Below are 57,041 nucleotides of genomic sequence, written 5' to 3' on the forward strand. Positions count from 1 at the left end.
GGCTATTGTTGCACTGTTTGTCCTGAGCGGCTTCTTCCGCGGCTTCGATATGAAGATGATCGAATCCTTCCATCTGACCGTGCCTGGCTGGTTGGAACTTATCCATAACTCACTCAGCGGCAAATAACGGAGGCCATCATGGAACAGAATAAAGGTTTTTGGTTCGCTGACTGGTCGTTCCCGATCTTCGTTGGCCTGCTCTCCTCTGGCGTATTTGCCGGAACGCACATGTACTACCTGTACGGTATCGGCGCATTTAACGAAGTCGCTTTTGTGGCGATGCTAAAGGCGGGAATGGACACCGGCTCTTACGGAGCGGTGGCGGCATTTGGCGCAAGCTTCCTGTTTGCCCGCATCATTGAAGGTTCGCTGGTGGGGATTCTGGATATCGGCGGCGCGATTCAGACCGGAGTCGGGTTAGGTGTTCCGGCGCTGTTGCTGGGCGCGGGCATTATCTTCCCGGTCGCCAACTTCGCCGCCTCTCTGGTCACCGGCCTGGTGATTGGCCTGGCGATTGGCTACATCATCATCCTGGCGCGTAAGTTCACCATCAATCAGAGCGATTCAACCTACGGGGCGGACGTCATGATGGGGGCCGGTAACGCCTCTGGCCGCTTCCTCGGGCCATTGATTATCCTCAGCGCGATGACCGCTTCTATCCCTATCGGCATCGGTTCGCTGGCAGGTGCGCTGCTGTTTTACCTGTGGCAAAAACCGATCACCGGCGGGGCGATCCTTGGGGCAATGATCCTCGGTTCAATCTTCCCGATTGCCATTAGCTAACTGTTGATTTGTAGGCCGGATAAGGCGGTTACGCCGCCATCCGGCAAAGGAGAGAGCGATGTTTGATTTACTCCTGCGCCGTGCGCGCCTCGTTGACGATACGGTGAGCGATATTGCGCTGAAAGACGGCAAAATTGCGGCGTTGGGCAACGTTGATGGCCCAGCGCTGAAAACCATTGAGCTCGGCGGCGAGTGCTACGTCAGCGCAGGCTGGATTGATTCCCACGTTCACTGTTACCCGAAATCCCCGATTTATCACGACCAGCCGGACAGCGTCGGTATTGCGACTGGCGTCACCACGGTCGTGGATGCGGGCAGTACCGGGGCGGATGATATCGACGATTTTTACACCTTGACCCGGGAAGCGGCGACTGAAGTGTATGCGCTGCTGAACATCTCCCGTGTTGGGCTTATTGCCCAGAATGAGCTGGCTAACATGGCCAATATTGACGCCGATGCGGTGCGGCAGGCAGTGAAACGCTATCCTGATTTTATCGTCGGCCTGAAGGCACGCATGAGCAGCAGCGTGGTCGGCGAAAACGGCATCACCCCGCTGGATCGTGCCAAAGAGATGCAAAAAGAGAATGGCGACCTGCCGCTGATGGTGCACATCGGCAACAACCCGCCGAATCTCGATGAGATCGCCGAACGCCTGAGTGCGGGCGACATTATTACCCACTGCTACAACGGTAAGCCGAACCGCATTCTGACGCCGCAAGGCGAGCTGCGCGCATCTGTCACGCGGGCGCTGCAACGTGGAGTCCGTCTGGACGTTGGCCACGGCACCGCCAGCCTGAGCTTTGCGGTGGCAAAACGCGCTATCGGTCTTGGCATTTTGCCGCACACCATCAGCTCCGATATTTATTGCCGCAACCGTATCAGCGGTCCTGTGTATTCCCTGGCGAATGTGATGTCGAAATTTCTCGCCATTGGGATGTCGCTCCCGCAGGTCATCGAGTGCGTGACCGCCAATGCCGCTGACGGCCTGCGTCTGAAACAGAAAGGGCGACTGCAGGTTGGTCTGGATGCTGATTTGACCCTCTTTACGCTTAAGCGCCAGCCAACCGTGCTGGTAGATGCAGAAAACGACAGCCTGCAGGCTGAACAACTGCTGGTGCCGCTTGCCGCAATACGTGCGGGCAAGGGCTATATGACCGAACAAGGGAGCGCGGAACATGCCTTCGATTTTTGAGAAATACGATTTAAAACAGGTAATTAACACATCAGGCCGTATGACGGCACTTGGCGTCTCCACGCCGCGACCAGAAGTGGTTCAGGTCGCGATGGCGGGAATGAATCAGTACTTCGAAATGAAAGATCTGGTCAATAAAACCGGCGACTACATCGCGAAATTACTGGAAGTGGAAGGGGCGACCGTCGTTTCCTGCGCGTCGGCGGGAATCGCCCAGTCGGTGGCTGCGGTGCTGGTTAAAGATAGCGACTGGCTGCTGGAGAATCTGCACGTTACGCCCATCGAGAACAACGAAATCGTGCTGCCCAGAGGCCACAACGTCAACTTTGGCGCACCGGTAGGCACTATGGTGGCGCTCGGCGGCGGTAAGCTGGTGGAAGCGGGCTATGCCAATGAATGTTCCGCGGCACAGCTGGCGGCGGCCATTACGCCGCGCACGGCGGCGATTCTGTATATCAAATCTCACCACTGTGTACAGAAAAGTATGCTCAGCGTGGAGCAGGCCGCGGTGGTGGCGCGCACGCATAATCTGCCGCTGATTGTGGACGCAGCGGCGGAAGAAGATTTGCAGTGCTACTACCGCCTTGGTGCAGATCTGGTGATTTACAGCGGCGCAAAGGCGATTGAAGGGCCAACCAGCGGTCTGGTGATCGGCAAAACCCAGTACGTTGAGTGGGTGAAGCGCCAGACGGCGGGGATTGGCCGGGCGATGAAGGTGGGCAAAGAGGGTATTCTTGGCCTGACCTGCGCTATCGAACTGTATCTGAACGCGCAAAAAGAGAGTGGCGCGGAGATGGTCGAGAAAATGACGCCGTTCATTAATGCGCTGAATACCTTTAATGGCGTCAGTGCCCGCGTGGTGTGGGATGGCGCTGGGCGCGACATCGCCCGTACGGAAATTAAGTTTGACGAAGCGGTAACCGGTATCGCCACGGGCGAACTGGTTGAAGCCCTGAAACAAGGCGAGTACGCGATTTACTTCCGTGGTTACAAAGCCAACGAAGGCATTATCGAGGCCGATGTGCGCAGCGTCGATCGCGCGCAACTGGAAATTGTGGCCCGTCGAATTGGTGAAGTGATTTCACAGGAGAAAAACGCATGAAACTGACCCCTAACTTTTATCGCGACCGCGTCTGCCTGAACGTGCTGGCAGGCTCCAAAGAAAATGCGCGGGATATTTACGCGGCAGCGGAAGGACACGTGCTGGTCGGCGTGTTGTCAAAAAATTATCCGGATGTCGCAAGCGCGGTCGCGGATATGCGTGAATACGCAGCGCTTATCGACAATGCGCTCTCCGTGGGATTGGGGGCAGGCGACCCAAACCAGTCGGCGATGGTCAGTGAGATCTCTCGTCAGGTACAGCCGCAGCATGTTAATCAAGTCTTTACCGGTGTGGCAACCAGTCGTGCGCTGTTGGGCCAGCAGGAGACGGTAGTCAACGGTCTGGTCTCGCCAACGGGTACGCCGGGGATGGTGAAAATCTCCACCGGTCCGCTGAGCAGCCAGACATCGGACGGTATTGTACCGGTAGAAACCGCGATTGCGTTGCTCAAAGATATGGGTGGTAGCTCGATTAAATACTTCCCGATGGGCGGCCTGAAATGCCGTGATGAGTACATTGCCGTAGCGCAGGCCTGTGCCCGGCATGACTTCTGGCTGGAGCCTACCGGGGGTATCGATCTGGATAATTTCACTGAAATCCTGCAGATCGCTCTGGATGCCGGAGTGAGCAAAATCATTCCTCACATCTATAGTTCGATTATTGATAAGGTGAGTGGTAACACCCGCCCGGATGACGTGCGCCAGTTGATGGCGATGACCCGGGCTTGCGTAGGCTAACTGACAGATGAGGAGACTGACGTGCGATTCCCCAACCAACGTTTAGCGCAGCTGTTTGGCATGCTGCAAAACGAAGCGCTTCCACAGGACGAGCTGGCGCAGCGGTTGTCGGTTTCCACACGCACCGTACGAGCTGACATCACTGCGCTAAACGCGCTGCTCACCCAGTACGGCGCGCAGTTTGTCCTCAGCCGGGGCAACGGTTATCAGCTCAAAATTGACGATCCGGCAAGTTATCATACCCTGCAAACGCAGCAGCCTGATGGGTTGCTGCGCATCCCGCGAACCAGCCAGGAACGGATACACTGGCTGGTGGTTCGTTTTCTGACGTCGGCCTTCTCGCTAAAGCTTGAAGATTTGGCTGATGAATGGTTTATCAGCCGTGCGACGCTGCAAAACGATATGGCTGAGGTACGTGAACATCTGCAACGTTATCATCTCACGCTGGAAACGCGCCCCCGTCACGGCATGAAGCTGTTTGGCAGCGAGATGGCGATCCGCGCCTGTCTGACCGATCTGCTGTGGACGCTGGCGCAGCAGGATCCGCAGCACCCATTAGTGATGCAAGAGGCGCTGAATGCCGGGATCCCTGAGCAGCTACAGCCCGTTTTACAGGATATTTTTGCTCGTTTTCATATTCGCCTGACCGATGAGGGCGAGCTATTTTTGCGGTTGTACAGCGCAGTAGCGGTACGGCGGATTAGCGAAGGGTATCCATTGCCGGAGTTTGCCGCAGAAGAAACGGATCAATCGGTATGCCTTGCCGCGCGTGAGATTGCGGCGGTCCTGCACCGACTGGCAGACAAACCGCTTTCTGTTTTCGAAGAGAACTGGCTACAGGTGCACATCGCCGCCCGTCAGGTACAAGAGATCGCCCCCAGCGCCATTAATGCGGATGATGACGAAGCGCTGGTTAATTACATCCTGCGTTTTATCAACACGCAGTACAACTACAACCTGTTGAATGACAAACAGTTACATGCCGATCTGCTGACGCATATTAAGACGATGATCACCCGCGTACGTTACCAGATAATGATCCCCAATCCGCTGCTGGAAAATATTAAACAGCACTATCCTATGGCGTGGGATATGACGCTGGCCGCCGTCTCGGGATGGGGGAAATATACGCCATATGCCATCAGTGAAAATGAGATTGGCTTTCTGGTCCTGCATATTGGCGTTGGATTGGAACGTAGTTACAACATCGGTTACCAGAGACAGCCGAAAGTTCTGCTGGTATGCGATGCCGGAAACGCGATGGCGCGGATGATTGAAGCGGTGCTGGCGCGTAAGTATCCGCAGATAGAAATTGTCGATACCGTCACGCTGCGTGACTACGAACAGCGGGAAAGCATTAGCGAGGATTTTGTTATCTCTACCGCGCGGATCGGGGAAAAAGATAAGCCTGTAGCGATGATTGCGCCGTTCCCGACCGATTATCAACTGGAGCAAATTGGCAAACTGGTGCTGGTGGACAGAACTCGTCCGTGGATGCTGAATAAATTTTTCGATGCCGCCCATTTTCGTGTGATCGACGGTCCTATGGATCAACAAACGCTGTTCACCACGCTATGTCGGCAGTTGCAGAATGAAGGCTTTGTCGATGCAGAGTTTCTTGATTCGGTGGTTGAACGTGAGGCCATCGTCAGCACGATGCTGGGCGACGGCATCGCGTTGCCGCACGCCCTCGGTCTGCTGGCAAAGAAAACGGTGGTCTACACTATCCTCGCTCCGCAGGGTATTGCCTGGGGCGATGAAACGGCGCACGTGATCTTCCTCCTCGCCATCAGTAAAAGCGAGTACGAAGAAGCGATGGCGATCTACGATATTTTCGTCACCTTCCTGCGCGAGCGCGCCATGACGCGGCTCTGCGCATGTCAGAATTTCAGCGAGTTCAAAACCGTCGCCATGGAGTGCGTGAGCCGTTTTTGAGAGGTGGATAACAGAATGTTTACCGCCTGAAAATTAACGCAAACGATGTACTACCTGGTTGCTGCTGCCGCGCCAGATTAGCGCCGGGTCTTTGAGATCCAGCACGTATTTGCCATCGACCAGCACGTTGATGAGGTCGACAACCTGCATTTGCGCGGCGTTGAGTTCATCTAGCTTGTAGCCGGTCCACACCCAGATATCTTTCCCAGGGCACTCAGCGCGAACGCGCTGCACTAGTTTCAGGATATCCGGCACGTTTTGCGGATGCAGCGGATCGCCGCCTGAGAGCGAGATCCCCTGGCGCTTGATTCGCGTATCGTTCAGATCGGCAATGATCTTGTCTTCCATCTCTTTGGTAAATGGCTCGCCGGAATTGAGCCGCCAGGTGCTTTTGTTATAGCAGCCGGGGCATTCATGCACGCATCCGGAAACAAACAGCGTACAGCGGGTTCCGGGGCCGTTAACGATGTCGACGGGGTAATATTGGTGAAAGTTCATTTTCGCTTCTCAATTGACGCCATTACTGCGTTGTCTGCGCTCGCTCACCCGGGTCACTTACTTATGTAAACTCCCCGGGATTCACTTGCTTGCCGCCTTGTCCTGGCGCCAATTGCTTTGCGAAAAGCGTCGCATCGCCAGGCAATAATACTGCCGAAATTAACCTATCTGCCCATTACCTAAATGCTTAACGCGGCGCTTCACTTCTTCCTGCTTACCGGCGTTAAACGGACGGGCGTCCGGGCTGCCTAAATAACCGCAGACGCGGCGGGTGACCGACACGCGCGCGGCGTCGTGGTTACCACATTTCGGGCAAGTGAAGCCTTTGCTGGTGCATTCGAACTCACCGGTAAAGCCGCACTCGTAGCATTCATCGATTGGCGTGTTGGTGCCGTAATACGGCACGTGCTGATAGCTGTAATCCCAGACATCTTCCAGCGCTTTCAGGTTGTGCTGAATATTCGGGTATTCGCCGTAGCAAATGAAGCCTCCACTCGCCAGCGGCGGATACGGCGCTTCGAAATCGATCTTGTCGTACGGGTTAACCTTCTTCTCCACGTCGAGGTGGAAGCTGTTGGTGTAGTAACCTTTGTCGGTGACGCCCGGCACCACGCCAAACTCGGCGGTATCCAGACGGCAGAAACGATCGCACAGGTTTTCGCTCGGCGTGCTGTACAGGCTGAAGCCGTAGCCGGTCTCGTTTTTCCACTGATCAACGGCCTTACGCAGACGTTCCACAATGGCGATACCCTTGGCGCGCAGCTCCTCGCTGTCGTACAGATGTTTGTCACCAAACAGCGCGTTAATGGTTTCGTGAATACCGATGTAACCCAGCGAGATAGACGCGCGGCCATTTTTAAAGATTTCTGACACGTCATCGTCCGCTTTCAGACGCACGCCGCAGGCCCCTTCCATATACAGAATTGGCGCCACGCGAGCTTTCACGCCTTCCAGACGCGCAATGCGGGTCATCAGCGCTTTACGCGCCAGCACCAGGCGATCGTCAAGCAGTTTCCAGAAGGTGGCTTCATCACCGTGTGCTTCCAGCGCGATACGCGGCAGGTTGAGGCTGATAACGCCGAGGTTGTTACGCCCGTCGTGAATCTGTTCGCCGTTCTCATTTTCCCACACGCCGAGGAAGCTGCGACAGCCCATCGGTGTTTTGAACGAACCGGTCACTTTCACTACCTGATCGTAGTTCAGGATATCCGGATACATGCGCTTGCTTGCGCACTCCAGCGCAAGCTGTTTGATGTCGTAGTTCGGATCGCCAAACTTATGGTTCAGACCGTCACGAATCGCGAACACCAGTTTCGGGAACACCGCGGTTTTGCGATTTTTACCGAGGCCCGCAATGCGATTACGCAGAATAGATTGCTGGATCAAACGTGATTCCCAGCTGGTTCCCAGACCAAAACCAAAAGTGACGAACGGCGTCTGGCCGTTGGCGGTATGCAAGGTGTTCACTTCATACTCAAGGGACTGGAATGCGTCGTAGCACTCTTTCTCGGTACGAGAATGTGCATAGCCGTCGGCATCCGGGATCTGCCACTCTTCAGCGGTTTTACGATGCTTATTAAAGCTCTCGGTAACGAACGGCGCGAGGACTTCATCAATACGGTTAATGGTGGTGCCGCCATAAATGTGGCTGGCAACCTGCGCGATAATTTGCGCGGTCACGGCGGTCGCGGTAGAGATAGATTTTGGCGGCTCAATCTCCGCGTTACCCATCTTAAAGCCCTGCGTCAGCATGCCTTTGAGGTCGATCAGCATGCAGTTGAACATCGGGAAGAACGGCGAGTAATCGAGGTCGTGATAGTGAATATCACCACGCTCGTGCGCCTGAACCACATCGCGCGGCAGCAGGTGCTGACGTGCATAGTGTTTGGCAACGATACCGGCCAGCAGGTCGCGCTGGGTTGGGATCACTTTACTGTCTTTGTTGGCGTTTTCATTCAGCAGTGCGGAGTTGGTTTGCTCAACCAGACCACGAATTTCCTGGTTCAGACGGCCACGTTTTTCACGCTGGATATCACGGTCGTGGCGATATTCGATGTACGCGCGGGCGAGTTGTTTGTACGGGCCAGACATCAGCTGGTTTTCTACCGCTGTCTGGATCTCGTTGATATCGACCTTGCTGCGCTCATTCATCTGGCTACTAACGACTTCTGCGACGGTGGCACAGTAATCTGCGTCATCGACTCCCGCTGCTTTAGCTGCACGCAGAATGGCTTCTTTGATGCGCTCTGATTTAAACGGCACTTTACAGCCATCTCGTTTCATCACATGCGGTGTCATGATCACTCCATATTTATAAGAACAGGTTATCCACAGAGGTTGGGGAAGCGGCCATGGCTTTATTCATCTCTATTGCCAATGACTTCCCGCAATCCTGACCCACTTTATCCACAATTTCTCCGTTAAACGGTGCATTGTAGTTGTAGCAATTGTAGTCGATTAATACAACATGTTGGGTCGGCGTGCATTTTAAGTTCTATATGTAGTGATTTGCATCAAGGATGTTTACGATTTATTTGATGTAGCGCAAAGTAAAAATCGGAGCGTACAGATGACGGGCAGTACAGCGATTGTAAATTGTAGGCAGAAAATTCTGATTAATTATTCAACAAAAACAGTAGGGTAAACGTAGTGTCAGCAGTGAAGCCCGGCAACACTACATGAACCGGGCCTGACGCCAATTGCAAGCTATTTTTGCAACCACCAGACGGCCTCAAAAGGACGCAGTGTCATGTCCCCAGGTTGGCTGGCGACCTCGGCATAGTTGTGCATCAGCACCTGCCAGTTTCCATCGGTCTGGGCTGGCTGCCAGCTCTGAAAGGTATCGCTCAGATTGGCAATGACCAGCAGCCGCTGCCCTTGCCACTCGCGTTGGTAACACCACAGATGCGGGCTGTCCGGTAACAGATCCTGATAGTCGCCCCAGGTAATAACTGGCTCCGCTTTGCGCAATGCGATCAGCTTCTGATAGGTGTAGAACACTGAGTCGGCATTGCTCAGCGCTGCCGCCACGTTGATCTCCACCGCGTTGTCACACAGATTGATCCATGGCTCGCCCTTGGTAAAGCCCGCGTGTTGGCTGGCATCCCACTGCATCGGCGTGCGGCTGTTATCGCGGGATTTACTGGCGAGGATCGCCAGCAATTCGTCGGCATCTCGCCCCTGACCGTTCAGTTCGGCAAACATGTTATGGCTTTCTACATCGCGATAATCGGTAATCTGGCGGAAGTGCGGGTTGGTCATGCCGATCTCTTCACCCTGATAGATATAGGGCGTGCCCTGCATGCCATGCAGCACCATCGCCAGCATTTTAGCTGCTGGGACACGGTATTTACCTTCATCGCCAAAACGCGACACGATGCGTGGCTGGTCGTGGTTACACCAGAACAATGCGTTCCACGCTTGATTATGCATGCCCTGTTGCCAGTGGCGGAACAGAGTTTTCAGCGCCACATAGTCGGGTTTGGCTAACGTCCACTTCTCACCATTGGGGTAATCCACTTTCAGGTGGTGAAAGTTAAAGGTCATCGACAGTTCACTGCCATCGAGCGCGGCGTACTGCTGGCAGTTTTCCAGTGTGGTGGAAGACATCTCGCCCACCGTCATCAGGCCGCGTGGCGTGAAGACGTCGCGGTTCATCTCGCGTAAAAACGCATGCGCGCGCGGGCCATCGGTATAAAAACGCCGCCCATCGCCGTCGGGATCATTCGGGAAGTCCTGATCTTTAGAGATAAGATTCACCACGTCGAGTCGCAAGCCGTCCACGCCGCGATCGGCCCAGAACTCACAGACTTTTTTTAGCTCGGCGCGGACCGCCGGGTTCTCCCAGTTCAGGTCTGCCTGCTCCGGAGCGAAGAGGTGCAGATAATACTGCTCGCTTGCGGCGTGCCAGCCCCAGGCGCTACCGCCAAATTTGGAGCGCCAGTTATTCGGCGGGCTGTCTGGCGTGCCGTCGCGCCAGAGATAAAACTGACGATACGGGCTGTCTTTATCCAGCGCTTCGCGAAACCAGGCGTGCTGGGTTGAGGTGTGGTTAAACACCATATCGAGAATAATACGGATGCCGCGCGCTTTTGCCTGTGCCACCAGTTCGTCAAAGTCTTCCAGCGTACCGTAGGCAGGATCGACAGACAGGTAATCCGCGACGTCGTAGCCGTTATCAACCTGCGGTGAAACATAGAACGGCGTCAGCCAGATGGCATCAACGCCCAGTTTTTGTAGATAGTCGAGACGCTGCGTCACGCCGCGTAAATCGCCGGTGCCGCTGCCGGTGGTATCCTGAAAACTCTTGGGGTAAACCTGATAGATAACGCCGTTTTGCCACCAGTGGGGAATAGTCATGGTTGTTTCCTGGAAATACGTTGGGGCGCAACTGCGCCCCGAAGAAAAGTTAGATAATTTGTAATGTGCCCAGACGATATTTTCTCTGGTAAACAAATGAGGTCAGTACCATCGGGATAACAATCGCAATGGCCATCGCCATACCAAATACCTGCCAGTAAGTCGGCTGGATGGAGAGGATGCCCGGCAAACCGCCGACACCAATCCCGTTTGCCAACACACCGTTCAGGCCGCACAGCAGTCCGGCGAGACCGGAGCCGATCATCGCGCACAGCATCGGGAAACGGTATTTCAGGTTGATGCCGTACATTGCCGGTTCAGTGACCCCGAGATAAGCGGAGATGGCAGCAGGGACTGAGATTTCACGTTCATTGTGTTTGCGACTGGAGATAATGATGCCCACCACCGCAGAGGCCTGAGCGATATTCGACAGTGCGATCAGCGGCCATACCGGTGTGCCACCCATGCTCTGAATCATCTGCATGTCGATGGCTAGCGTGGTCTGATGCACGCCGGTGATCACCAACGGGGCGTACAGGAAGCCGAACAACGCCGCGCCGATCGGGGCAAAGCTGCCGGTCAGCAGATGACGGACCGCAAACGCGACACCGTCGCCGATCATGCGACCAAACGGACCGATGAAGGCATGCGCGAGAAACACTGCAAGGATCAGCGAGCACACCGGGACGATCACCAGATACAGATAATCTGGCACGATGCGTTTCATGCGCGTTTCAATAAACCCGAGCGCCAGACCGGCCAGCAACGCTGGAATAACCTGTGCCTGGTAACCCACTTTCTCAATACTGAACAGGCCGAAGTTCCACACTTCCGGCACCTGCTGACCGAGCAAATAGGCGTTCATCAGCTGCGGTGAAACCAGGGTTACGCCCAGCACAATACCGAGGATTGGCGTACCGCCCATTTTCTTCACTGCCGACCAGCAGATCCCGACTGGCAGATAGAAGAAGATTGCTTCGCCAATCAGCCACAGGAAGTCGTAAAGGGTTTTCAGCGAAGGATGCATCTGTGCCAGCGTCTGGCCGTTGCTCATGGGCAGATCGCCGATCACGTTACGAAAACCTAAGATCAAGCCGCCGCTAATCAGCGCGGGCAGCAGCGGGAAGAAGATCTCCGCAAAATGAGAAATCAGCTGTTCGTGCCATTTCATATTCTGCCGCGCCGCTTTTTTCGCCTGCTCTTTGTCGGCGCTGGCTTGTCCGGTAGTCGCCAACAGCGCTTTGTAGTAATCGCCCACCTCGGTGCCAATCACCACCTGAAACTGTCCGGCGTTGGTGAAGCAGCCTTTGACCATCGGTAACTGTTCGATCTCTTTCGGCCTGGCGTTAGCAGGCTGATTCAGCACAAAACGCAGGCGAGTAATGCAGTGACTCACCGTGGCGATATTGTCGCGCCCGCCTACCAGCTCAATCAGCCGGTCGATGTCTGCTTGTTTAATTTTGCTCATTATTAAGCCCTATTGTTGACCTGCCGCCAGAGTATATCGTCGATGAAAATTTAAAAATGGGAACGTTCCCGAAACGCAGCGAAGATCACAAATTGACGCTCAGAAAGCAATCAGGAGAGGCTGGAGGGAATAACGATTTGTCGTGGTTCGCTACGGCCGTTGATCTGCTCGATCAGCTGTGAGGCCGCTTGTCGTCCGGCTTCGGCGTATCCTGGATCGACGGTGATAATTTCCGGATGGAGGAATTTCATCAGCGGCGTGCTGCCCACGCTTGCCAATTGCAGGTTCTCAATTCGCTGCTCCTGCAGGTATTTGCTGACCCCAAGGGCGAGGGTGTCTGTCGCGCAGACTAATGCGGTGGTTTCCGGGGTGATAACACTGGCGGCCTGCTCATAACCCTGCTTCATGGCCAGACCCGGCAGCGCGGCGACGGGGTGTAATTTATGTTTCTTACAGAATGCCAGATAGGCTTCATGGCGGCGCTTCCCGGTGGTCACGTCGCTATGGGGAACGCCAAGAAAGCTGATCTGGCGATGCTCGCGATCGTACAGACGTTGCATCAGGGTAAGAATGGCACCCTCATCGTCATAGCAGACGGAGGCAATGCCTTTGGCATCTCTTGCCAGCAGCACCAGCGAATCTTGCCAGGTGGCGAGCATGGATTCAGTAATACCGGTAAAACCAAACAGCACCACGCCGTCAATATTACGGCGTCTGAGCATACCCAGATGTTCCTCTACCAGCTCAGGCGAGAACTGACTTTCCATCATGATCGGGTCGTAACCCTGCTCATAAAAGGCGGGCAGCATGGTTTGGACGGCGAGATTTTCCGAAAGCGAGTCCAGACGCGTGACGATAATCGCCACCACTTTGTCACTTTGTCCGCGCATGGCGCGTGCGGAGCGGGAAGGAGAGAATCCGTGCTGATTCATCACGGCTTCAACGCGTTCGCGGGTGCGTTCGCTCACGCCGCTTTCGTTGTTGAGAACGCGGGAAACGGTTGATTTTCCCACGCCGCTTAAGCGGGCGATGTCTTTAATTGTCAGCCGGTTTTGCATCCTGTTTTCCCGTGTTGCGTGCGAAGTTATGCCAAAGAGAGAATAACTTTACTCACGCGCAGTGCAATGGGCAAAGTCTGGTATACGTTTGGTTTAGTTTCCATGGTTTATCATACCGCCATAATTGCCACAAACCTTATGGTTTTCTGCGTATAATCCGCGGCGCAAATCATTCACTTACCGGAGGCTATATGGATCCCGATCCCACCCCTCTCCCTAAAAGGAGAAACAACCCTTTCCGGTAAGCCTGTCTTTCACTGTCTTACCGGAACAGTAAGACAGTGACGTTCTGACGTCCCTGTTACGATTATTAGATTGCCATCAGGCAAGGATTTGCCACGCCTGAAGGATTTACTGCCCTGTTTATACGGGGGCAGAGGGACTGCCTATGTTCAAAAATATTACTCGCCAGCTGTTTGCCCGGCTAAACCGCCATTTACCGTATCGTTTGGTGCATCGCGATCCGCTCCCCAATGCGCAGACCGTTGCCAACACGCCGATCCCGCCTTCGCTGAGCGAACATTGCCTGAAAATGGCGCTGATGGACGAAGAAGCGTTGTGGAAAACGTTCGGCACGCACCCGGAAGGGTTGAACGCTGCAGAAGTGGAAAACGCTCGCGAGTTACATGGCGAGAACCAGCTACCGGCGCAGAAGCCGTCGCCATGGTGGGTACATCTGTGGGTCTGCTACCGCAACCCGTTTAATATTCTGCTGACTATCCTCGGTGCGATTTCCTATGCCACCGAGGATCTGTTTGCTGCGGGCGTCATCGCGCTGATGGTTATCATCTCCACGCTGCTGAATTTTGTGCAGGAAGCGCGTTCCACCAAAGCGGCGGATGCGTTGAAAGCAATGGTCAGTAACACCGCGACGGTGCTACGCGTCATCAACGAGAAAGGGGAGAACGGCTGGGTTGAACTGCCGATCGACCAGCTGGTCCCTGGTGATATTATCAAACTGGCAGCAGGGGATATGATCCCAGCCGATCTGCGTGTGGTGCAGGCTCGTGATCTGTTTGTGGCACAGGCTTCGCTGACCGGCGAATCGCTGCCGGTGGAGAAAGTCGCCACCAGCCGCGACCCGCAGCAAAGCAACCCGCTGGAATGCGATACCCTGTGCTTTATGGGCACTAACGTGGTGAGCGGTACGGCGCAGGCTATCGTGATTGCGACCGGCGCTAATACCTGGTTCGGGCAACTGGCGGGCCGCGTCAGCGAGCAAGAAAGCGAGCAGAATGCCTTCCAGAAAGGGATCAGCCGCGTCAGTATGCTGCTGATCCGCTTTATGCTGGTGATGGCGCCGATTGTGCTGATCATCAACGGTTATACCAAAGGCGATTGGTGGGAAGCGGCGCTGTTTGCGCTGTCTGTGGCGGTGGGATTGACCCCAGAGATGTTGCCGATGATCGTCACCTCAACGCTGGCACGCGGGGCGGTGAAGCTGTCAAAACAAAAGGTCATCGTCAAACACCTCGACGCCATCCAGAATTTTGGCGCGATGGATATTCTGTGTACCGATAAAACCGGCACGCTGACGCAAGATAAAATTGTGCTGGAGAATCATACCGATATCTCCGGCAAGCCCAGTGAACACGTCCTGCATTCTGCGTGGCTGAACAGCCATTACCAGACCGGGCTGAAGAATCTGCTGGATACGGCGGTGCTGGAAGGCGTGGACGAAGAATCCGCCCGCCGTCTCTCTACCCGCTGGCAAAAAATCGACGAGATCCCGTTTGATTTCGAACGCCGCCGCATGTCGGTGGTGGTCGCTGAAGAAACCGATGTACATCAACTGGTGTGTAAAGGCGCGCTGCAGGAGATCCTTAGCGTCTGCACCCAGGTACGCCACAATGGTGAGATTGTTCCGTTAGACGACAACATGCTGCGTCGGGTGAAACGCGTCACGGACACGCTGAACCGTCAGGGGCTGCGCGTAGTGGCGGTGGCAACGAAGTATCTGCCCGCGCGTGAGGGCGATTACCAGCGTATTGATGAATCCGATCTGATCCTCGAAGGCTATATCGCGTTCCTCGATCCGCCGAAAGAGACCACCGCACCGGCGCTTAAAGCGCTGAAAGCCAGCGGTATTACGGTGAAAATCCTCACCGGCGATAGTGAGCTGGTGGCGGCGAAAGTGTGTCATGAAGTGGGACTGGATGCGGGTGATGTGGTTATCGGTAGCAGCATTGAGGGGTTAAGTGATGACGAGCTGGCCCAACTTGCCCAGCGCACCACGCTGTTTGCTCGCCTGACGCCAATGCACAAAGAGCGCATTGTGACTCTGCTCAAGCGTGAAGGTCATGTGGTCGGTTTTATGGGGGATGGCATTAACGACGCTCCGGCGCTGCGCGCGGCGGACATTGGCATCTCCGTTGATGGCGCGGTTGATATTGCCCGTGAAGCGGCAGATATCATCCTGCTGGAAAAGAGCCTGATGGTACTGGAAGAAGGGGTGATCGAAGGACGTCGTACTTTTTCTAACATGTTGAAGTACATTAAAATGACGGCCAGTTCTAACTTCGGTAACGTATTTAGTGTGCTGGTGGCGAGCGCCTTTTTACCGTTCCTGCCAATGTTGCCGCTGCACTTACTGATTCAGAACCTGCTGTACGATGTATCCCAGGTGGCGATTCCGTTTGATAACGTTGACGAAGAGCAGATCAAAAAGCCACAGCGCTGGAATCCCGCCGATCTGGGCCGCTTTATGCTCTTCTTTGGGCCGATCAGCTCCATTTTCGACATTCTGACATTTTGCCTGATGTGGTTCGTCTTCCATGCGAATACGCCAGAACATCAGACGTTGTTCCAGTCGGGCTGGTTCGTGGTGGGTCTGCTGTCGCAAACGCTGATTGTGCATATGATCCGTACACGTCGCGTGCCGTTTATCCAAAGCCGCGCCGCATGGCCGCTGATGCTGATGACGCTGGTGGTGATGGTGGTGGGTATTGCATTGCCATTCTCGCCGCTGGCCAGCTACCTGCAATTGCAGGCGCTGCCGCTGAGCTACTTCCCGTGGCTGATTGCGATCCTGGCGGGTTACATGACATTGACCCAATTAGTGAAAGGTTTTTATAGCCGCCGCTACGGCTGGCAGTAATCCTCAACATCTCTGCAGGATGGTGTTAATACCATCCTGCATTTCACTTTTTCATTCGAAAGATATTCTCCCGAAATATTGGTGTTTTATTTTTATTGAAATACTAACGCGGGTTGTTAGTATCAAATCGCCATCCTTGCGTTGTTTATTTATCAATAAAACGATCTGTATTGCAAAAATGAAACAGTGTGCTAAAAATTTTAAGTGTCTGCGATTTTTTGTGAACGTAGTCATCGAAATAAATTGTTACACCAGTTAGTCTGCGCAGGTAACGTCGGTAAGAAAGTTTCTCGCTGCCCGTTTTTAATTCCGGCAGTCATTTGCTCTGCAAGCTATTCCTGTTAATGGATATTATGAACTTCTGGAGAAGGACAAATGAAACTGACAAAAAACCTGTTAAGTCTGTGTATTGGCGCGTCTGTATTACTGGCGAGTCATGCAACGCTGGCACAAACCTTTCGCGCCGCAGATGTGCATCCGGCTGATTACCCGAACGTTGTTGCCGTGAAACATATGGGGGAAAAACTTAGCGCTGCCACCGACGGTCGTTTGGAGATTAAAACCTTTCCCGGTGGCGTGTTAGGCGACGAAAAGCAGATGATTGAGCAGGCGCAATTAGGTGCTATCGATATTATTCGTGTCTCAATGACGCCAGTCGCCGCTATTCTCCCTGAAATTAACGTGTTTACCCTGCCATATATTTTCCGTGATGAAGACCATCTGCATAAGGTTCTCGACGGCATGATTGGTCAGGAGATTGGCGACCGCCTGACGGCCAACACCAAATCGCGGCTGGTGTTCCTCGGCTGGATGGATGCCGGAACGCGCAACCTGATCACCAAAAATCCGGTGGTGAAACCGGAAGATTTACACGGTATGAAAATCCGTGTTCAAGGGAGTCCGATAGCGCTGGATACCCTGAAAGCGATGGGCGCTAATTCCGTTGTCATGGGCGTCAGCGAAGTATTTAGCGGTATGCAGACCGGCGTTATTGATGGCACGGAAAATAACCCGCCAACGTTTGTTGCGCATAACTATTTGCCGGTCGTGAAAAACTATACCTGGAGCAAACACTTTATTATTCCTGAGCTTTTTCTGTTCTCGAAAGCCAAATGGGATAAGTTGAAAAAAGAAGACCAGGACCTCATTATTAAACTCGCCAAAGAAGCACAGGTAGAGCAACGAAAACTTTGGCAGGATTATAATGCGAAATCGCTGGAGACCATGAAAGCCAATGGCGTTCAGTTCCACGATATTGATACGGACTATTTCTATAAAGCCACGCAGTCAGTGCGGGATAATTACGGTAAAGACCACCAGGATTTGATCAAACGAATTCAGGATGTGAAGTAATTCATCAGGTGGAGGATATCAACCCTCTGCCTGAATCTTTTGATTAATTCGAGGTGATGATTATGGGTGAATGCTATTCATCGGTAATGGATTTTCTTTATCGGGTGTCAATGTGGATTGCCGGTATCGCATTATTGGTCATGGTCGCCATTATCCCCATTGGTATATTCGCGCGTTATGTTCTGAATAACGCCCTGTCATGGCCTGAACCCGTCGCTATTCTGTGTATGGTGACATTCACCTTTATTGGCGCGGCGGTGAGCTATCGTGCAGGCTCGCATATTGCGGTAAGTATGGTGATTGACCGTCTGGGTGAGGCTTCCCGCCGTTATTGCTCGGTAATCGCTGACGTTATGTTAGTGGCGATAAGCCTTTTTATCCTCTGCTACGGAACCAATCTCTGTCTTGAACTGTGGGGCCAGCCCGTGGCCGAATTCCCGCTTTTAAGCGCCGGGCAAAACTACCTTCCATTACCGATTGGCTCTGCCATAACGCTGCTGTTTATCGCAGAAAAGATTTTCCGTGGTCCGCAGTACCAACGTCCTGTTGTCATGCTGGGATCGACCAGCTAGTTACCGCCCCCATTTCAGAAAGGAAAGCAGATGGATGCATTTATTCTCGTCTTTACGCTCGGCATTATGCTGGCAATTGGGGTACCGGTAGCGTATGCGGTTGGCATTAGCGCCATCATTGGGGCCTGGTACATAGATATTCCGCTGGAAGCGGTAATGATCCAACTGACCAGCGGGGTGAATAAGTTTTCGCTGCTGGCGATCCCATTCTTTATTCTGGCTGGGGCTATTATGGCCGAAGGGGGAATTGCGCGGCGACTGGTGAACTTTGCCTATATTTTTGTTGGCTTTATTCGCGGCGGACTGTCGCTGGTAAACATTGTGGCATCAACCTTTTTTGGCGCTATTTCTGGATCGTCTGTAGCTGATACCGCATCCATTGGTTCGGTAATGATCCCGGAAATGGATAAAAAAGGTTATCCGCGCGACTTTGCCGCGGCGGTAACGGCCAGTGGTTCGGTGCAGGCGATTCTTACGCCGCCCAGCCATAACTCGGTTATCTATTCGCTGGCTACAGGCGGCACGGTGTCGATTGCCGCACTGTTCATCGCCGGGATCCTGCCGGGCCTGCTGTTAAGCCTCAGCCTGATGGTGATGTGCGTGGCTTTTGCGCACAAGCGCGGTTATCCAAAAGGGGAACGCGTACCGTTTCGCCAGGCGCTGAAGATTTTCGTCGATACGCTGTGGGGCTTGATGACGGTTGTGATCATCATGGGCGGCATTTTGTCAGGTATCTTTACCGCGACGGAGTCTGCGGCGATTGCCTGTCTTTGGGCCTTCTTTGTCACCATGTTTATCTATCGTGACTATAAATGGTCTGAGCTGCCGAAGCTGATGTTCCGCACGGTGAAAACGGTCACGATCGTCATGATTCTGATAGGCTTTGCTGCTGCGTTCGGTGCCGTCATGACTTATATGCAGTTGCCGATGCGGATCACCGAAGCCTTCACAAGCATCTCGGATAACAAATATGTCATCCTGATGTGCATTAACATCATGCTGCTGCTGATCGGTACGCTGATGGACATGGCGCCGCTGATCCTGATCCTGACGCCGGTGCTACTACCGGTGACTAACGCGCTCGGTATTGATCCGGTCCATTTTGGCATGATCATGCTGGTGAACTTAGGGATTGGCCTGATTACGCCACCGGTAGGGTCGGTGCTGTTTGTGGCCAGTGCGGTGAGTAAGCAGAAAATAGAGCAGGTGGTAAAGGCGATGCTGCCATTCTACCTCGTGCTATTCCTGGTGCTGATGCTCGTGACATACATTCCGGCGATTTCGCTATTCCTGCCGAAACTGTTTGGTGTAATGTGATAAATGCCCGGTGGCGCTCACGCTTACCGGGCCAACCTAAATTCACTCCGGGCTTCCATGCCCGTTTTTTTGTCTTTCGCCCAATACAGCTAAATATTTTCTGAATTATGGCATTGCCAGTGTCTTCCAACAGAATACGCTAGATTATAAATGTTAACATCTTGTCATGTTAATTATTCTTAGGCGGTATTATGAACGGTTATATATTGGGGAGAGATGATCCTGAATATAGTATTGATGTTGGAAGTGGTGAATGGTGCAGTGCGGGGAATTTTTCAGATCAATTTTATTATTATAAATATTACCTGGAACAGTTGATTGATGGGAGCTTATATTTAAAGTATCGCTATCCTTTTGCTCGAGAAAATTTACTGCATTATTTGCAAAATACGGGTGAAGACATACATATTAACTTAACTGATATGATGGGAAAATCAGCCCAGTTAAAGGATAATTATGTGCAATTATTGGATGCAGCAAAGAGTTTTTGTAAAACATTATCGCCAGGCCAGCATGAGTTTACTTCTGAGCATGTTAATACTGATGATTTTATTTCTAGCGATCCAGACTTGTTTTATGCTATAGGAGGTTATCAATACTGGGGCAAAGGTCAGGTGCAAATTACCGAAGATAAGTATAAAAATACGATGAGCAATGGTAGTAGATTATGTAGTTATGATTTGACATTTCAGTTTAAGTTTTTTGACAGGTATAACTGGAATATTAGTGTCGCAAATTCTGGCGTTCGTTTAGGTAGTATCGTTCCGGTGAATGATACTTTTATGGGGAGGTTTCATCAGGAGTGTCTGGCCAGAGAGTACAATGTTTTTGGTGCCATTGAGTCAGAGGTAAAATGGCATGACTGAGCATAGCACTCTATTTTACATGGAAAAAATACTTACTTTCGCTTTAGTTTGTGCCTTTTGTTATATGCTGTATATTATTTCGGTTTGCTGGTTACCCGTGCGTGAAAGTCACTATCTTCTGGTTGTACAATGGTGCCGTAACGATGATTCAAATACCCACTATGCAAAGAATTTATCCTGGCATGGTTTATATGTTTATTTGGAGAAATCGTCTGGGGATATTATTGTAAGGGAAATGAACATTCCTCTACACGATCCATTTCAGTCTTACCGGTACGTTTACCGTAAAATTGCACATGAAAATGATATATCCTTGGTCGCAGAGAAATGGGGGCTAATTAAGTGTCAGGAAAAAAATAAAGCGCTCATTGGTTCATCTGGTTATTCTTTTTTATGGAGACATGACCAATGAACACTTTTATAAGACGAGCTACTATAAAAATATTTTGTTTACTAATTATAATGTTTATCTGTATTTTTTCTATTAATTCAGTTGAAAGATATAACAATATTGTTAGTTTTAAAATTCACAATAAGATAGTTTATACATTGGAAAAAATGATAATGATAATGATAATGATAATGATAATGATAATGATCTCAAAATTAATGTTTATAGTTCAAGGTTGTATTGGGTTTTAGGACAAACCTGTTTCTCAGAGAATATAGAATCACAGCAAAAAGGGGAAATGGAATTATATAATTGGGGAGTGGGGATAATCGAAAATGAAACCATCACCTTAAAGAATAATGGAAGAGAATTGATTTTTTCAGTTATAGGTTGCAATACTTAAGGAACCCTGCCAGAGCAGGGCTCTCTAATAAGATTTAGCGACGAACGGCGATCGCTTCAATCTCGATTTTCACGTCTTTCGGCAGACGGGCCACTTCCACGCAAGAACGCGCCGGGAAGGTCGCGTTGTGCTCGGTGAAGAACGCTTCGTAGGTGGCGTTGACGGTAGCGAAATCGTTCAGGTCTTTCACGAAGACGGTCGTTTTTACGATGTCGCCCACTTTCAGACCAGCTGCTTCAACGATAGCTTTTACGTTTTCCAGCGACTGACGTGCCTGAGCGGACACGTCTTCCGCTACGGCACCGGTTTTCGGATCGACCGGGATCTGACCGGAAGTGATTACCATGCTACCCAGGTCAACGCCCTGAACGTATGGGCCGATTGCTGCTGGTGCATTTTCCGTCGCGATAGTCTTGCTCATGATTTCTCCTGAATTACAGCGGTAATAGAATGTTCCCGGCCATTATAGGGAGCCGGGAAACCATTACCAACCTCAATTAGTTGGCCAGCACCACATAATGCGAAAACTCTTTTTCACAGTATTTGCATTTGAGTGCGATATCATCAGCGCGTTTTTTCACTGCAAAACTGGAAGAAACCGGCTCAGCATGGCTGATGCAGTTGCTGTTCGGGCACACCAGTACGTTGTCGATGCGCTCCGGCAGGCTAGGGCGTGATTTACCCACCACGTCGTAATCATCAATGCGGTTTACCGTTGCCTGCGGAGCGTACAGGGAGAGCTGGTTGACCTGCTCGTCGGTCAGGAACGTATTTTCGATTTTAATCAGGTCTTTACGGCCCATCTCACCAGACGGCAGGTTCAGTCCGATGGTGATGCGCTGATCGGTTTCAGTCAGTTTGAACAGCGTCAGTAGCTTAAAACCAACCTGTGCGGGAATGTGGTCAATCACGGTGCCACGTTTGATGGCTTCAACCTGCAGTTTGTTATCGTGTGTCATCTCTTTTTCTCCCTTACAGTGCCAGTTCGCTATTCAGTACCAGTGCCAGTAACGCCTGGCGGGCGAAGATGCCGTTGCCAGCCTGCTGGAAATACCAGGCGTGCGGCGTCTTGTCGACGTCGGTGGTGATTTCATCGATGCGCGGCAGCGGATGCAGCACCTTCATGTTCTCTCTGGCTCCCGCCAGATCGCTGGCACGCAGAACAAACTGTGCTTTTACGTTGGCGTATTCGGATGGGTCCAGACGCTCTTTCTGCACGCGGGTCATGTAGAGAATGTCGACCTCCGCCATCACTTCTTCAATCGTGCCGTGCAGGCTCCAGGCAATACCTTTTTCATTCAGCATATCCAGAATGTACTGCGGCATCGCCAGCGCGTCCGGGGCGATGAAGTAGAAACGGTTACCTTCGAACTTCGCCAGCGCCTGCGTCAGGGAGTGGACGGTACGGCCATATTTCAGGTCACCCACCATGGCGATGTGCAGATTGTCCAGGCGACCCTGCGTTTCCTGAATGGTAAACAGATCCAGCAGCGTTTGGGTCGGGTGTTGGTTGGAGCCGTCGCCCGCGTTAAGAACCGGAACGTTACCAGAGAATTCTGTTGCCAGACGCGCGGCACCTTCCTGTGGATGACGCATCACGATGGCGTCGACGTAGGTGCTGATGACGGAAATGGTGTCGGCCAGCGTTTCGCCTTTTTTACCCAGCGAGGTGTTGGCACTGTCAGAGAAACCCACCACGCTGGCACCCAGGCGGTGCATCGATGTTTCAAAGGATAAACGGGTGCGGGTCGACGCCTCAAAGAAGCAACTGGCGATGACCTTATGCTTTAACAGCTCCGGCTGTGGGTTCGCTTTTAATTTCGCCGCCGTTGCGAGGACCAGATTGAGGTCATCGCGGCTGAGGTCGTTTATGGAAATGATGTGTTTTTGATAGAGCGGGTTAGCCATGTTTATCTCCTGACGCCTGGGCAAAAAAAAAGCCCCTCAATTGAGGGGCTCGGAATGGGTGATCAACGGAAAGAAAAACGGCAGGCCAGCGTCCTTTTTCAGACGCGGTAAGACAAAATGTCGTACACACTGAACCATACATCCTCCCGGCAAATTGTCCGCGATTATACTCAGCTCCGTTATGGGATCAAGCGAAAAATGCACAATTTATTCATCGCAAACGGTTCTTATGAATTTTAATTCATTTTAAATAGATAATTAATCTGTTTGTGAACCAGGGCTGTTCGCTGTACAACCCGCGGTGCGACCCAGACAATACTGCTACCGGCAATGACGCCGAGAATTTCTGGCAACGCGTGATAATCGAGGATTCTGGCAACGGCACGGCCATAGCCTGCCGCCGTGTGGATGAGGATAAATTCGCTATTGTGTTCCACGCTGACCACCATTTCAGCAATCGAGCGGGCAGCATCAGGAGCGGGTCGCGATTGCGGATTTACAGAATAAATTTTTTGCCCTTTTGTATTTCTTATTTTTATCGCACCCAGCAGTTTTAGCAGACGAGATACCGTTGACTGGCTAATCCCGGTAAAACCATGCTGTTGTAGATCGCGGCGAAGCGCTTCCTGGGACAGGTAGCTTTTTTCGCTAATCAGGCGCTGACAAATCGCCAGCTGTTTCTGCTCTTTGGTCGAGTAATCATCGAGTTCCTTCATAAAAACACCCTAAATTTATCATTTGTATCAATGTGATGGCGAAATTCACCACATTTGCAGTATCAATAACGGCTCAAACGGGCGGTTGTGCAGAAAAACGAGAGCACGCACAAAAAAGCCGTCGGGATCCGACGGCCAAAACGGCTACAGCATCGCGCCGATACTCAGGACGACCATGTTCAGCACCGTCAGAACCAGCAGCAGCGGGGCGACCCATTTCAGGTAGCGCACATAAGGAACGCGAGCGATGGCCAACCCTCCCATCACGACGGCTGAAGTAGGGGTGATCAGATTCACAATGCCGGAAGCGGATTGGTACGCGGTGACGACCAAATCCCTTTGCACATGGGCGAAGTCGGCCAGTGGGGCCATAATGGGCATCGTGAGCACCGCCAGGCCAGACGAGGAAGGGACCAGGAAGGAGAGCAACACTTCCAGCCAGTAGGTCACATTGATAAAAATGGTGGTGGACAGACCGGAGACTAAATTTTCGGCGCTGTGCAGAATTGTGTGGGTAATCATACCGTTATCCATCACCACGACGATACCGCGCGCAATACCGATAATCAGCGCCACGCCGAGCAGATCCCGCGCGCCGTCAATGAATGTGCTGGTGAAGCCCTCTTCACTCATACGGGCAATCACGCCGACGATAATCGCTGAGGCCAGAAAGACTGCGGATATTTCTGCCATCCACCATCCGAGTACCGCGACGCCATAAATCATTACCGCAAAGGCGGCGGCGAATATCAGCAGGATCCACTTACGCGTAGCCGTGAATTCAAGGTTAGCATTGCCGCGATTACCGAGAAAATGGGCGCGGTTTTCCTCCATTTTATCCGCCACAATCGACAACTCCGGGTGATTACGGACTTTGCGCGCATAACGCATGACCCACACCACGCAGATAACATAGCCGATGACCAGCAGCAGAATGCGCATCAGCATTCCCTGCGTGAAAGGGATCCCGGCGGCGTTTGCGGCGATGACCGTCGCAAAAGGGTTGATGGTCGAACCGAGCGTGCCGATGCCTGCGCCGAGTAGCACGGTCGCAGCAGCAACCAGTGGATCAAAGCGCGCGGCCATCATGACCGGAACCAGCAATGTGTAGAATGGGAGTGATTCCTCCGCCATGCCGTAAATCGTGCCTCCGGCGGCGAAAAGCCCCATCAGAATGGGGATCATCCACTCTTCTTTTCCGTTCAGCCTGACCGTCACGCGTTCGATGCCGGCATCAATGGCGCCCGTTTTGTTTACCACGCCGAGAAACCCACCGATGATCAGGACAAACAGCGCAACATCAATTGCGCCTGCGGTGTAGGTTTCGTGGTTATAAAGCCCGTCAATCGGTGCCAGCAGGACAGCGGTTATGCCTTGCGGATGCGCCTCTGTAGGGGCATAGGTACCGGCAACCGGCACTTCTTTGCCGAGGGTAGCATTCATCGCCATCTGGTATTTCCCTGCCGGGACAATCCAGGTCATAACGGCGACGAGCGCAATAAGAATAAACAGGATGGTATACGCGCTGGGAAATTTGAATTTGCCCATGATGTTCTCCGGATAGCTTGGGCATATGCCGCCAGGCGACACATGCCCGCAGGGGTTAGTCGCCGAGTGTCGCTACCATGACCGCTTTAATGGTATGCATCCGGTTTTCCGCTTCGTCGAAGACGATGGAATGTGCTGACTCAAATACCTCTTCCGTGACTTCAAGCCCTTTCAGGCCGTAAGCCGCTTCGATTTCACGGCCCACCTTGGTGTGCTCATTATGGAAAGCGGGCAGGCAGTGCATGAATTTCACGTTAGGATTGCCGGTCGCATTGATGACCTGCTGGTTAATTTGATAAGGCGTCATCAGGCTGACGCGTTCTGCCCACGCTTCTTTAGGTTCGCCCATCGAAACCCAGACATCGGTGTAGAGAAAATCTACGTCGTATACCCCTTCCGCAACATCGTCCGTGAGCGTAATGCGTGCGCCTGTTACGCTGGCGATTTCGCGGCATTCGGCAACCAGCGCCTCGTCCGGCCAAAAGGACTTTGGCGCGACCAGACGAATATCCATCCCCATTTTCGCCGCGCCGACCATCAGTGAATTGCCCATGTTGTTGCGAGCGTCACCAAGATAAGCGAAGCTCAGTTCGGGTAAGGTTTTCCCTGGCGCGTGTTCAAGCATGGTCATCAGATCGGCAAGGATCTGCGTAGGGTGGAATTCATTCGTCAGCCCGTTCCAGACCGGCACGCCAGCAAATTCACCCAATTCTTCAACGATCTCCTGGCCGTAGCCGCGGTATTCGATGCCGTCATACATGCGACCCAGCACGCGAGCGGTATCTTTCATCGACTCTTTATGACCGATCTGCGAGCCGCTTGGACCGAGGTAGGTCACCTGTGCGCCCTGATCGAAAGCACCGACTTCAAAGGCGCAGCGGGTGCGCGTTGAGGTTTTTTCGAAGATCAGCGCAATATTTTTACCGACCAGCGTTTGCCTTTCGCGCCCGGCTTTTTTTGCCGTTTTTAACTCGATAGCCAGATCGATCAGGTACTGGATTTCCGTTGGGGTGTAGTCCAGCAGTTTGAGAAAATTGCGATTTTTCAGGTTAACAGTCATGAAAATATCCTTAATGTTGGGTTATGCGTTGGCGGCTTCCAGGCGAATCAAGGTGCCTTTGTCACCGGCGAGAATGGCCGGGCCGTCGGCCAGTGAGCCGATGCCTGCAATTCCGTGGCAGTGAGAGACAAATTCCGCGCAGGCGGTGACTTTAGGGCCCATTGAACCGGCGTCGAATTGCATTTCACCGAGCAGTTCCGGCGTCACCTGGGCCAGCGGGCGCTGGGTAGGTTTGCCCCAGTCGAGATATACGGCGTCGGCATCAGTGAGGATCAACAACGCATCGGCATGGAGTTGGCGGGCGAGCAGGGCGGCGGAGAGATCCTTGTCGATCACCGCTTCAATGCCGTGGAAGCCATCGGCTTTTTCCACCACCGGTACGCCGCCGCCGCCGTTGCAAATCACCAGATGATCGCGGGCGATCAGTGTGCGAATGGCGTCGCTTTCAACGATGCGTTTGGGCTGTGGAGAGGGCACAACGCGACGGAATGTTTTGCCATCGGCTTTGAAAATCCAGCCCTTTTCCGCGTGTAGCGTTTTAGCCTGTGCATCGTCGTAAATCGGTCCGATATATTTGGTCGGATTGCTGAAAGCCAGATCGTGGGCATCGACTTCAACCTGAGTCAGCAGGACGCTAATTTCACGTTGTGGCAGTTGGTTTTTCAGCGCTTGTTGCAGCATATAGCCAATCATTCCCTGACTTTCCGCGCCGAGAATGTCGAGCGGATAAGGGGTGACACGGTCATAAGCGCTGTTTTGCAACGCCAAAAGTCCAACCTGTGGGCCATTGCCGTGCACCAGAATCACACGCCATTGCTGCGTGAGTTGAGCGATAGTTCTTGCTGCCAGCTCAATGTTCTTGCGCTGGATGTCAGCTTCCAGCGGCTCTCCGCGTTTGAGCAGCGCATTGCCGCCCAACGCCACAACCAGGGTAGGTTTGTTTTCCATAACGTCTCCTTAAATACCGTCGCGTTCCAGCGGGCAACTCATGCAGCGCGCACCGCCGCGCCCGCGTCCCAGTTCGTCGCCAGGAATGGGTAAAACGGTGATACCGGCTTTGTCGTATTTCTCGTTGGTCCAGATGTTGCGCTCGTAGCCCACCACCACGCCGGGGCGCAGCGTCAGGACGTTGTTGGCGTCGTTCCACTGTTCGCGTTCAGCTTCGAAGGCGTCACCCCCGGTGGTGATAAGCGTTATTTGGTCGAGACCCAGCGCTTTTTCGAGGGCGTGTACCAGCGTACTTTCCTGGGTACGTTTCAGGCCGCCGCGCCCGTCTGGCGTCAGGGTCCAGCACTGGACATCCGGGCGCACTACTTCCGGATAGACGGAAAAGGTATCGATATCGATGTGGGTCATGACGGTATCGAGGTGCATACAAGAGCGATGTTTCGGCAATTCGACCGCGATGACGCGTTCAGCCTGGCGATGCCTGAACAGCGACTGGGCAAGGAACTCAATACCCTGCGGCGTGGTACGTTCCGACATACCGATGAGTACCGCGCCGCGACCAATGACCAGCACATCGCCACCTTCTAAAGTGGCGTGGTCATAATTAATATTTTCATCGCCGAAATATTTAATAAATTCACCATCGGCAAATTGTGGATGCCAACGGTAAATTGCTCGCAGGTTATTGGTTTCCCGCTGGCGTGCGGTTTTTGCCATCGGGTTAATGGATACACCGTTATATATCCAGCAGGAGGTATCGCGAGTAAATAAGTGGTTTGGTAATGGCTTCATAATAAAGTCATTAATATCGTGTGTATCGACCACCATATTTTTTATTGAGGCAGGAATTTCCCCGTAGGTCAGCCCACCGCTTAAATGCCGGGCGAGCTCCCGGTGCTGCATATCTGCAAGCCATGCGCGAATATCAGCAGCGAAAGCGGGGCCAAGGCGATAATCAGAGATTTGTGTCTCCAGTAGCCAGCCTTTGGCATCTGGGATATCTAAGGTTTGTGTCAATAAATCAGTGAGTAGCAGAACCTCAATCCCTTGCTGACGTAACGTGTTGGCGAAAATGTCATGCTCTTCTCCTGCACGTTCTACCGAAAGAACATCATCAAAAAGCAGTTCCTGGCAATTAGATGGCGTCAGCCTTTTTAAACTGAGATTAGGGCGATGTAGCATTACGCTACGTAATTGACCGATTTCAGACCCGACATAATGCTTTTCCATCATTATTCCTTTAATACGATTTTAAAAAATAAAGAGGAGGTGCCTGCAAATAATATTTATTGCAGTCATGATTTTTCAGCTGATTTCGGAGTCTATATTTAGATCTTATTTGGTAGAGAAACGTGATTTATTTCACAGTCAGGTTGATGGTTGGCTTTTGTTGTTTAATTTATGAGATGGCTCTGAGAATTTAAAAAATAAAAATAAGAGTAACTGAATTACTACGCATGAATATGTCTTGTTATTTATTCATGTTAATTTTTTGTACTTATTTAAAAATAAAGCAATTCAATAAGGTGCTGATTTTAGTGTATTTTTTATTATGGTATACATATTTATGCGAACCTGTGATTTTATTATTTGCACGCTGGTGTTGATTACCAAATAAATATGTCACTGCACAAAGATAAAGAGAAGGGAGTGAACTGTGATGAAAGACTGGTTTTTATAAAAAAACATTTTATAACAATATGTTAGTAAACTCCTCGAAAATGACGAGGTGGAAGTTATGCAGTGTTTATGCATAAGCAGTTGTGGCAAGTTAACGATATTTTAACACCATCAGCGATAAACATGCGTTGACGCAAATTATCGGTAAATAGCAGTGGTATGGCAGGTCGTTTTTTCGTATAACAAGTAAAATGAAACGTTGTTTTAATTAAGGGGTTTGAGATGATTGTCGGCAATATTTACAACCTGGATGCCTGGCTGCCGGAAGAGTTGCGCCAGGCGATTGAGCATATTAAAGCGCATGTGACGGATGCGACGGAAAAGGGCAAGCATGATATCGACGGCGATCGTTTGTTTTATCTGATTGCTGAAGATATGACGGAGCCGTTCGCACAGCGCCGCGCCGAGTATCACGCCCGGTATCTGGATATTCAGATCCTACTCAAAGGTCAGGAAGGTATGACTTTCAGCACGCAGCCTGCGGGCGCGCCGGAAACTGACTGGCTGACGGATAAAGACATCGCCTTCGTGGCGGAAGGCGTACAGGAGAAAACGGTGGTGTTGAATGAGGGTGACTTCGTGGTGTTTTATCCGGGTGAAGTGCATAAACCGCTATGCGCGGTCGGCGCTCCCGCGCTGGTACGTAAAGCCGTAGTTAAGCTGTTGGTTAAGTGACGGACGCCAGGCCTGATGAGCGTAGCGCTATCAGGCACAACGGCGCAGATTGCCGGGTGTGGCGGAGCCTTACCCGGCCTACAAACATCATTATTTTGCGAGCGTTGCGACCATCACCGCTTTGATGGTGTGCATCCGGTTTTCTGCCTGATCAAATACGATGCTGGCGGGTGATTCAAAGACCTCGTCGGTCACTTCTATACCGCCGTGCAGTCCGTACTCTTGCGCCATGTGTTTGCCAAGTGTGGTTTGATCGTCATGGAACGCCGGCAGGCAGTGCAGGAATTTCACCTGCGGATTACCAGTCAACGCCATCATTGCGCTATTAACCTGATACTTACGCAGCAGCGCAATACGTTCGGCCCATTTCTCTTTCGCTTCGCCCATTGATACCCAGACGTCGGTATAGATAAAGTCCGCACCTTTCACGCCCGCGGCGATATCTTCGGTCAGCGTAATATTGCCGCCGTTTTTCTGTGCCAGCGCTTTGCACTCCGCAACCAGGCTTTCTTCCGGCCAGCAGGCTCGCGGCGCGACCAGGCGCAGATCCAGCCCGGTTAACGCGGCGGCTTCCAGCATGGAGTTACCCATATTGTTACGTGCATCGCCTGCATAAACCAGCGTCATTTCATTGAGCGCTTTACCTGGCAGGTGTTCCTGCATCGTGAGCAAATCTGCCAGCAACTGGGTAGGGTGAAATTCGTTAGTTAATCCGTTCCATACCGGAACTCCGGCGTATTCCGCAAGCGTCTCGACAATTTCCTGGCCATGCCCCCGATACTGAATACCGTCGTACATACGACCGAGCACGCGGGCGGTGTCTTTGATCGACTCTTTATGCCCAATCTGGCTGCCGCTTGGCCCGAGATACGTTACGCGCGCGCCCTGATCGTATGCGGCAACTTCGAAAGAGCAACGGGTACGGGTTGAGTCTTTTTCGAAGATGAGCGCGATGTTTTTACCGGTGAGTTTAGCGACCTCTGTGCCGTTTTTTTTATCCGCCTTGAGCTGCGCGGCGAGCTGGAGCAGTGACGTCAGTTCAGCAGAGGTGAAATCAAGCAGTTTCAAAAAATGTTTCTGATAAAAGGTAGACATAGTTCCCTCACATGGCTTAGGCCATTTATTGAATTAAAATTCAATTTATATGGATGTTTATTCATTTGCAACCTTGTTTAACAAATCTTTCCTGGAAAGGTGGAGGCAATGACAGCGGTATGTGACAATAAGAGTATCGGCAGGACATTATGAGGAACGAGCCATGGCACACCCGGAACTACTGGAAGAACAGCGTGAAGAAACGCGCTTGATTATTGAAGAGTTACTCGAAGATGGCAGCGATCCAGACGCGCTGTACACCATCGAGCATCACCTTTCTGCGGATGACTTTGAAACCCTGGAAAAAGCGGCAGTAGAAGCTTTCAAGCTGGGCTATGAAGTGACCGAGCCGGAAGAGCTGGAAGTGGAAGAAGGTGACACGGTTATTTGCTGTGACATCCTGAGCGAATGTGCTCTGAATGCCGAGTTGATCGACGCTCAGGTTGAGCAACTGATGAACCTGGCTGAAAAATATGATGTGGAATACGACGGTTGGGGCACCTATTTCGAAGACCCAAACGGCGAAGAAGGTGAAGACGGCGACGATGAAGACCTCGTCGACGAAGATGATGACGGCGTGCGTCACTAAGTCATCTGCTGACCTACGGTGGCGTATGCTGCCGTAGGCCAAGGACAACGTATGGATTACCTGCAAATACTCTCCCCGATCCACAACTTCCTGCACTGTAAAACGCCCCAGGCCTGGCTTGATAAAGCGCGAGACCCGGCGAATCTCCCTCTGTTACTGACCGATCACCTCGTCTGCGAGCTGAAAGCGGCGCAAACGGCTATGCTGCTGGTGCGTAAGTATGTCGCAGATAAACAGGGATCGCAGGCGCTGCTGGACTGGCTGAAACCCTATGAGGCGTATGCTTTCAGGGATGGGGATGAACCGGATTTTATCGCACTGAATAAACAGATTAGCAAAAGTGTGATGCCGCAAACTGACGACCCGTGGGGACGCAAGCTTATCGACAGCATGGTTTTGCTGATCAAAGAAGAACTTCACCACTTCTGGCAGGTGCGTGAGATGATGATGAGCCGCAATATTCCCTACGTCAAAATCACCGCCAGCCGTTATGCCAAAGGCATGCTCAAAGAGGTGCGAACCCACGAGCCATTAACGCTAATCGATAAGCTGATTTGCGGGGCTTACATTGAAGCACGTTCTTGTGAACGGTTCGCCGCGCTGGCGCCGTATCTGGATGACGATTTACAGTCATTTTATCTGTCACTGCTGCGTTCTGAAGCGCGGCACTATCAGGATTATCTGGCGCTGGCGCAGCAGGTTTCTGCTGACGATATCAGTAGCCGGATACAGTTCTTTGGCGAAGTAGAAGCCGCGTTGATTACCTCTCCCGACGATGAATTCCGTTTTCACAGCGGGGTGCCCGCTTAGCCTCCTTCTCTGACGCGCGGCAGACATTGCCGCGCGATTTAACCCTTCCTGTTGCTGTTAACAAAATCTGGTGGCTGGCAATCGCTCACTGCTGCCGTAATAATCAAAACGCGCGAAGGGGAAATATATCCCCAGAACAGAGACGATTTGGCATAAGGATGGTTAATGAACTGGACACACGTATTGTTGGCGGGGTATATCGGGGCGGTGATTGCTATCGTCGTCGGCATGTTTCGCAAAAAAGGCTGGCTGGGCAAGCTCTCCGGCGCGGTGGTTTTTGTGGTGGCAATTGTCGCGTGGAATCTGTTTGATGTGCACTACCTGATCCCGCGGGAAAGCCCGAATTATGGGCTGACGGATGCGCAGAAATTTGAAAACGCGATGCTGTCCATGCCCGTTTATCAGGTGCTTAAGGAGCAGGAGCCTGCGCTGTGGCAGAACATCCTCACCCAGGCAACGCAGCTGAAAGAGGCGGGGAAAAGCGAGCAACAGATTATCGACGCTATTCAGCCGCAGATCCTGCAGGTACAGATGGCGCGTTTGCAGCAGGCGCCTGATGCCAATGTGATCGAGTATATGAAGATTAATCTCGAGCAGATTTCCGCGGTGGCAAAAGTGGGCAATGACGAATGTTTTCGCTTTTTGTTCCCGGCGGTGAAAGGTGGGATTAACCCAGTGCGTATTATTCCGCGTGAGATCATGGATCGTCGTATGGCGAGTGATATGAGCATGATGTATGCCTCACATGGCCCAAAAAAACATACGGTCACGGCAGAAGAAAAACAGCTGGCGCTTCAGGATCTGCAATCCATCAGCCCGGGTCTGGTACAGCGCTTTGGACCGGATATCCAAATCATGGCCGATCCGAGTAAAGGCGTGGGCAAAGAGAAAGTCGTCTGTGAAATGGTGCAAGATTTATGGTCACAGGTGCTGAAGCTGCCAACCGCGCGCGCGGCCGGCGTTATTCGGCTGATGCTCTCAGCCGAAATGCAGTAACGTAACCAGAGCCCCTCGGCGTGAGGTCAGAGGGGCTTTAACATCCGCACTTCACAATCTACATGTCCGGTACAGCCGAGCGCTTCGCTGATATGCTTAAACCCTAAATGTTCATACAGGCGGATAGCCTCGGTCAGAAATGCCGTCGTTTCAAGATAACACTGCTTAAAACCCTGCTCGCGGGCATGGTCAAGCGCCATCAGCGCCAGCTTTTTCGCCAGCCCCTGACCGCGTGCGCTTGGGAGGAAGTACATCTTTTGCAGTTCGCAAATGTCCGGTTCGCTACACCCTAATGGCGCAACGCCGCCGCCGCCCACGACTTCACCATTTTGCTCAACCACCCAGTAGGCTGCGCCCGGCTGGCTGTAAACCTGAAACAGCTCGTCCAGATTGGGATCGGCAACGGTATAGCCTTTATCGGCGGTCAGGCCGTATTCGGCGGAAACCTGACGGATAACGTGGGCAATAGCGGCGTTGTCGTCGGCGGTAATGCGGCGCAGCGTCGTTGAGACAGGTGTGATAACACTCATAGCGAACTCATGACATAAAAGTGAGACATATGCAGTTAATAACACTGCGGTGAGGGGAAGTGCAAGCGAGGATAATTCAAGAAAAAGCCTCTGAGCGGGTGCGTCAGAGGCTTTTATCGTCTGCGGTGCCGGATACGCTACGCTTATCCTGCAAACAATTTTACAGCGCGGCGATAACCGCCTGCTGCTCAATTAGCTTCGCTTTGGCTTCTGCGTAACCGTCCAGCTTCTCACGTTCTTTGGCGATCACCGCTTCCGGAGCGCGAGCAACGAAACCTTCGTTGGACAGTTTGCCTTCGATACGGGCAATCTCACCTTCAATTTTCGCCACTTCTTTTGCCAGACGCGCCAGTTCATCATCTTTGTTGATGAGACCCGCCATCGGGATCAGCAGCTCGGCACCGTCGATGATTTTGGTCACGGAGACCGGACCTTTGTCATCGGCAGGTAGCACGGTGATGCTTTCCAGACGCGCCAGGTTCAGCAGGAAGCTCTTGTTGTCGTTCACACGACGCATCGCATCCGCGCTGCAACCACGCAGCAACAGCTCCAGCGGTTTACCCGGGGCAATGTTCATTTCCGCGCGGATGTTACGTACGGCAACGATCGCCTGCTTCAGCCATTCGGTATCGGCCAGCGCCGCTTCATCAACCTGTGCGGCGTTATATTCCGGGAACGGCTGCAGCATGATGGTATCTGCGGTGTTGCCACAAATTACTTTCACGCGCTGCCAGATGGTCTCGGTGATGAACGGAATAATCGGGTGCGCCAGGCGCAGCAGACCTTCCAGCACGGTGACCAGCGTATTACGGGTGCCGCGCAGTTCAGCATCAGTTCCTCCGGTCATTACCGGCTTGGTCAGCTCCAGATACCAGTCGCAGAACTGGTTCCAGGTGAATTCGTACAGGATGCCCGCGGCGATATCGAAGCGGAAGTTATCCAGCGCTTCGCGGTACGCTTTAACGGTCTGGTTGAATTCAGCCAGGATCCAGCGGTCCGCCAGCGACAGGGTCATTTCGCCGCCGTTAAAGCCGCAATCCTGATCTTCAGTGTTCATCAGCACGAAGCGGCTGGCGTTCCACAGCTTGTTACAGAAGTTACGGTAACCTTCCAGACGCTTCATATCCCAGTTGATATCGCGACCGGTGGAGGCGAGTGCGGCCAGGGTAAAGCGCAGGGCGTCGGTGCCGTGCGGCTCGATGCCGTTCGGGAACTGCTTCTCGGTACGTTTGGCGATCTTCTCGGCCAGCTGCGGCTGCATCATGTTGCCGGTACGTTTTTCCAGCAGCTCCGGCAGGGAGATACCGTCGACCATATCCAGCGGGTCAATTACGTTGCCCTTGGATTTGGACATCTTCTGGCCTTCGTCGTCACGGATCAGACCGGTCATGTAGACGGTATGGAACGGAACCTGCGGCTTGCCGTTTTCATCTTTGATGAAATGCATGGTCATCATGATCATGCGGGCAATCCAGAAGAAGATGATGTCGAAGCCGGAAACCATCACGCTGGTTGGGTGGAACTGACGCAGCGCGTCGGTATTTTCCGGCCAGCCCAGGGTAGAGAAGGTCCACAGCGCGGAGGAGAACCAGGTGTCGAGAACGTCTTCGTCCTGACGCAGCGCAACGTCGGCGCCGAGGTTGTTTTCCTGACGCACTTCGTCTTCGGTACGGCCAACGTAGACGTTACCCGCCTCGTCGTACCATGCCGGGATACGGTGACCCCACCACAGCTGACGGGAGATACACCAGTCCTGAATATCGCGCATCCAGGAGAAGTACATGTTTTCGTACTGCTTCGGTACGAACTGAATGTCGCCGTTCTCTACCGCTTCTACCGCCGGTTTCGCCAGCACATCGGCACGGACGTACCACTGGTCGGTCAGCATCGGTTCGATAACCACGCCGCCACGGTCGCCGTAAGGTACGGTCAGATCGTGAGGTTTGATCTCTTCCAGCAGGCCCAGCGCGTCGATGGTTGCAACGATCGCTTTACGTGCAGCAAAGCGTTCCAGCTTCTGGAATTCAGCCGGGATTTCACTGGAGTAAACGTCAGACTCTTCGCCTTTGGTATCGTACACTTCCGCCGTTTCGCGGATGTCGCCGTCAAAGGTCAGAATGTTGATCATCGGCAGGCCGTGACGTTTCCCGACTTCGTAGTCGTTGAAATCGTGTGCCGGGGTGATCTTCACGCAGCCGGTGCCTTTTTCCATGTCGGCGTGTTCGTCACCGACGATCGGAATGCGGCGGTTAACCAGCGGCAGGATCAGGAATTTGCCGATCAGATCTTTATAACGCGGATCTTCCGGGTTCACGGCCACGCCGGTATCGCCCAGAATGGTTTCCGGACGGGTAGTCGCCACGACCAGGTAATCTTTACCGTCTGCGGTTTTCGCGCCGTCGGCCAGTGGATAGCGGATGTGCCACATCGAGCCTTTAGACTCGCGGTTTTCCACTTCCAGATCAGAGATAGCAGTGCGCAGTTTCGGATCCCAGTTTACCAAGCGCTTGCCACGGTAAATCAGGTCTTCTTTGTACAGGCGAACAAAGACTTCTTTCACGGCATTGGAAAGACCTTCGTCCATGGTGAAGCGCTCGCGCTCCCAGTCAACGGAGTTGCCGAGACGGCGCATCTGACGGGTAATGGTGCCGCCGGATTCCGCTTTCCACTGCCAGATTTTGTCGATGAAGGCATCGCGACCGTAGTCGTGACGGGTTTTACCTTCTTCAGCGGCAATCTTACGCTCAACCACCATTTGGGTGGCGATACCCGCGTGGTCGGTACCGGCCTGCCACAGAGTGTTTTTACCCTGCATGCGCTGGTAGCGAATCATGGTATCCATGATGGTTTGCTGGAAAGCATGACCCATATGCAAACTGCCGGTGACGTTCGGCGGCGGGATCATGATGCAGAAGGACTCTTTGCTTTCATCGCCGTTAGGTTTGAAATAGCCCTGCTTTTCCCAGTGCTCGTAAAGCGGCTGTTCGATATCTTGTGGGTTGTATGTCTTTTCCATTATTTCCAGGTTGCCGTATTCAGGTTAAAACCAGCCACGCGGTAAGCTTTGTAGCGATCACGTGCCGATTGTTTCAAAGAATCTTCGTAAGGGACGAAGTCTATCACTTCTGTGAAAGCGGTGGCAAAATCTGCAAAGCCAACGCGCAAACTGATGAGCAGGTCACGTGGGCTGCTGTTGCGTTTTTCTGGCCAGGCAATCTCTACCGGGGCGCCGCCTCTGGGGCCTTCACCCGCCAGATTATGCGGAACAAAGCTTTCTGCCGGTCTTGCCCACAGAGCTTCATCCAGTCGAAGAGCCTGCTTTTCGTTTTCGCAGGCGATCAGCACGCGCTTGCCAGCCCGCCAACGTTCTGCGGCAATTTCACACACCAGTTGTTCAACGGCGCTTAAGCCATCAACGGTAGTGTCATTATCCAGAAGATAGAACGTCGCATTCTTCATATATGGGGCTTCTTGTGGTGAATTTAAATACAAGGCCGGGTGACCCGGCCTTATCGCCTGATGGCGACGCTTGCGCGTCTTATCAGGCCTACAACGTGTTGCTTTGTAGGCCGGATAAACGTAGCGCCATCCAGCATTTACACATTACTCTTCGCCGTTAAACCCGGCGCGATTGAGCAGGAACTGCGACAGCAGCGCCACCGGACGACCAGTAGCGCCTTTGGCTTTCCCGGAACGCCATGCGGTGCCGGCGATGTCCAGGTGCGCCCAGTTGTACTTACGGGTAAAGCGCGACAGGAAGCAGCCTGCGGTAATGGCTCCGCCAGGACGTCCGCCAATGTTCGCCATATCCGCAAAGTTGGACTCCAGCTGTTCCTGGAACTCATCACCCAGCGGCAGACGCCATGCGCGATCGCCAGCCTGCTCGGACGCGCCGATCAGCTCATGCGCCAGCGGGTTGTGGTTCGACATCAGGCCGGTAATGTGATGGCCCAGCGCAATCACGCACGCGCCGGTCAGGGTTGCGACGTCAATCACCGCTTCCGGCTCAAAGCGCTCGACGTAGGTTAGCACGTCGCACAGCACCAGACGGCCTTCGGCATCGGTATTGAGCACTTCAACGGTCTGCCCGGACATAGTGGTCAGCACATCGCCTGGGCGATACGCGCGGCCACCCGGCATGTTTTCGCAGCCAGCCAGTACGCCGACGACGTTGATGGGCAGTTGAAGCTCGGCCACCATACGCATCACCCCATACACTGCCGCCGCGCCGCACATGTCGTACTTCATCTCATCCATGCCTTCAGCAGGTTTGATGGAGATACCGCCGGAGTCGAAGGTTAACCCTTTCCCGACCAGCACAATCGGACGCGCGTCTTCGGACGGGTTGCCTTTGTACTCGATGACCGACATCAGCGACTCGTTCTGCGAGCCGTGACCGACGGCCAGATAAGAGTGCATACCCAGCTCTTTCATCTGCTGCTCGCCGATCACACGGGTCACCACATTTTTGCTGTAACTGTCTGCCAGCTGACGCGCCTGAGAAGCCAGATAGGCAGCGTTACAAATATTTGGCGGCATGTTGCCGAGATCTTTCGCCGCTTTAATACCCGCGGCGATCGCCAGACCGTGCTGGATAGCTCGCTCACCGCTGGTCAGCTCACGGCGGGTCGGTACGTTGAAGACCATTTTACGCAGCGGACGACGCGGCTCGCTTTTGTTGGTCTTCAACTGGTCAAAGCTGTACAGCGTTTCCTGGGCCGTCTCAACGGCCTGACGTACTTTCCAGTAGTTATTGCGCCCTTTGACGTGCAGCTCAGTCAGGAAGCAGACGGCTTCCATTGAGCCAGTATCATTCAGCGTATTGATGGTTTTCTGAATGACCTGCTTGTACTGGCGCTCATCAAGTTCACGCTCTTTGCCACAACCAATAAGGAGAATTCGCTCAGACAGAACGTTAGGAACATGGTGCAGCAACAGGGTTTGACCCGGTTTGCCTTCCAGTTCGCCACGACGCAGCAGTGCGCTGATGTACCCGTCGCTGATCTTGTCGAGCTGCTCTGCAATCGGAGAGAGGCGGCGTGGTTCAAAGACACCCACGACGATGCACGCACTCCGCTGTTTCTCCGGGCTACCGCTTTTTACACTGAACTCCATGCACTACGCTCCTGAATCTTAAAGACAACAGCGGTGGCTACGGATAGAATTGCAAGCTTTCGTAACTCATACCCGCTGTTGCGGTGACTTCGTGTTAATCTTAACGTTATTACGGCATTGGCACGTCAGAACAATTTCTGAGAGGTGGATCCGTTGAGTATAATGATCTTAGCGACGATTTCGACGACTCAAGAGAATAAATGACGTTTAAGCCATGAAACAAGCTAAATTCCGGCAAAAGACGGGTTTTTACGGGCGTATTTAAAGTGATAATCATAAGATATCTGGTTCGGGAAACGCTCAAAAGCCAACTTGCGATCCTATTCATCCTGCTTTTGATCTTCTTTTGTCAAAAGTTAGTCAGGATCCTTGGTGCGGCTGTTGACGGCGACATCCCGGCGAATCTGGTGCTCTCGCTGCTGGGGCTGGGCGTGCCAGAAATGGCGCAACTTATCTTGCCCTTAAGCCTGTTCCTCGGGCTGCTGATGACGCTGGGCAAACTGTATACCGAAAGTGAAATTACGGTCATGCATGCCTGTGGGCTGAGCAAGACTGTGCTTATTAAAGCAGCGATGGTACTGGCGTTGTTTACCAGTATTATTGCGGCGGTCAACGTGATGTGGGCCGGACCGTGGTCCTCCCGGCATCAGGATGAAGTACTGGCGGAGGCGAAAGCCAACCCCGGTATGGCGGCGCTCGCTCAGGGGCAATTCCAGCAGGCGACTAACGGCGGTTCGGTACTGTTTATCGAAAGCGTCGACGGCAGTAACTTCAAAGATGTGTTCCTCGCGCAAATCCGCCCGAAAGGTAACGCCCGTCCTTCGGTGGTGGTGGCTGATTCCGGACATCTTACGCAGATGCGCGATGGCTCCCAGGTCGTAACCCTAAACCAGGGGACGCGCTTTGAAGGGACCGCGCTGCTGCGCGATTTCCGCATTACCGACTTCCAGGATTATCAGGCGATTATCGGTCATCAGGCCGTGGCGCTGGATCCAAACGATACCGAACAGATGACCATGCGTACGCTGTTGGCGACCGACACCGATCGCGCCCGCGCGGAGCTGACCTGGCGTATCACGTTAGTATTCACCGTATTTATGATGGCACTGATGGTCGTTCCGCTGAGTGTGGTAAACCCGCGTCAGGGGCGTGTACTGTCCATGCTGCCAGCCATGCTGCTCTATTTGCTGTTCTTCCTGGTGCAGACGTCGCTGAAGTCGAACGGTGGCAAAGGTAAGCTGGATCCTGTGTTCTGGATGTGGGTGGTTAACCTGGCTTATCTGGCACTGGCGATTGTGCTCAACCTCTGGGATACGGTGCCGATGCGCCGCTTACGTGCCCGTTTTATGCGTAAAGGAGCGGTATAATGCAGCCCTTTGGTGTACTTGACCGCTATATCGGTAAAACCATTTTCACCACCATCATGATGACATTGTTCATGCTGGTGTCGCTCTCCGGGATCATCAAGTTTGTCGACCAGCTGAAAAAAGCCGGGCAGGGGAGCTACGATGCGATGGGTGCCGGGCTGTATACCCTGCTCAGCGCGCCGAAAGATATCCAGATCTTCTTCCCGATGGCGGCGCTGCTGGGGGCTTTGTTGGGGCTGGGCATGTTGGCCCAGCGCAGTGAACTGGTGGTGATGCAGGCTTCCGGCTTTACCCGTATGCAAGTGGCGTTATCGGTGATGAAAACCGCGATTCCGCTGGTGCTGCTGACGATGGCCATCGGCGAATGGGTTGCGCCGCAGGGTGAACAGATGGCGCGTAACTACCGTGCCCAGCAGATGTACGGCGGCTCGCTGCTCTCTACCCAGCAGGGGTTGTGGGCGAAAGACGGGGACAACTTTGTTTACATCGAGCGGGTGAAAGGTGACGCTGAGCTAGGTGGAATCAGCATCTACGCCTTTAACGACAAACGTCGTTTGCAGTCTGTTCGCTATGCTGCCAGCGCGACGTTTGACCCGGAGCAAAAGGTCTGGCGTTTGTCGCAGGTGGATGAGTCCAACCTGACCGACCCGAAACAAATCACCGGTTCGCAGACAGTGAGCGGCACCTGGAAAACCAACCTGACGCCTGACAAGCTCGGTGTCGTGGCGTTGGATCCTGACGCGTTGTCGATTAGTGGTCTGCATAATTACGTGAAGTACCTGAAGTCGAGCGGCCAGGATGCCGGACGCTACCAGCTCAATATGTGGAGCAAAGTGTTCCAGCCGCTGTCGGTGGCGGTCATGATGCTGATGGCGCTGTCGTTTATCTTCGGCCCACTGCGTAGCGTCCCGATGGGTGTGCGTGTAGTGACGGGGATTAGCTTCGGTTTTGTATTTTATGTGCTGGACCAAATCTTTGGCCCGCTGACGCTGGTGTACGGCATTCCGCCGATTATTGGCGCGCTGCTGCCAAGCGCCAGCTTCTTCCTGATAAGCCTGTGGCTGATGCTGCGTAAATCGTAATATCTACCCCTCCCGCTGTGCGGGAGGGGAGCTTCCTGTTAGCGTTTTCTCCCACCCATCAAACTGCCCAACATGCCACGGATTATCTGATTAGTGACCTGTCGCGCCGCGCTTTTCGCCACGCTCTGTACCACGCCATCGCGCTTGCCGCCGCGCGGTCCGGTACTGCCAAACAAAATATCCTTCAATCCAGCGAGAATACCGTCGTCAACCTCGACCGCTTTACCGTTGGCGGGAGGCGTATTTTGCTGCTCGGTGCTGGCTTGCACGCCTTGCTGTAAACGCTCATAGGCGGATTCGCGGTCGATCTCTTCCTCATATTTGCCGTACAGCGAGGAGTGATTGATCAGCCCGTTGCGCTCGTCGTCGGTCACCGGTCCCATGCGGGAACACGGGGCAATTACCATCGCCCGCTCCACCACCGACGGGCTGCCTTTGGCGTCCAGAAACGACACCAGTGCTTCGCCGGTACCCAGCTCCTGAATGGCTTTCTCGGTATCAAACGCCGGGTTGGCGCGCATGGTTTGCGCCGCGCTTTTCACCGCTTTCTGATCTTTTGGCGTGAACGCGCGCAGGGCGTGCTGCACGCGGTTACCCAACTGGCCGAGCACGTTGTCCGGAATATCGGCCGGGTTTTGTGAGACGAACCACACGCCGACCCCTTTCGAGCGGATCAGGCGTATGACTTGTTCGATTTTATCCAGCAGCACCTGCGGAGCGTCGTTGAACAGCAGATGCGCTTCATCAAAGAAGAACACCAGTTTGGGCTTCTCCAGATCGCCTGCTTCCGGCAGCTGTTCGTACAGTTCGGAGAGCATCCACAGCAGGCTGGCGGCGTACAGTTTGGGCATCTGATAGAGCTTCTCGGCGCTGAGGATGTTGATCATCCCTTTGCCGTTGGCGTCGGTACGCATCCAGTCTTTGATATCCAGCATCGGTTCGCCAAAGAAGTGCGCCGCACCCTGCTGCTCCAGCGACAGCAGTCCGCGCTGGATAGCCCCGACCGAAGCGCTGCTGATATTGCCGTACTGATTCTGGAAGGATTTGGCGTTATCGCCGATGTACTGAGTGATGGCCCGCAGGTCTTTGAAATCGAGAAGCAGCAGGCCCTGGTCGTCGGCAATGCGGAAGATAATATCCAGCACGCCAGACTGCACGTCGTTGAGGTTCAGCAGACGGGCCAGCAGCAGCGGCCCGAGGTCAGATACCGTGGCTCGCACCGGGTGGCCTTTCTCACCGAAGATATCCCACACCGTGACCGGATTAGCATGCGGTTGCCAGTCGGTAATACCGATGTTTTTCAGGCGGGCGAGCAGCTTTTCAGAGGTTTGTCCTTCCTCGGCCACGCCGGTTAAGTCGCCTTTCACATCAGCCATAAATACCGGTACGCCAATCCCGGAGAGCGATTCGGCCAGTTTTTGTAGGGTGACGGTTTTGCCGGTCCCGGTCGCGCCGGTAATCAGCCCGTGACGGTTGGCCATGCCTGGCAGCAAAAACAGTTCTGTGTCCGGCGTGCGGGCAATTAGCAGGGGTGCGCTCATTGAGATTTCCTCCATTTATCCTGCCTGGAGTATAGGCAATGTCCATCAAAGAGAGTATGCGATGGCGAGAGAAAATGACTTAAAGCGTATTGCCGTGATAAATCTGATACCCCAGATCCACGGTGTTGTGGTTATGGTCGTTGTTCTTGATTTTGCTCAGCAACATCTGCGCCGCCATGCGGCCAATGTCAAAACGTGGGGTGATCACGCTGGCAAGGCTGGGGATCATCTGCCTGCCCATTTCCAGTCCGTGAAAACCAGCAATCGAGATCTGCTCCGGAACGGCCAGCTCACGCTCGCGGCACAGCAATAGCGCGCCCATCGCAATATCGTCGTTGGTGCAAAAGACGCCGTCTACATCCGGATGCGCGGTGAGCGCGTCCCGCATCATCTGGGTGCCGAGATGAATGGACGAAATAGAGCGCGGATTGACGCGCAGCGGCATCAGACCCCGACGCGTCATGGCATCGCAGTAGCCGCGATAGCGCTGTTCATCGCGGACGTCGTCTTTCGAACCAAGGTAGAGGATTTTGCGCCGCTGGCGTTTATCCAGCATGGTGCTGACCATATCAAACGCGGCCTGACGGTTATCGAAACCTACTTCCATGTCCAGACGATCGCCCTGAATGTCCATTAGCTCGACCACCGGAATGTTGGCAGAGCGCAGGAATTTAACCGTGCGCAGAGTGTGATATTTCTCGGACAGGATAATGCCGTCGATATTGTACGACAGCAGGTTGATCACCGACTCTTCCTCGGATTCCCGGTCATAATTGTAGTTGGCGATCAGCGTCTGATAGTTATGGTCTGAAGTGACTGACTCAATACCGGCCAGAATGTCAGCGAACAGCTGATTTTGAAACGAGGGGATCAGCACGCCGAGCGTATAGCTTTGCGCGTTCAGCAGCATCGCGGGCGCGCGGTTGGGGATGTAATTAATCTCCTCCATAATCTGCGCAATGCGTTCACCGGTTTCCTTTGCGACCTTTTTCGGCGAGCGAATGTAGCGGCTCACCGTCATTTTGGTCACGCCCGCCAGCGTGGCGATATCTTGCAAAGAAATTCTGTGGTTCCTCATTTTCTCTCCAGTGCCGGGGAGCGCTGACCTGTGCTCCCCGGTGATGACCGTCTTAATGCAGGATGGCGTTCAGCGCCAGAACACCCAGCAGACCCATAATGGAAATCAGCGTCTCCATTACCGTCCATGTGCGCAACGTTTCCCCCACGCTGAGATTAAAGTAGCCTTTAAACAGCCAGAATCCCGGATCGTTAACGTGGGAGGCAATCACACTGCCCGCGCCGGTAGCCAGCACCATCAGCGCCGGGTCGGCATGAGTGACGTTGATAATCGGCAGTACCACACCTGCGGTAGTGATAGCCGCCACGGTGGCTGAACCGAGCGCGATGCGCAGCAAAGCGGCAACCGTCCAGCACATCAGCAACGGAGAAAGCGACGTGCCGGTCATCAGGTGTGAGATATATTGTCCCACGCCGCTGTCGACCAGAACCTGCTTAAATGCACCGCCCCCGGCGATGATAAACACAATCATCGCGATCGCGCCGATAGAGTCACCAATGATATCCATAATTTGCTCGATCGTACGTCCGTTACGTCGACCAAGGGTAAAAATGGCGAGCACGATAGCAATAAATAACGCGACCGCAGGGTTACCGATAAACTCAAAGAACACCCGCACGCTGTTGGTCTTTGGCAGTGTAATTTCGCACACCGCAGCGACCGCCATCAGTATGACCGGGATTACCGCCGCAAAGATACTGTTCCAGAACGACGGCATCTCTTCTTCGGTGAACAGATGCGGGTTGAACAACCCTTCCGGCGGTGCTTTCTCAAAGCGGGTCAGCAGCTTAGAAAACAGCGGCCCGGCGACAATCACCGTCGGGATAGTAATAATAAATCCGTACAGCAGAGTGGTACCGAGATTGGCCTCGAAAATGGTGGCAATCGCGGTGGGTCCCGGATGCGGCGGCAGAAAACAGTGGGTCACGGACAGCGCGGCGACCATCGGTACGCCGACATACAGCAGCGGCAGGCCGGACGAGGCCACCACCGTAAATACCAGCGGCAGCAGCAGAACAAAGCCGACTTCGAAGAACATCGCCAGACCGACGACCAGACCGGTGATCACCAACGCCCACTGCACGCGTTTCTTACCAAACGTGCCAATCAGCGTGGTGGCAATGCGCTGAGCCGCACCGGTATCGGAAATCAGCTTACCGAGCATTGCGCCGAAGCCGAGGATCATCGCCAGCCCGCCGAGCGTGCCGCCGATCCCATTTTGTATTGAGTGCAGAACGGCCTGGGCATCCATCCCTTCGGCAAAACCAACGACCGCCGCCACCAGGACCAGAGCAATAAAGCCGTTAACTTTAAAGCCAATCATCAGGACCAGGAGCAGCGCGACGCCTGCCGCAATTATTATTAATGGCATAATCGTTTCTCTTTAAATTATTTAGAGTGGTGTGCCAAAAATGCAGCGCCTGGGCGCTGCGTGATGTTGCGTTGTATCAGACGGCGACGAGCATGCCGCCATCGACAAACAACAGGTGCCCGTTAACAAAATCGGATGCTTTAGAAGAGAGGAATACCGCCGCGCCAATTAGCTCCTGCGGATCGCCCCAGCGCGCCGCTGGCGTACGTTTGCACAGCCAGGAAGTGAAGGCTTCATCCTCGACCAGCGCTTTGGTCATTTCGGTTTTAAAGTAGCCCGGGGCGATACCGTTGACCTGGATATTGTGGCGCGCCAGCTCAACGCACATTCCGCGGGTGAGCATTTTTACCGCGCCTTTAGAGGCGGCGTACGGCGTGATGGTGTCGCGGCCCAGCTCGCTCTGCATGGAGCAGATGTTGATGACCTTCCCGGCCTGACGTTCCACCATGCGACGCGTTACCGCCTGCGAGACCAGGAATACCGCCGTCTGGTTAACGGCAATCACATCGTTCCAGTCCTGTTCCGGGAATTCGGTAAACGGATGGCGACGCTGGATACCAGCGTTATTCACCAGCACATCAATTTGGCCAATGTCTTTTTCGATATGCTCGATGGCGGCATCAATGTCCTGTTTATGCGTAACATTGAACGGCGCGGCAACGGCGCGGATCCCTTCCTGCTGCAGTTTAGTGACGGCGGCTTCCGCGCGCTCCGGCGTAATATCATTGACGATAATCTGCGCGCCATATTTACCCAGACCAGTCGCCAGTAAATAACCAATGCCCTGAGCCGAACCGGTGATCAGAATGTTTTTGCCGTCCAGTGAAAAAAGATCGTTCATCATGCTATTCCTTATTTTATGTCTTCGAAAACAAGCTGGACTTTCGCTGCCTGGGTTTTGTCCCCGGCGAAGTTCAGCGCCTGTTCAAGCTCGGTAAACGGATATTCGGCGCTGAGTAACGGCAGCGGATCGATAACGTTATTCGCCAGCCACGACACCGCGGTGTTGAACTCGGTGGTAAAGCGGAACGAACCTTTGAGCGCGATCTCTTTGCCGATCAACATCATCATCGGGAAGTCCGGCACCGCGCCGCCCATGCCGACCTGCACCATCACGCCTTTCGCGCGGGTCACTTCCAGACAGGTGGTGATTGAGGACGGATGGCCGGAGACCTCGAAGCTGACGTCGAAGTAGCCTTTCTCTTTTTTCCACTCGTCGAGCGAGTCCTGCTGCGGGTTAATCAGCGTGTCGGCTCCCATTTGTTGCGCCAGCGAGAGCGAGCGCGGGCTGATATCCGCACAGACAATCTCTGCCGCGCCGAGCGTTTTCACCGCGCTGACAATCAGACAGCCGATAGGCCCAACGCCGGAGATAAACACGCGCTTGCCCTGCAGGTCGCCCGCTTCATGTGCGGCGTGGATCGCGACCGCCAACGGTTCGGCAAAGGCCATGACTTTTTCATCCGCCTCTTGAGGGTAGGAGACGCACTGCGCAGTATCGACGGTTTTATACTGAGTAAAGCCGCCGTCGACGTGGGGAAAATACATGGCGCTGCCAAAAAAGCGCATTTCCGTACACTGGTTTTCTTCATGCTGAAGACAGTATTTACAGTGGCCGCAGGGCTTCGACGGATTAATCGCCACTGACTGACCTTCGTGTAATTCTGTTGAATCGCTGTGCACTACTTTACCAATAACTTCATGGCCTAAAATCATCGGCGCTTTAACGGTAAAATTACCGACTTTCCCTTCCTGATAATAATGTAAATCGGAACCACAAATACCGCCTCGGGTAATTTTTACCAGCGTCCCTTTATTATTCCATTCTATATTTTGGTCGGTAATGGCAACAGTTTTCTTCCCCGCGACAACGCAGGATTGGGTTTTGACTTTCATAAATGCCTCACTGGTCAGGTAGTAACCTCGGCAGCATTTAAACGGTTTTAATTGTTATTATTTGTGATGCAGATCACGCTGAGAAATTGTTACACTACAATGTTACGCATAACGTGATGCGCCCTGTAAATCTGCTCAGTCGCGGCGAAAAAAGGTGAATTCTGCAATGTGGAAGGCGTAGTATCGCGCCATGGAATATGAATCTGGAGTTTTTTCAATGGCCGGGGAAAGTTATATTTTGATGGGCGTTTCGGGTAGCGGTAAATCTTTAATTGGTAGCAAAATTGCCGCTGTATTATCGGCTAAATTTATTGATGGTGATGATCTCCATCCGGCTAAAAATATTGATAAAATGTCTGAAGGTATTCCATTAACCGATGAAGACCGATTGCCGTGGCTAGCGCGATTAAATGACGCCTCATACAGTTTATATAAAAAGAACGAGACCGGGTTTATTGTCTGCTCGTCATTAAAAAAACAGTACCGAGATATATTGCGTCAGGGCAGCCCGAATGTGCATTTTCTGTGGCTGGACGGCGACTACGAGACTATTCTGGCGCGCATGCAGCGTCGGGCAGGGCATTTTATGCCGGTGGGATTACTCAAAAGTCAGTTCGACGCGCTGGAGTGCCCACAGGACGATGAGAAAGATATTGCCCGCATCGATGTAAACCATGACATCGAGCATGTGACGGAACAGTGCCGCCAGGCGGTGCTCGCGTTTCGTCACGGGCAATAAGCCCAGCCCCTTGCGGGACTGAGCCCTGCATCAGAAGTCGGCTTTCAGCACCACGCGATAGCGGGCCTTGCCATCACGCACGTGCTGGATAGCTTCGTTAATTTGCGACATCGGGTACAGCTCGGTGGTAGGCGACACCTTGCTGCGCCCGGCAAACTTCATCAGCTTGCGCAGCTCAAATGGCGTCCCGGTCGCCGAACCGGAGATGCTGCGATCCCCGGCAATTAAGGTAAATGCCGGCACCGGCAGCGGCTTCAGCACTGCACCGACGGTATGGAAGTTACCGCCGTAGGCGAGCGCTTCAAAATAGGGCTGCCAGTCGAGATCGACGTTAACCGTGTTAATGATGAGATCGAACTGGCCCGCCAGCGCTTTTAGCGCATCCGGATCGCGGCTGTTGACCACTTTATCCGCCCCCATCGCCAGCACTTCCTGTTCTTTCGCCGGATTGGAGCTGAATGCGGTCACTTCACAACCCATCGCGTGTAACAGCTTAATGGCGATATGTCCCAGGCCACCGATGCCGATCACCCCAACGCGGCTGGTGGCAGTGATATGGTGCATCAGCAGCGGTTTGAACACCGTGATGCCGCCACACAGCAAGGGGCCAGCTGCCGCCAGGTCGATGCTCTCCGGCAAGGGGATCACCCACTGCCAGTCGGCTCGCAGCTTCTCGGCAAAGCCGCCGCGATTGAGAATAGTGGGAACGGACCCTTCCAGGCAGTTGATCTGATTGCCGCTGATACAGGCGTCACAATGTCCGCAACTGCGCGCCGTCCAGCCAATCCCAACGCGCTGACCAACCTTCAGACCCTTATCCTACGCCGCACTGCCGAGCGCTGCCACGCGACCAATCACCTCATGCCCGGCAACCAGCGGATACTGAGAGAATCCCCATTCGTTGTCGATCATCGACAAATCGGAATGGCAGATACCGCAGTAATCGACCTGGACTTCGACATCTTCCGGCTTGAGCTCGCCCGCATCATATTCATAGAGTTCGAGTTCGCTGCCCGCCGCTTTTGCGGCGTAGCTTTTTATCATCGACATCGTGTTTCCCTCAGTGTGGTGTTGAACTGGAAGTGTAGAGCATGGGGAAACGGGACGCTTCGCAGAAGGGGGGATTAAGAAGAGGGCAAACTGTGATGAGGGTTGCAGGTGGGAAAGGTAATGCTGAAATTTTCAACACTTAGCAGGCCAGATACACGCTGGCGCTTGCATGGTGGCGCACGACAGGTATAATCCACAACGTTTTCCGCATCCCTTCCGTGCCGGAGTGGCGAAATCGGTAGACGCAGTTGATTCAAAATCAACCGTAGAAATACGTGCCGGTTCGAGTCCGGCCTTCGGCACCAAGTGATGCAATAATTAGCTACCTAAGGGTGGCTTTTTTTGTGTCCATTTTCGTCCAAATTCGTCCATATCCGTCTGTAATTCAAAGATAATTTATTTTTCGATAATAACCATTTTTATTTTGTGGTCTTTCCGTGTTGGTCATTTTTCATCCATTGACATCCACGCGATTTGGGGGCCAAATTGGGGGCTTAGACGTAGTTCGATAATAGTGAGGCCCCCAAATGGCACTAACAGATCGCGCTATAGTCCACGCCAAGCCTTGTGGCAAGCCGTATAAGCTCAGTGACTCGCATGGACTTTACCTGCTGGTTAACCCTAACGGTTCAAAACGCTGGTACATCAAGTACCGCTTTGTAAACAAAGAGAAAAAGCTCGCTTTAGGACCTTATCCGCTTTTGACGCTTGCACAGGCAAGACGCATGCGTGAAGAGGCCCAATTACTGCTGATTTCTGGCATCGATCCGAGCGCACACCGAAAGGCTGAACGCCTTGCGATAACGCCGGAACATACGTTTGAGTCTGTGGCACGCGAATGGGTCACCAGTAACGTGAACTGGTCGGCGGAACATAAGAAGCGGGTGCTGCGTTACTTCGAGCTTTATGTGTTCCCCACGAACGGCAGCTGTGACATCACAAAAATGAAGGTCAAAGATCTGCTGGTGCCCATCAAGGAGGTGGAGAAAGCGGGCAAACTGGATGTTGCTTCCCGGCTTCAGCAGCGCACTGCCTGCGTGATGCGCTACGCCGTCCAGAACGGCATTATCGATCATAACCCTGCATCAGATTTAACCGGCGCGGTTTCCACGCCCAAAGTACGTCACCACCCTGCATTAGATTTGAATCTTATCCCTGATTTCCTGGATAGAATCGACGATTACAAAGGCCGTCAACTGACTCAACTGGCGGTAAAGCTGGCGCTGCTGCTGTTTATCCGCTCCAGCGAACTGCGCTTTGCCCGCTGGGATGAGATTGATCTGCGTAACGCCATGTGGACAATCCCCGCCGAGCGTGAGCCGATCCCCGGCGTTAAATATTCAGCGCGTGGGGCGAAGATGCGTTCTCCTCACTTGGTCCCTCTATCACATCAGGCCATCGAACTGCTGCACAAGGTGCGGCAGCACTGCCGACCGGGAACTGAATTGGTGTTCCCCGGCGATCATAACTACCGCAAACCGATGAGTGAAAACACTATCAACAAAGCGCTGCGTGTGATGGGCTACGACACCCAGAAAGATGTTTGCGGCCACGGTTTTCGCACTATGGCTTGTAGCGCGCTGGTGGAGTCAGGCCTGTGGTCAAGCGACACGGTAGAGCGCCAGATGAGCCATCAGGAGCGTAAGCGCGTGCGGGCGGCGTATATCCATAAGGCGCAGCATCTCGAAGAACGTCGGGAGATGATGCAGTGGTGGGCGGATTATCTGGATGCAAACCGGTTCAGGCATGTGGTGCCGTATGGCTTTAAAAAGTCGCCGGGAGGCACACTCGACCATATGAGCTTCCAGGAGCGTAATGACCGGCAGCTAGAGGAGCTGAAAGCCAGAATACTGGCCGACTCGGAATGGCTGACAACGTCTGAGTTATCGGCAAAAGCGGGCTTTCGTTCCGCCGATCCTGATGCTGGTCCGAAAGGCTGGAAAGCGGCTGGGAAGATATTCTCGCTGAAGGTCGACGGGGAGGATTTGTATCCGGATTATGTTCTGGATGAGAAAGCGCGGCCTCTCAAGGTTGTCAGGTTGATACTCTCGCTGTTCAAGGAACGCAAAACGCCGTGGGGACTGGCTATCTGGTTTGGCTCGGCTAATCGCAGGTTGAGAGGAGGGAAGCCGAAAGATTTGCTGATTTCAAAGTCAGAGCTGGTACTGCTGGCGGCGCAGGATGAGGTGGAGTCAGGGGATGCTGGTATTTAGTCATCCTTGGAGTAGGGTTTTTCATAACAGAGGGAATCAGTGCAAAGCGACCCAGCATTTATGTAGACCTGTGGTTTAGCTTAGCACTCCCCGTGGGTAGTTAAATTTGACCGTCCGCTAAGAGTGAGGAATGGAAATCGAAGTGTTAGTACGGATGGTGGATTTTGGCTGCTTAAAACATTGCAGTGCTGGTGTAGACACGACAAACATAAAAGTGGATGCAGTTAAAATAGATATCTGTGCAGTAGGTTTCTTTGAGGACTAGAACAATCAAAAAGATTTAGATAAAATTGCAGTGTTAAATTAATTAACTAGTGGTAATTAAGCTTTAAATGCGTTAGTTGATTTGTGTGACTATTGAAAATTAGCGCTTTTTGAATGCTTGGAGAGTGAAATGTTAGAACCACCAAAGAGTTATAATGAAATGTTACCTATGCTCCATAAGGCAACTTTTATTACTACATTTATATTTTATCTGTCATTGGTTATTTATGGCTACATCCCATTGGTTGGCATTAATGCCAAGTACATTCCACCCATTAAAGACTACGAAGAGTTTATTAAGTGGATATTAACATTCGGCATATTACCAATCGCATTTTCAATTTTTTGGACCGTGATTAGTGGAGCTTTAGATCTACATAATAACGTGGCAAAAATCATTGGGATAAGAAAGGTATGGGATAATTATTTAATTATTAAGCCATTGGCGAAGATAGCCGGCGTTACGAGAAAGTTAAGTGGTGATGAATCTTACAAGGTAATGAGTAAACTTTATTATCCAGAAGTAAAGGAGTTGAAAGATAAACATTATGTTGAGCTTTTTTGGAACAAAGTATATTACTTTTGGGTTTTCTTTGAACATACAGTTATTGCATTTATTACTGTTTTGATAATCAGTTTCGCTAAATTAACTAATCTATTCTCTGTTACTGGTTCTTTAAATAACCTTTGGTCGTGGTTTATTTTCCTTGTTGCCTTCAATTTTCTTATTTTTATAGCATCGGTTAAGCCAAGAACTGAAAGTCAAGTAAGACAGATACCTGATGATAAAATAAAGGAATTCTTTAATAGTAACAATATTATTTAAATGGGGTTAGTTTTGAATTACAAGATAAATGGAATAATTATACGTTCAGAAAATGCTGCCAAACCATATACTATGCCATCTAATTATCTCTGCAACTATATTGAAAGCTCTATTAAAAGTGGCAGGGCCCTTGATTTTGGATGTGGGAAGCTTAGGTATTCAGAACAATTGGTAAATAAATTTGAGACTGTAACATTTTTGGATTCCAGAAAACAACTTGAAAGAGTGCAAATTATCAGGGGTGTACAAACTACAATCCCAGAGTATGTGGCTAATAACTATAAAAATGCTAATGCTGTTCCTTTTGAAAGTATAGATAAAATAACGAACCATTATGATTTTATACTTTGCGCAAACGTGCTTTCTGCAATTCCATGTAAATCCACTATTTACAAAGTTATCAGTGCGATTAGAGATTTATTAAAGAGTGATGGGGAGGCAATGATTGTTAATCAATACAAAAGCTCTTATTTTAAGAAGTATGAGAGTGGAATTAAACATTTGCATGGATATATATACCAAAACTCTCGCAACGCTTCCTATTATGGTTTGTTGGATGAAATTATTGTAAGTAAAATTTGTTTAGATAACAATTTGGTAATAATTAAGTCATGGAGAAAAGCAGGCAGTTCATATGTGGTTGTTGGTAAAAATAAACATATTTAGTATATCTCAAAAAATTCTTTTAAGGTGACATTTACTTGTTACTTATTAGCTTAAGGGTTCGGGTCAACATGACCCGAACCCTTAAGCTATTGCCGGTTTACAGACATTTGGCCAAAGCATTGGGGGAGTTCAGTACGAAGCTTTTCTTAATCCAACTAGTTATGCTCGCTTATGTTAGCAATTTCTTGTACATAGCTGCCTATTCCAATAGGACTTCTATGAGTGAAGAGCAACAATAAATAGCCTCCAAATAAACATTATTCAATGAATCCTGCCAACCATTATCTGTAATTAAGTCACTAATTATAAATCAACAATGTTTAGTGTCATTCCAATATTATATTGACTTGAAATCTCAGATGAATTTTTTGCTATTTTAGCTTTTAATTTATCAATGCTAATCATATCTTCATAGCTGATATAAACCATATCATCTTGGTTAACTTTAGATTTGTTCACTATAGCTTGAATAACAGACAGATCATCCATTACACCTCTCAGAAATTTAACCATGCTTTGATCTTTGAAGTCAGATATCGATTTTGAACGTTGCTTACGTTGGATTGTTCCCTTTGTAATTACTTCATTGATTTCCTTTAAACCGGTAAGCATATCAGATAGGCTGCCTTCGCAACTCATCCGGTGTTTAATTGCATTGCGATTAATAACATTGAGAATTATTTCGAGTGAGTCTTTATCATTCCATGGGTGTAATGACGTATAATCCTGATGGCGTTGAATAGCATCGAGCATATCATGGATCATATCTTCATCTGCTTTATCGCAAAGTTCATTCACGAAATAGCTGGGATCGATTATTTTACAATAACTTGGAACTGAGTTTTTTGATATTTTACAAAAACCAAAAATATATAAAGTAGAGTATTTATCTTTGAGGCTTATACCTAAATCATTTGTCTTTTCAAAAGCTGTAATGGTTTTTTTAATTTTTGTCGGGCTTGCATTCGTAGTAACTTGAACTGCTACCATGTTTTGATTGTCAGCTAAATCAATGGCGGGAAAGTTAACTTTAATCTGATTCATGTTCTCAAGCTCACCCATTTTTAGTGCGCGAAACATAAAGATGGTCAATGACTCAATCATTCTTTCCATGTCATGAAAGCCAGCCTGTTTGCGTTGCGCGATATAAAGCTGAAGTAGCGCGATGTCTCTCTGTAAGTTTCTAATAAGTGCGTCAATCATAGCTAATAATCCTTTTCAATTAAGTTGGGTGGCTTGTTTATTTGACTGTTAGTTTAATTTCTTGTTGTTATATTAACACGCTTCACAATTCAATCAAGATTTCTCAAAAATTAATCCCCTCATGTAAACTCACTAACTATGCTGAATGCATTCCGTAGTTAAACATGTCCACTTCTGGCAGAGAAAGGCCTGAAGGAAATTGATAACTTTGCTATGAGCAAGGAACAACAAATCTGTCTTAAAAGGAAGGTCGGCCAACATACAGTTGACCTGCGTAAAGTAGTTTGTTAGATAGGAATGGCATTCAAGCATAAAAATATTAGATCACATAGATGCGACGACTGGTGAGACGTTTCCTGCATCCGTCCATATGTTTATAAAACTGTTTTTATCGACATATAGCCAGAACATGTCCATTCTATAAACATATTTTCGCCATATGTTAAAAAATTTTTTATCACCATATTGCCGGAGCATGTCGATAGAGTTTTTGGGGGGGCAATCACAGTTTTCTGCACAGTGCTGTTAACGATATTTTTTGGGGGTGATACAGATGTACATGGATACGACATTGAAGATATGAACATTTAAAAAAATCTATCCCCTATAGAGGATAGATTTGAAATATCCCCTAAAGCGGATATATTCAAAATATCTGTCATGGGGGATAAAATGAACGTAACTTCACCCAAAATGCTGGCTCAGGCAGTCAGGGAGGCACGCAAGCAACGTAAGCTGACTCAACGCGAAGCTGCTGAAAGCATGAGCATGAAGCAATCAACGGTTTCAGAGTTTGAGAACCATCCGGAGGGGACACGGCTGGACACGCTTTTTAAGCTCCTTGCCGCTCTGGATCTTGAGCTTCAGGTCGTAAGCCGGAAGGGTAAAAAAAAGTCATCTGAGGGTTGGGACCAGGAGTGGTAATCCGTGGAAAAATTAACGGTTGCGCTTAATGGCATCATTGTTGGTACGCTGGAGAAAACGGTTGGCGGGGAAATGTCTTTCTACTACCAGAGAGACTGGCTGGAAAGAGCCGGTTCTCGTGCCATTTCACTTTCGATGCCGTTACGGGAAGAGCGCTATCGTGGCAAAATCGTCTATAACTTTTTTGATAATCTTCTGCCAGATAGCGAGCAAATTCGTAGCCGGATTCAGGTACGGTTCCATGTGCCTACGAAGCAACCTTTCGACTTATTAGCACGTATTGGGATGGACTGTGTTGGGGCTATACAGCTTTGGCCTTATGAAACCAATATTCCATCCGTTCAGAGAGTGGATGCCGAACCCTTAACTGAAAACGAAATAGAACATCTGCTGCAGAGATACAAAGATGCCCCATTGGGTATGCAGGCAGAGGTCGATGATTTCCGTATTTCACTGGCGGGCGCGCAGGAAAAAACAGCACTGCAGCGCGTATTCCGTAGCCATCTCGTCAGTAGTTGAAACAGTAAAAAATGCCCCTATTTCATGGCTAATTAACCGCTAAATTCTAGCCATGGAGGAAACTACCGATGCCACCCCGGACACACCGCCAGCTCGTGAGCGTTGAAGTGATGTGGCCTGCTCAGACGCTACCGCTTCCCCTGCAACATGTAGTCGAAGCATTGAATCAGGGCGAAACGCCCGATCAGATTATTATCCGCATGAACCAACAGGGTCTGCTGGCGTGGCGCGAAGACGCATTCGAGCAGGATACACACGATGTTTTTCAGGTGCGGCTGGACAATCAGCATGAGGCGCGGTTTCTCTGCCGCTACGTTACTCTGCCGCTGCACTGATACCCGTATCCCGGTACTGCGAGATTGAAGAGTGCTGTTTATCACCGGATAAATTAATATGCTATAAAATAAAGAGTTAGCATATGTAGTTTCAGGGATGATGAGTTGTAAATGAAGAAGAAACTGCCAGACCAGCTTTCCAGGGAATGCATTATTGCGGCTATGCGCGCCTATGATGAAGGTGTACGCCACCAGTTCAGCGAGTCCCGGCTGTATGATGTGGTCTTTGAAGGGCGCAGTTATCCACCGAAAGCTATAGTCGGTATTGCTGCTTCAAATATGATAGGCGTTGAGTTTTCCCCTGAAGATTTTAGCGGTGGTATCAAGTCGAAATGTGTCAAGTTGCTTACCGATCAAGGGTTTCAGATCGTTGAGAAAAATTTGGGTAACGAGCAGCCCGCCATCAGTATTTTTCCTGATGAACTGCCACCGCAGAGCGTATTTACTGAAGGTGCCGCTATGCAGGTAACGGTTAACCGCTATGAACACGACCGTAAGGCCCGGCAGGCCGCATTAGCCTGGCATGGTTGCCTGTGCAAAGTATGCGGCATTGATATGATGAGGGTGTATGGTGAGATAGCAAAAGGTTTTATCCATATACACCACCTGATTCCGCTATCAGACATCAAAGATAATTACTCTCTGGATCCCAAAAAAGATCTTATTCCCGTCTGCCCTAATTGCCACGCCATGTTGCATCGGCGTAATCCGCCTTTTTCGCCTGAAGAATTGAAATCAATTATTGAATATCATGCGGCTCTTTAGGTATTACAGCCCATTCGCTGTGGCTCGGTGGAAGAGAGTATTTTGATATAAATTGCTATTCGCGCAGCAACTTCAGCCACGGATTATTCACCGGCACTTTCTCCCCCAACACCTGCTTCGGATCTTCTATCAGAAACCCTTTCAACTGACTACTTTTCTTTTGTGGAACCCGAACCTCGCAGGTCCAGATAAAACTGTCATCATTACAGCGCAGGGCCAGCCCTGACTCCTGGAACATTCGTTGTGCCAGCTTCCAGCCGTCGCCGGTGTCGCCCGTGATTTCTGCTGCGTACATCTTAAAGATCCCCGGCGTTATCAAAAAAAGATGATTTTCCACTACATGCACCTTACCGTTACGGGTATTCACCGTGCCTGAAGAACTGATGTGGTTCTTCAGCCA

At 51.8% G+C, this 57,041-nt stretch carries 57 protein-coding genes, 1 tRNA gene and 1 pseudogene (2 of these 59 running past the window's edge); 30 read left to right on the forward strand and 29 right to left on the reverse strand.

The window, feature by feature from the left end:
* The 6 genes in view from OGX99_RS01950 to OGX99_RS01975 are tightly spaced (at most 58 nt apart) and all read left to right on the forward strand, a layout consistent with a single transcriptional unit that may run on beyond the window.
* Nucleotides 1-127 carry the 3' portion of a DUF4311 domain-containing protein gene (locus tag OGX99_RS01950; protein ID WP_151217421.1) on the forward strand. The gene continues 650 nt to the left of window position 1, outside the view, so 127 of the gene's 777 nt are visible here — the last part of the coding sequence; the start codon falls outside the window, past its left edge; the stop codon is at nt 125-127.
* Nucleotides 128-138: 11 nt separating this feature from the next.
* Entirely contained in the window at nt 139-783 is a 645-nt protein-coding gene (locus tag OGX99_RS01955; protein ID WP_003830379.1) for a DUF4310 family protein, read from the forward strand.
* A 58-nt stretch (nt 784-841) separates the two neighbouring features.
* The gene (locus OGX99_RS01960) at nt 842-1,975 is read left to right on the forward strand and encodes an amidohydrolase/deacetylase family metallohydrolase (protein WP_151217423.1); all 1,134 of its coding nucleotides are present in this window, start codon (nt 842-844) and stop codon (nt 1,973-1,975) included.
* Nucleotides 1,959-3,077: a DgaE family pyridoxal phosphate-dependent ammonia lyase gene (locus tag OGX99_RS01965; protein WP_151217425.1), complete on the forward strand. Its 1,119-nt coding sequence runs from the start codon at nt 1,959-1,961 to the stop codon at nt 3,075-3,077. Before OGX99_RS01960 ends, OGX99_RS01965 begins: the two co-directional genes overlap by 17 nt.
* Entirely contained in the window at nt 3,074-3,814 is a 741-nt protein-coding gene (dagF, locus tag OGX99_RS01970; protein ID WP_151217427.1) for a 2-dehydro-3-deoxy-phosphogluconate aldolase, read from the forward strand. Before OGX99_RS01965 ends, dagF begins: the two co-directional genes overlap by 4 nt.
* Before the next feature lie 21 nt (nt 3,815-3,835).
* Complete coding sequence (locus OGX99_RS01975; RefSeq protein ID WP_151217429.1) at nt 3,836-5,749, forward strand: BglG family transcription antiterminator; 1,914 nt, start codon at nt 3,836-3,838, stop codon at nt 5,747-5,749.
* Between the two features lie 33 nt (nt 5,750-5,782).
* On the opposite strand, the gene nrdG is transcribed toward OGX99_RS01975, so the two are convergent.
* The 5 genes from nrdG to treR all read right to left on the reverse strand — a co-directional run bounded on the left by nrdG (nt 5,783) and on the right by treR (nt 13,132).
* The gene (nrdG, locus tag OGX99_RS01980; RefSeq protein WP_286542425.1) at nt 5,783-6,247 is read right to left on the reverse strand and encodes an anaerobic ribonucleoside-triphosphate reductase-activating protein; all 465 of its coding nucleotides are present in this window, start codon (nt 6,245-6,247) and stop codon (nt 5,783-5,785) included.
* Nucleotides 6,248-6,406: 159 nt separating this feature from the next.
* Nucleotides 6,407-8,545: an anaerobic ribonucleoside-triphosphate reductase gene (gene nrdD, locus OGX99_RS01985; RefSeq protein WP_151217433.1), complete on the reverse strand. Its 2,139-nt coding sequence runs from the start codon at nt 8,543-8,545 to the stop codon at nt 6,407-6,409.
* A gap of 408 nt (nt 8,546-8,953) precedes the next feature.
* Complete coding sequence (gene treC / locus OGX99_RS01990) at nt 8,954-10,606, reverse strand: alpha,alpha-phosphotrehalase (RefSeq protein ID WP_286542428.1); 1,653 nt, start codon at nt 10,604-10,606, stop codon at nt 8,954-8,956.
* 49 nt (nt 10,607-10,655) lie between these two features.
* Nucleotides 10,656-12,074 (reverse strand): PTS trehalose transporter subunit IIBC, encoded by a 1,419-nt coding sequence (gene treB / locus OGX99_RS01995; RefSeq protein ID WP_005134195.1) that lies wholly within the window; start codon nt 12,072-12,074, stop codon nt 10,656-10,658.
* A 110-nt stretch (nt 12,075-12,184) separates the two neighbouring features.
* Complete coding sequence (treR, locus tag OGX99_RS02000) at nt 12,185-13,132, reverse strand: trehalose operon repressor TreR (RefSeq protein WP_151217438.1); 948 nt, start codon at nt 13,130-13,132, stop codon at nt 12,185-12,187.
* A gap of 191 nt (nt 13,133-13,323) precedes the next feature.
* Here treR and mgtL point away from each other — a divergent pair, with 191 nt between their 5' ends.
* From mgtL to OGX99_RS02030, 7 genes are all read left to right on the forward strand, one after another.
* Nucleotides 13,324-13,377 carry a mgtA regulatory leader peptide MgtL gene (gene mgtL / locus OGX99_RS23760; protein ID WP_353655333.1) on the forward strand — a complete coding sequence of 18 codons (54 nt, stop codon included), beginning with the start codon at nt 13,324-13,326 and terminating at the stop codon, nt 13,375-13,377.
* A gap of 143 nt (nt 13,378-13,520) precedes the next feature.
* A complete protein-coding gene (gene mgtA, locus OGX99_RS02005; RefSeq protein WP_252838480.1) occupies nt 13,521-16,229 on the forward strand; it encodes a magnesium-translocating P-type ATPase in 2,709 nt (902 codons plus the stop codon).
* Nucleotides 16,230-16,604: 375 nt separating this feature from the next.
* A complete protein-coding gene (locus OGX99_RS02010; RefSeq protein ID WP_048212839.1) occupies nt 16,605-17,582 on the forward strand; it encodes a TRAP transporter substrate-binding protein in 978 nt (325 codons plus the stop codon).
* A gap of 62 nt (nt 17,583-17,644) precedes the next feature.
* Nucleotides 17,645-18,154, forward strand: a complete 510-nt coding sequence (locus OGX99_RS02015) for a TRAP transporter small permease (protein ID WP_151224490.1) — start codon at nt 17,645-17,647, stop codon at nt 18,152-18,154.
* 30 nt (nt 18,155-18,184) lie between these two features.
* Nucleotides 18,185-19,471 (forward strand): TRAP transporter large permease, encoded by a 1,287-nt coding sequence (locus OGX99_RS02020; protein WP_003830349.1) that lies wholly within the window; start codon nt 18,185-18,187, stop codon nt 19,469-19,471.
* 191 nt (nt 19,472-19,662) lie between these two features.
* Nucleotides 19,663-20,337, forward strand: coding sequence for a hypothetical protein (locus tag OGX99_RS02025; RefSeq protein WP_252838479.1), 675 nt, complete (start codon nt 19,663-19,665; stop codon nt 20,335-20,337).
* Nucleotides 20,330-20,749 carry a hypothetical protein gene (locus OGX99_RS02030; RefSeq protein ID WP_252838478.1) on the forward strand — a complete coding sequence of 140 codons (420 nt, stop codon included), beginning with the start codon at nt 20,330-20,332 and terminating at the stop codon, nt 20,747-20,749. Before OGX99_RS02025 ends, OGX99_RS02030 begins: the two co-directional genes overlap by 8 nt.
* A 416-nt stretch (nt 20,750-21,165) precedes the next feature.
* Here the strand turns inward: OGX99_RS02030 and ridA are convergent, their stop codons facing one another.
* From ridA to pyrL, 5 genes are all read right to left on the reverse strand, one after another.
* Nucleotides 21,166-21,552: a 2-iminobutanoate/2-iminopropanoate deaminase gene (ridA, locus tag OGX99_RS02035; RefSeq protein WP_000047544.1), complete on the reverse strand. Its 387-nt coding sequence runs from the start codon at nt 21,550-21,552 to the stop codon at nt 21,166-21,168.
* Between the two features lie 76 nt (nt 21,553-21,628).
* Nucleotides 21,629-22,090: an aspartate carbamoyltransferase regulatory subunit gene (gene pyrI, locus OGX99_RS02040; RefSeq protein ID WP_003025816.1), complete on the reverse strand. Its 462-nt coding sequence runs from the start codon at nt 22,088-22,090 to the stop codon at nt 21,629-21,631.
* A gap of 13 nt (nt 22,091-22,103) precedes the next feature.
* The gene (gene pyrB, locus OGX99_RS02045) at nt 22,104-23,039 is read right to left on the reverse strand and encodes an aspartate carbamoyltransferase (protein ID WP_151224491.1); all 936 of its coding nucleotides are present in this window, start codon (nt 23,037-23,039) and stop codon (nt 22,104-22,106) included.
* Between the two features lie 2 nt (nt 23,040-23,041).
* Nucleotides 23,042-23,095, reverse strand: a complete 54-nt coding sequence (locus tag OGX99_RS23765) for a pyrBI operon leader peptide (RefSeq protein WP_106875647.1) — start codon at nt 23,093-23,095, stop codon at nt 23,042-23,044.
* On the reverse strand, nt 23,076-23,177 hold the full coding sequence (gene pyrL, locus OGX99_RS02050; RefSeq protein ID WP_003025819.1) for a pyr operon leader peptide: 102 nt from the start codon (nt 23,175-23,177) through the stop codon (nt 23,076-23,078). The genes OGX99_RS23765 and pyrL overlap by 20 nt, the downstream gene beginning before the upstream one ends.
* On the opposite strand from pyrL, the gene OGX99_RS02055 reads away from it, so the two are divergent.
* Complete coding sequence (locus tag OGX99_RS02055) at nt 23,157-23,279, forward strand: hypothetical protein (RefSeq protein WP_123268762.1); 123 nt, start codon at nt 23,157-23,159, stop codon at nt 23,277-23,279. The two genes, pyrL and OGX99_RS02055, sit on opposite strands and share 21 nt — an antisense overlap.
* Here OGX99_RS02055 and OGX99_RS02060 read toward each other — a convergent pair.
* The 5 genes from OGX99_RS02060 to arcA form a co-directional block, all read right to left on the reverse strand.
* The gene (locus OGX99_RS02060) at nt 23,276-23,755 is read right to left on the reverse strand and encodes an arginine repressor (protein ID WP_151217448.1); all 480 of its coding nucleotides are present in this window, start codon (nt 23,753-23,755) and stop codon (nt 23,276-23,278) included. The genes OGX99_RS02055 and OGX99_RS02060 overlap by 4 nt on opposite strands.
* Nucleotides 23,756-23,899: 144 nt before the next feature.
* Nucleotides 23,900-25,303, reverse strand: a complete 1,404-nt coding sequence (locus OGX99_RS02065; RefSeq protein WP_187253635.1) for a YfcC family protein — start codon at nt 25,301-25,303, stop codon at nt 23,900-23,902.
* Between the two features lie 55 nt (nt 25,304-25,358).
* Nucleotides 25,359-26,363: an ornithine carbamoyltransferase gene (gene argF / locus OGX99_RS02070; RefSeq protein WP_151224494.1), complete on the reverse strand. Its 1,005-nt coding sequence runs from the start codon at nt 26,361-26,363 to the stop codon at nt 25,359-25,361.
* Between the two features lie 21 nt (nt 26,364-26,384).
* The gene (arcC, locus tag OGX99_RS02075) at nt 26,385-27,311 is read right to left on the reverse strand and encodes a carbamate kinase (protein WP_210904378.1); all 927 of its coding nucleotides are present in this window, start codon (nt 27,309-27,311) and stop codon (nt 26,385-26,387) included.
* A 9-nt stretch (nt 27,312-27,320) separates the two neighbouring features.
* Nucleotides 27,321-28,541, reverse strand: coding sequence for an arginine deiminase (gene arcA / locus OGX99_RS02080; RefSeq protein ID WP_187253636.1), 1,221 nt, complete (start codon nt 28,539-28,541; stop codon nt 27,321-27,323).
* 672 nt (nt 28,542-29,213) lie between these two features.
* On the opposite strand from arcA, the gene OGX99_RS02085 reads away from it, so the two are divergent.
* Nucleotides 29,214-29,666: a YhcH/YjgK/YiaL family protein gene (locus OGX99_RS02085; RefSeq protein WP_151217454.1), complete on the forward strand. Its 453-nt coding sequence runs from the start codon at nt 29,214-29,216 to the stop codon at nt 29,664-29,666.
* 90 nt (nt 29,667-29,756) lie between these two features.
* Here OGX99_RS02085 and argF (OGX99_RS02090) read toward each other — a convergent pair whose 3' ends face one another.
* Nucleotides 29,757-30,761, reverse strand: coding sequence for an ornithine carbamoyltransferase (gene argF / locus OGX99_RS02090; RefSeq protein ID WP_187259185.1), 1,005 nt, complete (start codon nt 30,759-30,761; stop codon nt 29,757-29,759).
* A complete protein-coding gene (gene argL, locus OGX99_RS23840) occupies nt 30,731-30,826 on the reverse strand; it encodes a putative translational regulatory protein ArgL (RefSeq protein ID WP_373276877.1) in 96 nt (31 codons plus the stop codon). The genes argF (OGX99_RS02090) and argL overlap by 31 nt, the downstream gene beginning before the upstream one ends.
* 98 nt (nt 30,827-30,924) lie before the next feature.
* Here argL and rraB point away from each other — a divergent pair, with 98 nt between their 5' ends.
* From rraB to OGX99_RS02105, 3 genes are all read left to right on the forward strand, one after another.
* Entirely contained in the window at nt 30,925-31,350 is a 426-nt protein-coding gene (rraB, locus tag OGX99_RS02095) for a ribonuclease E inhibitor RraB (RefSeq protein WP_286542434.1), read from the forward strand.
* Nucleotides 31,351-31,401: 51 nt separating this feature from the next.
* Nucleotides 31,402-32,160 (forward strand): tRNA isopentenyl-2-thiomethyl-A-37 hydroxylase MiaE, encoded by a 759-nt coding sequence (miaE, locus tag OGX99_RS02100; RefSeq protein WP_286542437.1) that lies wholly within the window; start codon nt 31,402-31,404, stop codon nt 32,158-32,160.
* 165 nt (nt 32,161-32,325) lie between these two features.
* Nucleotides 32,326-33,156, forward strand: a complete 831-nt coding sequence (locus tag OGX99_RS02105; RefSeq protein ID WP_151224496.1) for a topoisomerase II — start codon at nt 32,326-32,328, stop codon at nt 33,154-33,156.
* Nucleotides 33,157-33,182: 26 nt separating this feature from the next.
* On the opposite strand, the gene OGX99_RS02110 is transcribed toward OGX99_RS02105, so the two are convergent.
* From OGX99_RS02110 to pepA, 4 genes are all read right to left on the reverse strand, one after another.
* On the reverse strand, nt 33,183-33,686 hold the full coding sequence (locus OGX99_RS02110; protein WP_151217460.1) for a GNAT family N-acetyltransferase: 504 nt from the start codon (nt 33,684-33,686) through the stop codon (nt 33,183-33,185).
* A 160-nt stretch (nt 33,687-33,846) separates the two neighbouring features.
* A complete protein-coding gene (locus OGX99_RS02115; RefSeq protein ID WP_151217462.1) occupies nt 33,847-36,702 on the reverse strand; it encodes a valine--tRNA ligase in 2,856 nt (951 codons plus the stop codon).
* Nucleotides 36,702-37,145, reverse strand: coding sequence for a DNA polymerase III subunit chi (gene holC, locus OGX99_RS02120; RefSeq protein ID WP_151217464.1), 444 nt, complete (start codon nt 37,143-37,145; stop codon nt 36,702-36,704). Before holC ends, OGX99_RS02115 begins: the two co-directional genes overlap by 1 nt.
* Before the next feature lie 144 nt (nt 37,146-37,289).
* A complete protein-coding gene (gene pepA, locus OGX99_RS02125; RefSeq protein WP_005134172.1) occupies nt 37,290-38,801 on the reverse strand; it encodes a leucyl aminopeptidase in 1,512 nt (503 codons plus the stop codon).
* 153 nt (nt 38,802-38,954) lie between these two features.
* Between pepA and OGX99_RS02130 the strand changes: the two genes are divergently transcribed.
* From OGX99_RS02130 to lptG, 3 genes are all read left to right on the forward strand, one after another.
* Nucleotides 38,955-39,005, forward strand: coding sequence for a hypothetical protein (locus OGX99_RS02130; protein WP_212723231.1), 51 nt, complete (start codon nt 38,955-38,957; stop codon nt 39,003-39,005).
* A 62-nt stretch (nt 39,006-39,067) separates the two neighbouring features.
* On the forward strand, nt 39,068-40,168 hold the full coding sequence (gene lptF, locus OGX99_RS02135; protein WP_151217466.1) for an LPS export ABC transporter permease LptF: 1,101 nt from the start codon (nt 39,068-39,070) through the stop codon (nt 40,166-40,168).
* Entirely contained in the window at nt 40,168-41,250 is a 1,083-nt protein-coding gene (lptG, locus tag OGX99_RS02140) for an LPS export ABC transporter permease LptG (RefSeq protein ID WP_151217468.1), read from the forward strand. The genes lptF and lptG overlap by 1 nt, the downstream gene beginning before the upstream one ends.
* Before the next feature lie 38 nt (nt 41,251-41,288).
* Here lptG and OGX99_RS02145 read toward each other — a convergent pair whose 3' ends face one another.
* The 5 genes from OGX99_RS02145 to idnD all read right to left on the reverse strand — a co-directional run bounded on the left by OGX99_RS02145 (nt 41,289) and on the right by idnD (nt 47,137).
* The gene (locus tag OGX99_RS02145) at nt 41,289-42,791 is read right to left on the reverse strand and encodes a helicase HerA-like C-terminal domain-containing protein (protein ID WP_286540872.1); all 1,503 of its coding nucleotides are present in this window, start codon (nt 42,789-42,791) and stop codon (nt 41,289-41,291) included.
* Nucleotides 42,792-42,870: 79 nt separating this feature from the next.
* Complete coding sequence (gene idnR, locus OGX99_RS02150; protein ID WP_151217472.1) at nt 42,871-43,869, reverse strand: DNA-binding transcriptional regulator IdnR; 999 nt, start codon at nt 43,867-43,869, stop codon at nt 42,871-42,873.
* 52 nt (nt 43,870-43,921) lie between these two features.
* Nucleotides 43,922-45,241 carry a gnt-II system L-idonate transporter gene (gene idnT / locus OGX99_RS02155; RefSeq protein ID WP_016155581.1) on the reverse strand — a complete coding sequence of 440 codons (1,320 nt, stop codon included), beginning with the start codon at nt 45,239-45,241 and terminating at the stop codon, nt 43,922-43,924.
* Between the two features lie 76 nt (nt 45,242-45,317).
* Nucleotides 45,318-46,082, reverse strand: coding sequence for a gluconate 5-dehydrogenase (gene idnO / locus OGX99_RS02160; RefSeq protein ID WP_151224499.1), 765 nt, complete (start codon nt 46,080-46,082; stop codon nt 45,318-45,320).
* An 11-nt stretch (nt 46,083-46,093) separates the two neighbouring features.
* Entirely contained in the window at nt 46,094-47,137 is a 1,044-nt protein-coding gene (gene idnD / locus OGX99_RS02165; RefSeq protein WP_286542445.1) for an L-idonate 5-dehydrogenase, read from the reverse strand.
* A 217-nt stretch (nt 47,138-47,354) separates the two neighbouring features.
* Here idnD and idnK point away from each other — a divergent pair, with 217 nt between their 5' ends.
* Complete coding sequence (gene idnK / locus OGX99_RS02170; RefSeq protein ID WP_151217477.1) at nt 47,355-47,876, forward strand: gluconokinase; 522 nt, start codon at nt 47,355-47,357, stop codon at nt 47,874-47,876.
* Between the two features lie 30 nt (nt 47,877-47,906).
* Here the strand turns inward: idnK and ahr are convergent.
* Nucleotides 47,907-48,926, reverse strand: a pseudogene (gene ahr, locus OGX99_RS02175) (NADPH-dependent aldehyde reductase Ahr).
* A 220-nt stretch (nt 48,927-49,146) separates the two neighbouring features.
* Here ahr and OGX99_RS02180 point away from each other — a divergent pair.
* From OGX99_RS02180 to OGX99_RS02195, 4 genes are all read left to right on the forward strand, one after another.
* A tRNA-Leu gene (locus OGX99_RS02180) sits at nt 49,147-49,231 on the forward strand.
* A gap of 222 nt (nt 49,232-49,453) precedes the next feature.
* Nucleotides 49,454-51,139: a tyrosine-type recombinase/integrase gene (locus tag OGX99_RS02185; protein ID WP_286542449.1), complete on the forward strand. Its 1,686-nt coding sequence runs from the start codon at nt 49,454-49,456 to the stop codon at nt 51,137-51,139.
* 394 nt (nt 51,140-51,533) lie between these two features.
* Entirely contained in the window at nt 51,534-52,229 is a 696-nt protein-coding gene (locus tag OGX99_RS02190; protein WP_015959327.1) for a hypothetical protein, read from the forward strand.
* Complete coding sequence (locus OGX99_RS02195; RefSeq protein WP_286542453.1) at nt 52,230-52,895, forward strand: class I SAM-dependent methyltransferase; 666 nt, start codon at nt 52,230-52,232, stop codon at nt 52,893-52,895. It abuts the gene before it with no gap.
* A 303-nt stretch (nt 52,896-53,198) separates the two neighbouring features.
* Here the strand turns inward: OGX99_RS02195 and OGX99_RS02200 are convergent, their stop codons facing one another.
* Nucleotides 53,199-54,098 carry an SMEK domain-containing protein gene (locus OGX99_RS02200; protein WP_015959329.1) on the reverse strand — a complete coding sequence of 300 codons (900 nt, stop codon included), beginning with the start codon at nt 54,096-54,098 and terminating at the stop codon, nt 53,199-53,201.
* Between the two features lie 672 nt (nt 54,099-54,770).
* Between OGX99_RS02200 and OGX99_RS02205 the strand changes: the two genes are divergently transcribed.
* From OGX99_RS02205 to OGX99_RS02220, 4 genes are all read left to right on the forward strand, one after another.
* Nucleotides 54,771-55,022 (forward strand): helix-turn-helix domain-containing protein, encoded by a 252-nt coding sequence (locus OGX99_RS02205; protein ID WP_186919298.1) that lies wholly within the window; start codon nt 54,771-54,773, stop codon nt 55,020-55,022.
* 3 nt (nt 55,023-55,025) lie between these two features.
* Nucleotides 55,026-55,541, forward strand: coding sequence for a HipA N-terminal domain-containing protein (locus tag OGX99_RS02210; RefSeq protein WP_286542462.1), 516 nt, complete (start codon nt 55,026-55,028; stop codon nt 55,539-55,541).
* A gap of 68 nt (nt 55,542-55,609) precedes the next feature.
* Nucleotides 55,610-55,876, forward strand: coding sequence for a hypothetical protein (locus tag OGX99_RS02215; RefSeq protein ID WP_186919296.1), 267 nt, complete (start codon nt 55,610-55,612; stop codon nt 55,874-55,876).
* A 111-nt stretch (nt 55,877-55,987) separates the two neighbouring features.
* Nucleotides 55,988-56,641, forward strand: a complete 654-nt coding sequence (locus OGX99_RS02220) for an HNH endonuclease (protein ID WP_186919293.1) — start codon at nt 55,988-55,990, stop codon at nt 56,639-56,641.
* A gap of 55 nt (nt 56,642-56,696) precedes the next feature.
* Here the strand turns inward: OGX99_RS02220 and OGX99_RS02225 are convergent, their stop codons facing one another.
* A protein-coding gene (locus OGX99_RS02225; protein WP_286542467.1) for a TraI domain-containing protein crosses the window boundary here: on the reverse strand, nt 56,697-57,041 show its final stretch. The gene runs 1,173 nt beyond the window's last position; 345 of the gene's 1,518 nt are visible here — the last part of the coding sequence; its start codon lies beyond the right edge, outside the window — the gene reads right to left on this strand; the stop codon is at nt 56,697-56,699.

The organism is Citrobacter sp. Cu096, from assembly GCF_030332285.1.
GTDB classification, from domain to species: domain Bacteria; phylum Pseudomonadota; class Gammaproteobacteria; order Enterobacterales; family Enterobacteriaceae; genus Citrobacter; species Citrobacter meridianamericanus.

Excerpts from the sequence above, each read along its gene's own strand:
- OGX99_RS01955 (WP_003830379.1), top strand. The coding sequence starts at position 139 with ATGGAACAGAATAAAGGTTTTTGGTTCGCTGACTGGTCGTTCCCGATC.
- OGX99_RS01960 (WP_151217423.1), top strand. The coding sequence starts at position 842 with ATGTTTGATTTACTCCTGCGCCGTGCGCGCCTCGTTGACGATACGGTG.
- OGX99_RS01965 (WP_151217425.1), top strand. The coding sequence starts at position 1,959 with ATGCCTTCGATTTTTGAGAAATACGATTTAAAACAGGTAATTAACACA.
- dagF (WP_151217427.1), top strand. The coding sequence starts at position 3,074 with ATGAAACTGACCCCTAACTTTTATCGCGACCGCGTCTGCCTGAACGTG.
- nrdG (WP_286542425.1), bottom strand. The coding sequence starts at position 6,247 with ATGAACTTTCACCAATATTACCCCGTCGACATCGTTAACGGCCCCGGA.
- nrdD (WP_151217433.1), bottom strand. The coding sequence starts at position 8,545 with ATGACACCGCATGTGATGAAACGAGATGGCTGTAAAGTGCCGTTTAAA.
- treC (WP_286542428.1), bottom strand. The coding sequence starts at position 10,606 with ATGACTATTCCCCACTGGTGGCAAAACGGCGTTATCTATCAGGTTTAC.
- treB (WP_005134195.1), bottom strand. The coding sequence starts at position 12,074 with ATGAGCAAAATTAAACAAGCAGACATCGACCGGCTGATTGAGCTGGTA.
- treR (WP_151217438.1), bottom strand. The coding sequence starts at position 13,132 with ATGCAAAACCGGCTGACAATTAAAGACATCGCCCGCTTAAGCGGCGTG.
- mgtA (WP_252838480.1), top strand. The coding sequence starts at position 13,521 with ATGTTCAAAAATATTACTCGCCAGCTGTTTGCCCGGCTAAACCGCCAT.
- OGX99_RS02010 (WP_048212839.1), top strand. The coding sequence starts at position 16,605 with ATGAAACTGACAAAAAACCTGTTAAGTCTGTGTATTGGCGCGTCTGTA.
- OGX99_RS02015 (WP_151224490.1), top strand. The coding sequence starts at position 17,645 with ATGGGTGAATGCTATTCATCGGTAATGGATTTTCTTTATCGGGTGTCA.
- OGX99_RS02020 (WP_003830349.1), top strand. The coding sequence starts at position 18,185 with ATGGATGCATTTATTCTCGTCTTTACGCTCGGCATTATGCTGGCAATT.
- OGX99_RS02025 (WP_252838479.1), top strand. The coding sequence starts at position 19,663 with ATGAACGGTTATATATTGGGGAGAGATGATCCTGAATATAGTATTGAT.
- OGX99_RS02030 (WP_252838478.1), top strand. The coding sequence starts at position 20,330 with ATGACTGAGCATAGCACTCTATTTTACATGGAAAAAATACTTACTTTC.
- ridA (WP_000047544.1), bottom strand. The coding sequence starts at position 21,552 with ATGAGCAAGACTATCGCGACGGAAAATGCACCAGCAGCAATCGGCCCA.
- pyrI (WP_003025816.1), bottom strand. The coding sequence starts at position 22,090 with ATGACACACGATAACAAACTGCAGGTTGAAGCCATCAAACGTGGCACC.
- pyrB (WP_151224491.1), bottom strand. The coding sequence starts at position 23,039 with ATGGCTAACCCGCTCTATCAAAAACACATCATTTCCATAAACGACCTC.
- OGX99_RS02055 (WP_123268762.1), top strand. The coding sequence starts at position 23,157 with ATGTCGTACACACTGAACCATACATCCTCCCGGCAAATTGTCCGCGAT.
- pyrL (WP_003025819.1), bottom strand. The coding sequence starts at position 23,177 with ATGGTTCAGTGTGTACGACATTTTGTCTTACCGCGTCTGAAAAAGGAC.
- OGX99_RS02060 (WP_151217448.1), bottom strand. The coding sequence starts at position 23,755 with ATGAAGGAACTCGATGATTACTCGACCAAAGAGCAGAAACAGCTGGCG.
- OGX99_RS02065 (WP_187253635.1), bottom strand. The coding sequence starts at position 25,303 with ATGGGCAAATTCAAATTTCCCAGCGCGTATACCATCCTGTTTATTCTT.
- argF (WP_151224494.1), bottom strand. The coding sequence starts at position 26,363 with ATGACTGTTAACCTGAAAAATCGCAATTTTCTCAAACTGCTGGACTAC.
- arcC (WP_210904378.1), bottom strand. The coding sequence starts at position 27,311 with ATGGAAAACAAACCTACCCTGGTTGTGGCGTTGGGCGGCAATGCGCTG.
- arcA (WP_187253636.1), bottom strand. The coding sequence starts at position 28,541 with ATGGAAAAGCATTATGTCGGGTCTGAAATCGGTCAATTACGTAGCGTA.
- OGX99_RS02085 (WP_151217454.1), top strand. The coding sequence starts at position 29,214 with ATGATTGTCGGCAATATTTACAACCTGGATGCCTGGCTGCCGGAAGAG.
- argF (WP_187259185.1), bottom strand. The coding sequence starts at position 30,761 with ATGTCTACCTTTTATCAGAAACATTTTTTGAAACTGCTTGATTTCACC.
- argL (WP_373276877.1), bottom strand. The coding sequence starts at position 30,826 with ATGAATAAACATCCATATAAATTGAATTTTAATTCAATAAATGGCCTA.
- rraB (WP_286542434.1), top strand. The coding sequence starts at position 30,925 with ATGGCACACCCGGAACTACTGGAAGAACAGCGTGAAGAAACGCGCTTG.
- miaE (WP_286542437.1), top strand. The coding sequence starts at position 31,402 with ATGGATTACCTGCAAATACTCTCCCCGATCCACAACTTCCTGCACTGT.
- OGX99_RS02105 (WP_151224496.1), top strand. The coding sequence starts at position 32,326 with ATGAACTGGACACACGTATTGTTGGCGGGGTATATCGGGGCGGTGATT.
- OGX99_RS02110 (WP_151217460.1), bottom strand. The coding sequence starts at position 33,686 with ATGAGTGTTATCACACCTGTCTCAACGACGCTGCGCCGCATTACCGCC.
- OGX99_RS02115 (WP_151217462.1), bottom strand. The coding sequence starts at position 36,702 with ATGGAAAAGACATACAACCCACAAGATATCGAACAGCCGCTTTACGAG.
- holC (WP_151217464.1), bottom strand. The coding sequence starts at position 37,145 with ATGAAGAATGCGACGTTCTATCTTCTGGATAATGACACTACCGTTGAT.
- pepA (WP_005134172.1), bottom strand. The coding sequence starts at position 38,801 with ATGGAGTTCAGTGTAAAAAGCGGTAGCCCGGAGAAACAGCGGAGTGCG.
- lptG (WP_151217468.1), top strand. The coding sequence starts at position 40,168 with ATGCAGCCCTTTGGTGTACTTGACCGCTATATCGGTAAAACCATTTTC.
- OGX99_RS02145 (WP_286540872.1), bottom strand. The coding sequence starts at position 42,791 with ATGAGCGCACCCCTGCTAATTGCCCGCACGCCGGACACAGAACTGTTT.
- idnR (WP_151217472.1), bottom strand. The coding sequence starts at position 43,869 with ATGAGGAACCACAGAATTTCTTTGCAAGATATCGCCACGCTGGCGGGC.
- idnT (WP_016155581.1), bottom strand. The coding sequence starts at position 45,241 with ATGCCATTAATAATAATTGCGGCAGGCGTCGCGCTGCTCCTGGTCCTG.
- idnO (WP_151224499.1), bottom strand. The coding sequence starts at position 46,082 with ATGAACGATCTTTTTTCACTGGACGGCAAAAACATTCTGATCACCGGT.
- idnD (WP_286542445.1), bottom strand. The coding sequence starts at position 47,137 with ATGAAAGTCAAAACCCAATCCTGCGTTGTCGCGGGGAAGAAAACTGTT.
- idnK (WP_151217477.1), top strand. The coding sequence starts at position 47,355 with ATGGCCGGGGAAAGTTATATTTTGATGGGCGTTTCGGGTAGCGGTAAA.
- OGX99_RS02185 (WP_286542449.1), top strand. The coding sequence starts at position 49,454 with ATGGCACTAACAGATCGCGCTATAGTCCACGCCAAGCCTTGTGGCAAG.
- OGX99_RS02190 (WP_015959327.1), top strand. The coding sequence starts at position 51,534 with ATGTTAGAACCACCAAAGAGTTATAATGAAATGTTACCTATGCTCCAT.
- OGX99_RS02195 (WP_286542453.1), top strand. The coding sequence starts at position 52,230 with ATGGGGTTAGTTTTGAATTACAAGATAAATGGAATAATTATACGTTCA.
- OGX99_RS02200 (WP_015959329.1), bottom strand. The coding sequence starts at position 54,098 with ATGATTGACGCACTTATTAGAAACTTACAGAGAGACATCGCGCTACTT.
- OGX99_RS02205 (WP_186919298.1), top strand. The coding sequence starts at position 54,771 with ATGAACGTAACTTCACCCAAAATGCTGGCTCAGGCAGTCAGGGAGGCA.
- OGX99_RS02215 (WP_186919296.1), top strand. The coding sequence starts at position 55,610 with ATGCCACCCCGGACACACCGCCAGCTCGTGAGCGTTGAAGTGATGTGG.
- OGX99_RS02220 (WP_186919293.1), top strand. The coding sequence starts at position 55,988 with ATGAAGAAGAAACTGCCAGACCAGCTTTCCAGGGAATGCATTATTGCG.